Genomic DNA, 55,674 nt, shown 5'->3' with positions numbered 1-55,674 from the left:
ATCGGTGCCGAGCGGCCGAAAGCGGCTGAAAAGCCAGCCCGCTGCTCTGCGCTGCTTTGGGCGCTTGTCTCGCGAAGCGGTTTGCACTAGCGAAGACCGATTACCCAAATTCGCGAAAATCGCAGTTTTCGCGAGCCAAAAGCGCAGGCCACCATGACCCTTATCGATACCCGCACGCCCGACGCCAAACGTTTTATCCCCGGCGCCACCGGCGATTGGGAGGTCATCATCGGCCTCGAGGTTCATGCGCAGGTGACCTCGGAAGCAAAGCTGTTTTCCGGGGCGTCGACGACTTTCGGCGCGGCGCCCAATGCCAATGTCAGTCTGGTCGACGCGGCCATGCCCGGCATGCTGCCGGTCATCAATGAGGAATGCGTCAAGCAGGCGATCCGCACCGGCCTCGGATTGAAGGCGCAGATCAACCACAAGTCGGTGTTCGACCGGAAAAACTATTTCTATCCCGACCTGCCGCAGGGTTACCAGATATCGCAGTTCAAGCAGCCGATCGTCGGCGAAGGCACGATCGTCATTTCGGTCGGTCCCGACCGGCAGGGCGAGTTCGAGGACATCGAGATCGGCATCGAGCGCCTGCACCTGGAGCAGGACGCCGGCAAGTCGATGCACGACCAGCATCCGACCATGTCCTATGTCGATCTCAACCGCTCCGGCGTGGCGCTGATGGAGATTGTCTCCAAGCCGGACATGCGCTCCGCCGACGAGGCCAAGGCGTATGTCACCAAGCTGCGCACCATCGTGCGCTATCTCGGCACTTGCGACGGCAACATGGACGAAGGCTCGATGCGCGCCGACGTCAACGTCTCCGTTCGCAGGCCCGGCGGCGAATTCGGTACGCGCTGTGAGATCAAGAACGTCAACTCGATCCGCTTCATCGGCCAGGCCATCGAGTTCGAGGCGCGCCGCCAGATCGCCATCCTCGAGGATGGCGGCAAGATCGATCAGGAAACCAGGCTGTTCGACGCCGTCAAAGGCGAGACGCGCTCGATGCGCAGCAAGGAAGAGGCGCATGACTACCGCTACTTCCCCGATCCCGACCTTTTGCCGCTGGAGTTCGACCAGGCCTATGTCGACGCGCTGGCCAAGGAGTTGCCGGAACTGCCCGACGACAAGAAGGCGCGCCTGATCTCCTCACTTGGCCTGTCGACATACGACGCCTCGATCCTGGTGTCGGAAAAGCCGATCGCCGACTATTTCGAGCAGGTGGCCTCGGGCCGCGACGGCAAGCTTGCCGCCAACTGGGTCATCAATGACCTGCTCGGCCAGCTTAACAAGGCCGGCAAGGGCATTGAAAATGCTCCTGTAACACCGGAGCAGCTCGGTGCCGTGATCGACCTGATCAAGGAAGGCACCATCTCCGGCAAGATCGCCAAGGATCTGTTCGAGATCGTCTGGAACGAGGGCGGCGATCCGCGCCAGTTGGTCGAAAGCCGCGGCATGAAGCAGGTCACCGACACCGGCGCCATCGAGAAAGCGGTCGACGAGGTGATCGCCGCCAACCCCGACAAGGTCGAGCAGGCTCGCGCCAAGCCGACCATGGCCGGCTGGTTCGTCGGCCAGGTGATGAAAGCCACCGGCGGCAAGGCCAACCCGCAGGCGGTCAACGATCTGGTCAAGGCCAAGCTCGGTATCGAATAGAACAATGTTCGTCCGCACCGCCAGCGAACGTGACCTTGCCGCCGTCCGCGCGCTGCTGGTCGAAACCTGGCACGCAACCTACGACACGATCTATGGCGCCCAGCGGGTGACCGAAATTACCGACGACTGGCATTCGATCGCCTCGCTCAAGGCGCGGCTGACAAGGCCGAACTCGGAATTCCTGGTCGCCGATGACGGCAAGCGTATCGGCGGCATGGCTTTTGCCGCCGCAACGACGGATGCGAAGATCGTGCTGCTGAACCAGCTCTATGTACTGCCGGCCTGCCAGCGGCAAGGCATCGGCCAGGCCTTGCTGGACGAGGTCGAAGCCAGCTTTCCCGAGGCGAACAGGTTGCGCGTCGAGGTGGAAGAGGCCAACGTGCCGGCCATCGCCTTCTACCGTTCGAAGGGATTTTTGCCGGTCGGCAGCACAGCCGATTGCGGCGGCGGTTCGGGGTTGCCGGCGCTGATCTTCGAGAAGCCGCTGGGATAGGCGTCCGGCGAAACGTTCAGTGCTGTCCCTTCAGGACGACCAGATAGCCGCGTTCCACCGGCTGCCGGAAGGCGATCTGTTCGGATGTGCCCGGATCTTTCGATTGCTTTTCGATGACGTAGCCGCCGGGATGAGACTTGAGCCATTCCTCAGGCTTGTCGGCGTTCTCGAATGGCTTCTCTATTCGCCCAAGGAAACCGACCTCGCCCTGATAGTCGTAAGCGACGGCCCAGTCCGCGTCCTTTCGTTCGTCGATGAAGCTCGCCAGCGGCGTGAGATCGTAGCGTTTGAACACGGTTGCCGAGGCGGCGGCGTGGCCGATGGCGAAAAGGGCAAGCATGACAAAGGCCGTAGCCCTCAGCCTGGCGACTGAAATCTCGGCCATGAAGTAGCCCAGCAGAATGGTCGCGAATGGTAGTGCCGGCACGACATAGTGCGGCTGCTTGCCGGATATGGCGCTGAAGACCAGCAGCACCGCAATGAACGAGAACGACAGCAGGCGCAGGGCACGCAGATCCGGGGATTTGGTGTCGATCAGGCTGCGTATCCGGGCAACCGGCCTCAGCCGCCACACCGGGGGGATAAAGCCCCAGGGCACGAACATGAGCGGCAACAGCATCAGGTAAAAGTAAAACGGCCGGCCATGCGAATTGTGCAGGCTTCCGGTAACCCGACCTGCCGACTGGTTCCACACGAGATCGTAGACGAAACTACCCTTGGTCAGGATGGTCGCGGGCGCCAGCCATATGGCGACCGGGACAAGGGCGGCGAGAATTGCCAGGCCGGCTCCGGCAAAGAACTGCAAAGGGGCAAGGCCGGCTCGCCGGTCACGCCAGAGGGGATAGAGCAGGACGGGCGCGCCGATGTGAATGAGCACGACCGGGCCTTTGGCCAGCACGCCGAGCCCGATGAAGAGACCCGCCAGCACCGCCTGCCAGCGGTTGCCGGTCCTGGCGAAGCCCAGCAACGCCAGCAGTGCGGCGACCACACAGGCCGTCAAAAGCATGTCGAACAGGATCAGGGTCGAATAGATGACAAAGACGGTGCTGCCGGCCACCAGCCAGGGGATGCGGCTGGCGATGTCCTGGCGCTCGGGAAACAGGGTTTTGGCCAGAAGCGTCGTCAGCCAGATGACCAGCGACGAGGCGGCGAAGATGACGAGCATCGCCGCCGCGCGGCTCACACCGAAGATGTTCCAAGAGAGATCGATGAGCCAGAACAACAGCGGCGGCTTCTGCAGATAGGGCGCAAAGTTCATCGTCGGTACGAAGACATGTCCACCGAGATACATCTCCCAGGCGACGCTGAGATAGCGCGTCTCATCGACCGGCAGTAGCGGACGGAAAGCGAGCGCGATGCAAAGCAGGGCCAGCAGGAAGAGGTAAGGCAGCAGCCGTTCAATTCGTGTCGGTATCAAGTTCGGGGACCGCCCAGGAAATCGTTTCCACGTCCGGTCGTGCACGATGCACCGTCTCCGGACCGGAGCAGAACCGCACCATGATTTTGGCCGAATTGCAACGATGCCGGCTTGGTATTGTGGATTACGCCTGCGTACCGGCAAATAGTTGAAAGATTTGACGATTGGCTCCGAGTATGGCTTCAGGCCGAGCGCAGCGGCGGCGTCAATTCGCGCATCAGGAGTTCCAGCTCTCGCTGGTCGCCGGTGGCGGTCTTGTCGAAGATGGTTGCCAGCTGTGATTTGACGGTGCCGTCCGAGACGCCGCTGGCAGCCGCGATTTCACGCCGTGTCAGCCCGGCGGCGACATGGCCGGCGACACGCTTTTCCGCTGCGGCCAGTCCGAACAGCGCAGCGATCGCTTCCAGCGCCGGCACTGATGCGGCGCCGGCGGCGGCAATGAAAATGGCCGCGGCGGCGCGCGGCGATATGCGGGCCGAAATGTCGCGTCGCGCCAGAGGCATGACATGCGCCACCGCCGGAGACATGGCCTTCACCAGCGGAATGTTGATGCCGGACGGTCCGAGCGCGAATTCGTCGCGCGTGCCGAGCTGGACGGCGCGACCGATGGCGGTGTTGGCGTTGGCATAAGCGAAGGACAGCTGGCCGCGCACCGAGGACACTGAGGCGGTTTCGGTGAGCAGGGCTTCGGCTGCCGGATTGGCGAAAATGATCTGCATATCGTCGGCGACGATCAGCACTGGATGGTCGAGGCTCTCAAGGATCGAGCGAAAGATGTCGGCCTTGCGCCGCTCGGCCTCGAACAGGTCGCCGATGGTCACCGCACGCCGGACATGGGGGGCCAGCCTGGACATCAGGTCGATATCCCTGGCTGAAATCTGGGGCCTGTCCTTGTCGGTAACCACCATCAGCGTGCCGGTGCGCGCGGCTGCTTCATCAGCGCTACCCAGAAGAAATCGTCGAGACGGTTGGGTTCCACCCACTCGCGCACGATGCGGCTTTCGAGCCAGTTCTGGCGGGCGTCGGGGCCTTGCAGGGCGTAGACGCTATCGACGGTGAACGGCATGTCGATTTCCATCTTCGGCACCGCCTTGAAGAAGGGCACCTCGCAGGCGTAGTCGCGCTGCAGCGGCTCAAGCAGGACCGGATCGCCGCAGGAAGTCGAAAACCGGGCCGAGTTTCTCGCCGTATCGACGACCGCCAGCATGGCAAGCCGGCCGAGCGCCAATTTGCAGATTGATTCGAGCGTCGATGGCCAACGGCCGACATCGGCAATCGAATCGTAAATCGCTTCGACGATCTGCGGCAGGGCGCGACCGAATACGTTGGCTTGGACAGACACGTAGAGCCTCGTAAGGATTGCAGCGTAGTGGCAGGTAACACACTGTCTCTGCGTGGGGTCGCACACAACATAGCCGGCTTGGTTAAGTCTGTGAAACGTCTCACAGCGGCGTTCGGTGTATTGTGAGCGCTTACGGGCTGGCCAGAACGTGCCTGATGAGCCGTTGTCTAAGAGCGCTCGGGCCGGTCTGCGATACAAATCAAAGTGAACGGAATTGGAATTTTTTCAGGGAATAAATGAGGAAACTTCCACATTGTCGATCAACCTGGTTCTGCCAAGCCACGCTGCGGCAAGCAGGCGGCCATCGCCGTCACGCCGCCACGAGGTGAGCGTCAGGCTCTCGCGTGCGGCGACGTAGTCGACGCTGTCGAAGCCTGCCTCGAGAAGCGCGGCAGTGGCTTTACCGGTAACGCCGTTTTCATCGGCACCGGCCGCGAGCGCTGCCGCCGTCTGGCGCAAGATGACATTGAGCTGTCGCGCGACGTCGAGCTCGGCGGCGTCGAGATAGGCGTTGCGCGACGACATTGCCAGGCCATGCGCATCGCGCACGGTTGGCGCGCCGACGATGTCCACCGGCAAATCGAGATCGCGGCAGAGCTTTCGGACGACGCAAAGCTGCTGGTAGTCTTTTTCGCCGAAGATGGCGTAGTTGGGCAGGGCTTGCAGAAAGAGCTTGGCCACGACCGTGGCGACGCCCTCGAAGAAGGTCGGCCTGAAATCCGATTCCAGGCCAGAAGACGGGCCGCCGACCGAAATTTTTGTGGCAAAGCCTGCCGGATACATCTCGGAAACCGTAGGCGTGAAGGCAAGCTGTGCGCCGGCCTCGGTCAGCCGGTCGAGATCGCGGGCCAGCTGCCGCGGATACTTGTCGAGATCTTCAGTGGGGGCGAACTGGGCCGGGTTGACGAAGATCGAGACGACGCAGCGATCGGCCGTTGCGAGCGCGGCCCCGACCAGCGAGATATGGCCGTCATGCAAAGCGCCCATGGTCGGCACCATGGCGACGCTCAGGCCTTCGCGCCGCCATTCGCGGATCTGCGCGCGAAGGCCGGGCACGGTGTCGACGACGAGCGGCTGGCTGATGGGGGGCCGGTTCATGCCTTGTCCTTGTCGCTTGCGGCTGAAAAGACGTGGCCCGGCCCGGGGAAGGTGCGGCTGCGCACCTCCGCTGCGTAGCGCGCCGCGGCATCGGCGACCGCGCTGCGCAAATCGGCGTATTCCTTGACGAATTTCGGCACCCGGTCGACCGTCAGGCCGACCATGTCGTCGATGACCAGGATCTGGCCGTCGCAATCGCGGCTGGCGCCGATGCCAATGGTGGGAATGGCAACGCGCCGGGTGAGGTCGGCGGCAACGGTCTCGACCGTGCCCTCGATGACCAGCGAAAACGCGCCGGCTTTCTCGACCGCGTCGGCGTCGCGCATGAGCGCGGCCACATTCTCCGGCGTGCGGCCCTTGATCTTGTAGCCACCGTCCTTTTCCACCGATTGCGGCTGCAAGCCGATATGGCCCATCACTGGAATGCCGGCCGCGACGATTGCCGCGATCTGGAGGGCGACTTCGACGCCGCCTTCCAGCTTCACCGCCTGGCAGCCGGTTTCCTCAGAGATGCGGCGGGCCGAGGCAAGGGCTTGCGCGGCCGAAGTCTCGTAGCTGCCGGCCGGCATGTCGACCACCACGCAGGCCTTTGCCGAACCGCGCATCACGGCCTGGCCATGGGCGATCATCATCTCCAGCGAGGCGCCGAGCGTGGTCTTGTGGCCATGCAGCACCATGGCAACGCTGTCGCCGACCAGCAGAAGGTCGACATGATCGTCGAGCAGGCGGGCGACGGGATAGGTGTAAGCGGCAAGGCATACGACCGGCACGCCGCCCTTGCGGGCGCGTATTGTCTCCGCACTGATCCTGGCGGCAGCTAAGGCCATTCCTCACCTCCCGCAGCCGGCGTTGACCAGCGCCGCGCGTCCCGTGGATGCGCAAAGGACGCTGTAGCACTTTGGTTGCGCATGATCCTTTCCGAAAATCGATTTCGATTTTCGGGGTCATGCGGCAGCGCCGGGCGATGAGAGCTTTAGGAAGACGCAGCCGGCTTGGCAAGCGTCGGTTCGCAGGTGCGAAATGGATCGGCCAATGACTGAGCGTTTGGGCATGCCGTCAGTGCCGCAGGCGCCGCAAAACCCTTGCCTTCGCGGAGTCCTGACGCCATAAGCAGGAAGCAGGCACCGCCGTGCGCCCCGCGAGGATCTGAATGAAAACTTTCCTTCTGCAGTTTTTCACCTGGTGGAACCGCCAGACGCTGGGAACCCGTTTCCACACCTGGCGCCACGGCAACAAGGTCGGCCAGGACGCTGCCGGCAACGTCTACTACGAAGGCGGCGTCGATTCGGAAGGCCGCACCCGCCGCTGGGTCATCTACGCCAATCATTCGGAGGCGTCGGCGATCCCTCCGGGCTGGCACGGCTGGATGCATCACCGCGTCGATGTGGCGCCGCCAAGCGACGACTATCGGCCGCGCGAATGGGAAAAGGCGCATGAGCCGAACCTCACGGGAACACCGGCGGCTTATCGCCCAAAGGGTTCCGTGCTCACCAATCAGCACCGTCCGCAGGTGACGGGCGACTACGATGCGTGGACGCCTGGTTCTTGACCGCCGGCCGGTCCTTTGTCGCCACAATTGGCGTTTAGCTGCTTGCTGATATGACAACGGCGAATAGCCTTGGGCGTGACAGAATCACCCAGGCCCAAACCACCGGTATCTCCGCATGAACATTTTCAGCCTGACATCGATGGCCGGACTGGCGGCAATTGCCGCTGTCGCCATGTTCTCGACAGCGTTTGCCGCGGCGCAGGCGCCTGCGGCAGCACCCGCAATCTCCGATCGCATCACCAATCCGGTCGCCGAATTTGCCGGCATCGACAAGATCACCGGCCGTATCATCACCTTCGATGTCTACATCGACGAAACCGTGCAGTTCGGCGCTTTGCAGGTGACGCCGCGCATCTGCTATTCGCGGCCGGAGAATGAAGAGCCGAAGACCGATTCCTTCGTCGAAGTCGACGAGATCACGCTCGACCGCAAGATCCGCCGCATCTTCACCGGCTGGATGTTCGCCGAGAGCCCCGGCCTAAACGCCGTCGAGCACGCCGTCTATGACGTCTGGCTAAAGGGCTGCAAGCAGAAGTCGGATGTGCCGCCGCCCGACGCGGCCAATGCCGAGACGCCCAAGGTCGACACGTCCAAGCCAAAGCCCGCCGCTGCTCCGGCCGCCGAACAGCCAGACCCCACGGAACCTGACGCGACCAACACCAACTGATCCTCCGGAACCGTGGTGGCAACTATGCGTTGGGCCATGGACGATGACGCATTTATGCGCTTGGAGGATATTCTGATGTCGGACAGCAAACGGATCACGGCCAGCAAAGACGACCTGCTCGAACTCGAAAAGGGGTTCTGGACGGGCGACGAAGCTTACTACGCCGCCAATGTCGACACAGAATGCCTGGTGGCATTTCCTGAGATGGCACAGGCAATGGACAATGCCGATCTGGCCAAGACCGCGACCAAGCCCAACCGCTGGCGCGACCTTCGGATCGACCTCAAGGGTATCATCGAGCCCGGCAGCGACATTATCATGCTGACCTATGAGGCTCATGCGACACGAGAAAACGGCGAGCCCTACGCGGCGCTGGTCAGCACCGGCTATGTTCATCGGGTTAACGGGTGGAAGATGATGTTCCATTCGCAGACGCCGATGGAAACCGCGAAGGGCTGACCCTTTCACCTGTCGAGCCGGCTCGGCCGCTCGGTCTCCGGTCAGGGATAAAAAACGGCTTCGCCCTTCAGCGCCTCGGCCAACATCTTCTCGTATTTGACGCGCGGCACGTCGACCGCGCCGAAGCGTTTGAGATGCTCGGTGGTGAATTGCGTGTCGAGCAGGGCAAAGCCGCGCGCCTTCAGCCGCTCGACCAGATGATACAGGCAGGTCTTGGACGCGTCGGTTTCCCGGGCGAACATGCTTTCGCCGAAGAACACGCGACCGAGCGAGACGCCATAGAGGCCGCCGACCAGTCGTTCCTCGCGCCATGCCTCGACCGAATGGCAGTGCCCGAGACGATGCAGCTCGATATAGGCTTCGCGGATCGGCGCGTTGATCCAGGTCGAGCGGCGCTCCTCGCGCTTTTCGGCGCAGCCGTCGATCGTCGCCTCGAAATCGAAATCGAAGCGGATGTCGAACGGGTGCTTGCGGATCGTCTTCCGCAGGCTCTTCGGCGTGTGGAAGCCGTCGAGCGGGATGATGCCGCGCGTCTCCGGCCGCACCCAGAACACTTCCGGGTCGGAAGCGCTCTCCGCCATCGGGAAGACGCCCGAGGCATAGGCCTTGAGCAACAGGTCGGTCGGAATGCGATAGCCGGGTGCGTAAGGGCGGGTCATCGCGGCATCATAGCGGCAATTCGGGCGCTATTCCTCTTTGGCCAGATACTTTTCCAGCCAGTGGATGTCGTAGTCGCCATTGGCGATATCGGCATTGCCGACCAGGTCGCGAAACAGCGGCAGTGTCGTCTTGATGCCGTCGACGACGAACTCGTCGAGCGCCCGCCGCAGCCGCATCATGCATTCGACGCGGTTGCGGCCGTGCACGATCAGCTTGCCGATCAGGCTGTCATAATAGGGCGGGATCTTGTAGCCGGAATAGACACCGGAATCGACGCGGATGCCCAGACCGCCAGGCGTGTGGAAATGCGTGATCGTGCCGGGCGAAGGCGTGAAGGTGCGCGGGTCCTCGGCATTGATGCGGCATTCTATGGCGTGGCCGTTGAACTTGATGTCCTCCTGGCGCACCGAAAGCCCGCCGCCGGAGGCAACGCGGATCTGTTCGTGGACGAGATCGATGCCGGTAATCGCTTCCGTCACCGGATGCTCAACCTGCAGACGCGTGTTCATCTCGATGAAGTAGAACTCGCCATTCTCGTACAGGAATTCGATGGTGCCTGCGCCGGAGTAGCCGAGGTCGGCGATGGCCTTGGCACAGATATTGCCGATGCGGGCGCGCTCCTCGGCGTTAAGGGCCGGCGAGGGCGCCTCTTCCCAGACTTTCTGGTGGCGGCGTTGCAGCGAACAGTCGCGCTCGCCGAAATGCACGCCGCGGCCGGCGCCGTCGCCGAATACCTGCACCTCGATGTGGCGCGGCTTTTCCAAGTATTTCTCGATGTAGACGGCATCGTCGCCGAAGGCGGCTCCCGCTTCCGTGCTCGCTGTCTGCAAGGCGATCTCAAGGTCAGCCTCGGTAAGGGCGACCTTCATACCGCGCCCGCCACCGCCTGCCGATGCCTTGATGATCACGGGATAGCCGATCTCGGCGGCAATGCGCCTGGCTTCCTTTTGATCGGTGACGGCGCCGTCGGAGCCCGGCACAACCGGAATGCCGAGCCGCTTTGCGGTGCGCTTGGCCTCGATCTTGTCGCCCATGATGCGGATGTGGTCGCCCGACGGGCCGATGAAGGTGATGTTGTGGGCGGCGAGAATGTCGGCGAACTTGGCGTTTTCCGACAGGAAGCCATAGCCCGGATGCACGGCATCGGCGCCGGTGATCTCGCAGGCTGCGACGATCTGGTGGATGTTGAGATAGCTGTCGCGCGACGGCGGCGGACCGATGCACACGCTTTCGTCGGCGAGCCTGACATGCATGGCGTCAGCGTCGGCGGTCGAATGCACGACCACGGTCTGGATGCCGAGTTCCTTGCAGGCGCGCAGCACCCGAAGCGCGATTTCGCCGCGGTTGGCGATGAGGATCTTCTGGAACATCCGGCCCGCTCTACTCGATCACGACGAGCGGCATGCCGTACTCGACCGGCTGGCCGTCCTCGAACAGGATCGCCGTTACCGTGCCGGCGCGCGGCGAAGGGATCTGGTTCATCGTCTTCATCGCCTCGATGATCAGCAGCGTCTGGCCTTCCTTGACCTTCTGGCCGACTTCGATGAAGGCCTTGGCGTCGGGCGAGGGCGCGAGATAAGCGGTGCCGACCATCGGCGAGGGGACCGCGTTCTTGGACGGATCGGCCACTGCTGGTGCGCCAGCCGCGCCCGCCGCGGGCTGCTGCGCTGCCGGAGCATAACCGGCCTGCGGTGCGGCGATGGCGTGGACGGCCGGCGCCTGGCGCGATACGCGCACCTTCAGGTCGCCGAGCTCGACTTCGATCTCGGTGAGATTGGTGTCGTTCAGTATGCCCGCAAGATCGCGGATCAGTTGCTGGTCAACACCGGTCTTCTTTATCGACATTTTCGAGCCTTCTGTTTGTGGGCCGGTCATAGGCGTGCCGCCAGCGCCTGCAGCGCCAGCGAGTAGCCAAGCGGCCCGAACCCGCAGATCATGCCGACAGCGACCGGCGCGACCATGGAGACGTGGCGGAATGGTTCCCGCGCGTGGATGTTGGAGAGGTGAACTTCGGCGACGGGCAGCGGCGCGACAGCGCGGATGGCGTCGTGAATGGCAATCGAGGTGTGGCTGTAGGCACCCGGATTGATGACGATGCCGGCTGCCTTGTCGCCGGCTTCCTGGATCCAGTCGACGAGGTCGCCCTCATGGTTCGACTGGCGAAAATCAATCTCGAGGCCAAGCGCGGCGCCCGCCTGCTTGCAGTCGTCGGCGATCGCGGCAAGCGTCTTGCCGCCATAGATGCCCGGCTCGCGCTTGCCGAGCGCGTTCAGGTTGGGGCCGTTCAGGACGAAAATCGTTTTCAAAAATGCCGACCTTTTCCGACGCCGGCCTCAAGCCGGCGCGCAGGGCCTTCTATAATGGGCATAGCCGCCCGCGGAAAGAGCACAAGTGCGATCTTTCACTGTCCACAACAGGCGGAAATGTGCCCGTGAGAAATAGGCTCGCGTGCAAGATCAGAGTGCGGCTTTCGCCGCCTCGATCTTTTCAGCCAGCACTTCCTGGCCGAGCGCCCCGAACACCACCTCATTGCCGACCACGTAGGAAGGCGTTCCGGTGATGGCCAGCTTGTTGGCGAGGTCGAAGGTCTTGGAGAAAGCCTCGGTGATCGTCGGATCCTTCATCTTCTCGCGCAATTTCGCCTCATCGGCGCCTAGCGACAGCGCAACCTTGATGGCCGCCGCCTCGGTGGCGCGGCCCTGGCCGCCGAGCAGGGCGTTGTGGAACTCGCCGTATTTCTCCGGATGCATCAGGTGGAAAGCCATCGAGACGACGCTGGCCTTTTGCGAATCCGGCCCGAGGATCGGGAATTCCTTGAGCACGAAGCGCAGCTCCGGATCGGCCTTTGTCAGAGCCTGCATGTCGTCGATGGCGCGTTTGCAGAAGCCGCAATTGTAGTCGTAGAATTCGACGATGGTGACCTTGCCCTTCGGATTGCCGACGACGCCGTCGAAGGTCGAGTTGAAAATCTCGGACTTGGCCTTCTCGATGACGCCGAGGCTGGCTATGCGCTGCTCTTCCTTCTGCTTGGCCTCGAGCGCCTCCTGCACTTCGAGCAGCACTTCGGGGTTCTTCAGGAGATAGTCGCGGATAATGCCCTCGACCTCAGTGCGATCGATCTTGGTGTCGGCAGAGGCGGTCTGCACGGTCTGCGCCGTGCCGGCCTTGGCCACCTGCGGATTGCCGGCGACGAACCCGAACGCCAGCATGGCAAGAGCAGCCGCCACTCCCGTCGTGCCGAGCAATATTGCCTTGTTCATCGTCTGATCCTCTTGCCGGTTCCGGTCTATCCTAGTCGCAGCGGGCGACCGGAAGGTTCATTTCTTGAGTTTGCCTGAAGGGTTGTAGTTTATGATGTCCTGCGCCCGAATCCAGCCGGGCTCGCCGCGCTTCAAGTCTTTTTGCGCGCGCATGGCGAAAATTTTGGCATTCGTGTAATCGCCGGAATAAAAGTGGCCCTCGGCGGTGGCGAGTTCCGCCGCCGGAATGTTGCCAAGCTCGCCATAGGCCTGGGCGAGATAGCGGTATCCGACCGTGTTTTCCTTGTCGCGCCCGAGACCGTTGTTGATCTGCACCACCGCCTTCTTCAGCGAGTCGGGCGTGCCGATGGCCATCAGCGCCTGGCCGAGAGAAACGGGCAACAGGCCCGACCTCACCGGATCGAGGCTGACCGCCTTGGCATAGGCGTCCGCGGCGTCCTTGGGCTTGTTGGCCTTCATCAGGATGTCGCCGCGCATTTCCTGGAAATAGGGGTTCTTCGGCTGTTCCTTGATCAATGCATTGGCCTTGGTCAGTGCTGCACCCAGATTGCCGTAGAGATAGGCCATCTGCGCTTCGCCATAGCGCGAGGCGAGGCTGCCTGGGGCCTTGCGGATCAGCCGCGTGGCGGCGGCCTGGCCGCCCATATAGGCGGCGATCTTGATGCGCATCATGTCGTGCCGCTGCTGCAGTGCCGGCGGATCGACCTTGTCGACGTTAGGGCTCTGCTTGACCAGCACTTCGAGATTGGCGATGCGCTCCTGCGGCATCGGGTGGCTGATGCGGTAGGGATCGACCTGCGTGCCGGAAAGCGACAGCGCGCTCTGGAAGCGGGCGAAGGTCTTCAGCATGCCCATGCCGGACTGGCCGGTGGCATTGAGATAGGTGATGGCAGAGCGGTCGGCGGTCGACTCTTCGGTGCGCTGGTAGGCAAGAATGCTGCGCTGCGCCATCTCGCCGCCGCCCGCGGCGACACCCATGCCGGCGCCGGCAAGGCCGCGGCTGTTGGTGGTGGCGCCGGCAACGATGGCGCCGGCGCCAAGCAGCGTGGCGATGATGGCCATGGTCTTGGCGCGCTCGAGCTGGTCGCGCAATTTCTGCTGATGGCCGCCGGCGATGTGGCCGGCCTCGTGGGCGATGACGCCGATGATCTCGTTGGGCGTTTCTGCCTGCATCAGCGCGCCGGTGTTGATGAACAGCCGGCGCCCGGTGACGAAGGCGTTGAAGCTCTGATCGTTGACCAGAACGATATCGACAACGTCATTGGCAAGACCGGCCGCCTTGAAGATCGGCCGCGCATAGTCGCGCACCAGCGCCTCGATCTCGGCATCGCGCACGACCGGCACCGCCTGCGCGAAGGCCGTCACCGAGCCGGTGACAGCGACGGCGGCGGCAAGCAAAAGCGTCGCGAAGCCGCGCGCTGTCTTCCCGATGGAAGATTTGGACATCGTCGATTTGGGTCGGCTCAGCATGAGGTCCACTGGTAAACGAGCGGGCGAACGATGAAAAGTCACGGCACCGAAACTAGGCGAACTTGTGATCCTCACATCAATCGGGCATTTGTGCGGCGCTGCCGCCGGTTGATGGCTTCGAGCGGCGGGCCGGACGGAAAGATTGAGGTCAAATGGTAGTTTCGCTGTCGCGCCGCGGTGAAGTCGAGCCGTTTCACGCCATGGACATTCTGACCGAAGCCAACCGGCTGAAGGCGACGGGCGTGCCTGTCGTGTCCATGGCCGTCGGCCAGCCATCCGATCCGGCGCCCGTGGGCGTGAGGGAAGCAGCCGCAAATGCGCTGAAGATCGGACGCATCGGCTATACCGACACGCTCGGTCTGGCGGATCTGCGCAAGGCGATCGCCGGACATTATGGCGATCATTACGGGATCGATGTCGCGCCGAACCGGATCGCCGTGACCACGGGATCGTCGGCCGCCTTCAATCTGGCCTTCCTGGCGATGTTCGATCCCGGCGACCGCGTCGCCATCGCAGCACCCGGCTATCCCGCCTACCGCAACATTATGGCGGCGCTCGGCATCGAGATCGTCGAGATCGAGCTCGGCAGCGACGCCTATCTTCATGCCGAGCATTTGAAGGCGGCGCATCGGGAAAAACCGCTGAAGGGCGTGTTGTTCGCCAGCCCGGCCAATCCGACAGGTGCGGTCATTCCCGTCGACGACTTGTCGGCACTGGTGAGGACAGCCGAAGAACTCGGCATCGCGGTGATATCGGACGAAATCTATCACCGGCTGGCCTATGCGGCGCCCGACACCACGGCGCTGGCCTATGGCTCAGGCGTGACGGTGATCAATTCCTTCTCGAAATATTATTGCATGACCGGATGGCGCATCGGCTGGATGGTGCTGCCGGAAGCTCTGGTGAGGCCGATCGAGCGCATCGCCCAGAGCCTCTACATCTCGCCGCCGGAACTGTCGCAGATCGCGGCGATCGAAGCCTTCAAGGCGACGCAAGAGCTGGAAGCGGTAAAGGCGCGCTACGCCTGGAACCGCGAGCTGTTGATGCGGCGCCTGCCGGAACTCGGATTTCCCTTGGCGGCGCCGATGGACGGCGCCTTCTACGCTTTCTGCGATGTTACCCGGCATACCAATGACAGCATGGCCTTTGCGCGCAAGATGCTGGCCGAGGCGCATGTGGCGGCGACGCCCGGCCGCGATTTCGATCCACTTCAGGGCCAGGGCACGATGCGCTTTTCCTATGCCGGCAGCCATGACGACATGGTCGAGGCGATGGCGCGCATCGAGCGCTGGCTGTGAAATAGCGGGGACGAGCATGCCGGATCTTGAACAAGCGCTGGCCGATGTCGCCGCCGAGATGGCCGAGCGCACCGATCGCGGTGACGTCGCCACCTACATTCCGCAGCTCGGCAAGGTCGATCCGAAGAAATTCGGCATTGCCGCCGTGACCAATGACGGCCGCGTGCTGGTCGCCGGCGACGCCGACCAGGCGTTTTCGATCCAGTCCATCTCCAAGGTGTTTACGCTTACGTTGGCGCTCGGCAATGTCGGCGACGCGCTGTGGCAGCGTGTCGGACGCGAGCCGTCGGGCAATCCGTTCAACTCGATCGTGCAACTCGAGCATGAGAACGGCATTCCGCGCAATCCGTTCATCAATGCCGGCGCCATCGTCGTGTCCGACATACTGCTTGCCGGCCACCAGCCGCGCGAGGCGATCGGCGAAATCCTGCGCTTCATCCAGTTCCTTGCCGATGACGAAACCATCATCATCGACCGCGAGGTCGCGGCTTCCGAACGCGCCACCGGCTATCGCAACTTCGCGCTTGCCAACTACATGAAATCCTTCGGCAATCTCAACCATGCACCGGAGCTGGCGCTGGGCGTGTACTTCCACCATTGCGCCATCGCCATGAGCTGCCGGCAATTGGCGCTGGCCGGCCGCTTCCTCGCCAATGGCGGCAGAAACCCGGCAACCGGGCACTCCGTGGTGTCTGCCGAGCGGGCGCGGCGCATCGGCGCCATGATGCTGACCTGCGGCCACTATGACGGTTCCGGCGATTTCGCCTTCCGTGTCGGCATTCCCGGCAAAAGCGGCGTCGGCGGTGGCATATTGGGGATCGTGCCGGGTGTTGCTTCGCTCGCCGTATGGTCGCCGGGCTTGAACGCCAACGGCAATTCCAAGCTGGGGTCGATCGCCTTGGAAAAACTGGCCAGGATGATGAACTGGTCGATTTTCGCCCCCTGACGCCTTCCGTCATTCGCGCATGCAAAAATCCCGCGCCGTGGTTTGAACGGCGCGGGATTTTTGTCAGGAACCTATCTTAATCGGCTGAATAGCTTAGAAAAAGCCCTTCCGCTGCCACCAGCCGGCGCGCTTCGGCTTTTCCTCGGCCTTTGCCTCGTCGGCAACGCTGGAGGAAACCACCGGCACCGCGGAGGTATCCGCGGCCACGGCTTTGCGCCGTGACGGGCGAGCCTTGGCGGGCTCGTCGTCGACGGTCGTTTCCGTGGCGGCATCGGCCGCAGCGGGGGCGGCTGCTTCGACGGCAGCTTCCGGTGCAGCCTCGGCCGCCGTCTCATCGGCGACTTCCACCACAGCCTTCTTTGCCCTTGAAGCGCGCTTCTTCTTCGGCTTTTCGGCTGGAGCGTCGTCGTTCGCCGCGGCGGGAGCCGCTGCTTCTTCAACCGCTACGGCTGCTACGGGCTCGCTTGCGGCCGTTCCGACTTCAGCGGCCTCGGCCACCGAGGCGGTTTCGCCGGCTTCGGTCTCCGTGCCGTCTTCGCGACGATTGCGCTTGCCGCCGCGCTTGCCGCGACGGCGCTTCTTGCCCTGGGCGTCATCTGATGCTTCCACCGTTTCGACGGCGCCAACCTGGGCTTCGTCTTGCTGTGTTGCATCGTCAGCGCCTGGTTCAGCGGCAAAGTCGTCGCTTGCCGCCGAAACCGAAGCACCTTCGGCGCCATGCTCGTGATCGCCATGTTCGCGTTCGCGATCCTTGCCGCCGCGCCGCCTGCGGCGCTTGCGACGCTTGCGATCGCGGCCTTCGCCGTCCTCAGCCGATCTCGGCTGCTGCTGCTGCGACTGCGGCTGCGCCTGGCGCGGCTGCTCGGCCTGTACCACAACCTCGTCGTCTTCCTCCTCGATGACGATCTCGTCCTCGGGCTCTTCCGGCTCGACATAGGCCGGGAAGGTTCGCGCTTCGACAAAGCCTTCCGGCTTTTCGGCAATGGCGCCGCGGAAAATCGCATAGTGCTGGACACCGACCGTGTCATCGGCCTCGACGGTGATCGTCAGACCAAAGCGGCTTTCGAGTTCCACCAGCGTGCCGCGCTTGTGGTTGAGCACATAGAGAGCGGTCGCCGCCGGGGTTCGCACCGTGATGTGGCTGCGCGAATCCTTGAGCAGGAATTCCTCGATCGCCCGTACCACCATCAGCGCCACCGACGAATCGGAGCGCACATGGCCGGTGCCGCCGCAATGCGGGCAGGGCTTCATGGTCGATTCCAGCACGCTGGCGCGGATGCGCTGGCGCGACATCTCCATCAGACCGAAATGCGAGATGCGGCCGACTTGGATGCGGGCTCGGTCGTTCTTGAGGTGATCCTTCAGCCGCTTCTCGACGGAGCGGTTGTTGCGGTTCTCCTCCATGTCGATGAAGTCGATGACGATCAGGCCGGCGAGATCGCGCAGCCTTAATTGCCTGGCGACTTCTTCCGCCGCTTCAAGGTTGGTGTGGAGAGCGGTGTCCTCGATCGAGTGCTCCTTGGTGGAGCGGCCCGAATTGACGTCGATGGCGACCAGCGCCTCGGTCTGGTTGATGATGATATAGCCGCCGCTCTTCAGCGTCACCTGCGGCTGCAGCATGCGGTCGAGCTGCGCCTCGATCCCGTTGCGCACGAAGATCGGCGTCGTGTCGCGGAACGGCTGAACCACCTTGGCGTGGCTCGGCATCAGCATGCGCATGAAATCCTTGGCCTCGCGGTAGCCTTCCTCGCCGGAGACAAGAATCTCGTCGATATCCTTGTTGTAGAGGTCGCGCACCGAGCGCTTGATCAGGCTGCCTTCCTCATAGACGAGGGCAGGGGCGGTGGATTGCAGCGTCAGATTGCGGACGTTTTCCCAAAGCCGCATCAGATATTCGTAGTCGCGCTTGATTTCCGCCTTGGTGCGGCTTTCGCCGGCGGTGCGCAGGATGACGCCCATGCCCTGCGGCACTTCGAGATCGGCAACGACCTCCTTGAGGCGCTTGCGGTCGACGGCACTGGTGATCTTGCGCGAAATGCCGCCGCCGCGTGCGGTGTTGGGCATCAGCACGGAATAGCGGCCGGCAAGCGACAGATAGGTGGTGAGCGCAGCGCCCTTGTTGCCGCGCTCTTCCTTGACCACCTGCACCAGCAGGATCTGCCGGCGCTTGATGACTTCCTGAATCTTGTACTGGCGGCGCACCGGCTTGCGGCGGCTGCGCACCTCTTCCAGCGCATCCTCGGCGCCTACGGATTCGATCTCGTGGTCGTCCGGATGCGAGGACTGCACCTCTTCCAGCATGCCGCGATCATTGTCCTCGGAGGTGGCTTCGCCACTTGCCTCGCTGGACGACCTTTCGTCACCCGGCTCCGCCGCAGGGACAGCTTCGGAGATCACATCCGCTTCGACGCTTGCCGCGATCGATGTCGGGCCGCCTTCCGACGGTTCGGTCCCGGATGTCTCGGCGTCGGAGGCTTCGCTGCCGCCATGCCCGGCATGATCGTCATGCCCGGCGGTATCGGCCGCGGCATGCTCGGAAGCAGGCTCTTCGGAGACGGCATCGCTGCCGGCATCGCCATGTTCGCCGTTCTCATCATCGGCGCCGGCGTCGCGCTTGTGTTCGCCGCGCTCACGACCCTTGCCGCCGCGCCGGCGGCCGCGCCGGCCGCGATCGCGGCTCTGGCGGTCGTCGCCCTCATTGTCCTCGTTCTCCTCGTCCTCGGCTTCCTGCGCTTCAGCGCGCAGCAAAGCCTGACGATCGGCGACCGGGATCTGGTAATAGTCGGGGTGAATTTCACTGAAGGCGAGGAAACCGTGACGGTTGCCGCCATATTCGACAAAGGCTGCCTGAAGGGAAGGTTCGACGCGCGTTACGCGGGCGAGATAGATGTTTCCTTTGAGCTGCTTCTTGTCCTGAGATTCAAAGTCGAATTCTTCAATACGGTTACCGCGGATAACGACAACGCGTGTTTCCTCCGGGTGGGAGGCGTCTATCAGCATTTTGTTGGGCATTATTTCGTTTCCTCCCGGCAGCCGTCAGCCGCAGCTTGCGAGGCAAAGCCCGCTGCTGCGTGTCTGCGATGTGGGTGCCGGATGTCTGAATGTCCGCCGGACGCCGCTTGAGCGCCATGGCGGTGCCGCCCGCAGCCACAATGGCGCGGTTTGATGCGGACCTTTCCATGATTGCGCTTGAAGCCATCGTCACCAGCAGAACCTTTTGAACCAAAGCCCGGACGAACCGGACCAGCTTGTTTGCTCATACAGAGCCGGCACGGGAACAAACCCGGCCGTTTTCCTCACGCAGGCGATTCCCCCGCCACGGGCGCACACCTGCGAAATTCGTCGCGATCACCTAAGCCTTTTCGCTGGAGCGAAAGGAGCCGCCTTTCATCTGACCTGTAGCAGGAAGCTGCGGGAGAAGCGGTTCCAGGATTGCAGTGATCCACCATCGCTTTTATGATTTGACGGGGTGGAAGGCAACCCCGATTTCGGATGCCGGCAAAAAGCAGTGCCGTAACGGAAGCACAGGCCTTAATCCTCGATGAAAAGGCTTGGTTAACCTTCTCTGGATACCAATCGTTAATCGAGTCTGCGGCCTGACCGGCATTTCGACCAACCACGCGGGCGCAAGGCGCCAAACCGGGAGCGACTGCAAAGAAATGGGACTGGCGGGCACCACAGACAAGGGCCATGGCCGTGCAGGCCATTTCCTGCGCGCTGCCGGTGTGCTGTTGCTGCTGGCGCTTTGCCTTGCTTTTGCGCCGGTTTCACGCGCCGCCGATGCGCCACTCGGCGCCACCGCCTACAAGATGGCCGGCGACGCAACCAAGATGCGCATCGTCATCGATTTCGACCGCGAGCCCGACATCAAATGGTTCCTGCTGCGCGGCCCCAACCGGCTGGTCGTGGACCTGCCGCGCACCCGATTCGCCATTGGCGCGAAGGACGCCAAGGCCCGCGGCCTGGTCAAAGCGGTGCGTTATGGCGATCAGGGCGAGGGATCGCGGCTGATCCTGACCGGCAAGGGGCCGTTCTCGGTCGACAAGCTCGACGTGCTCAAGAACGAGGACGGCGCAGGCTATCGCATCGCCATCGACGTGTCGGCAGCCTCCGACCGCGAGTTCGACGAAGCCCTTGCCAACCAGGCGCTGACCACCGGCTCGACCGTCTCCACCGACAAGGGCTCCAGGGTCGGCACAGGGCCGATCTCCAATCCCGGGCATCGCTTCACCATCGTCATCGATCCCGGCCATGGCGGCATCGACGGTGGCGCCGAAGGCCTCAACGGCACCATCGAGAAGAACGTGACGCTGGCCTTCGCCACCGAACTGCGCGACAAGCTCGCCGCCGTCGGCAACTACGACGTGTTCATGACGCGCGATTCCGACGAGTTCCTGCGGCTCGATGACCGCGTGCGCATCGCCCGTCAGCACGAGGCCGACCTTTTGATCTCGATCCATGCCGACACGATCAGCGTCAAGGGTATCAGAGGCGCCACCGTCTATACCGTCTCCGACAAGGCATCCGACCCGGAAGCGCAGGCGCTTGCCGACCGCGAAAACCTCTCCGACCAGTTCACCGGCATGGTGATCAAGGACGACAACAAGGAAGTCACCGACATACTGATCGACCTGATCCGCCGCGAGACGCATAATTTCTCGATGAGCTTTGCCCACACTCTGGTCGGCCAGTTGTCCACCAGCGTCGGCCTGATCAACAATCCGCAGCGCTCGGCCGGCTTCAAAGTGCTGAAAGCGCCCGATGTGCCGTCGGTGCTGGTCGAACTCGGCTATCTCTCCAACGCCAAGGATGAGGCGCAACTGCTCGACGCCGACTGGCGCGGCAAGGCGGCGCAGAGCATCACCAACGCCATCGCCCTGTTTGCCTCCGCCAAGATGGGAACGGGAACCGGAGGCTGAGATGGTCGCCGCCGCCCACAACCGGAGGCAGCGTTGCACGCCGACAACACCAGGCGCTTTTATTTCCGGTGGGGGATGCCGAAACCGGGCACTGCCGTATTTTGCCCACATGGTGGCGACATGGGTTTTCCATCACGGATCGGGACCGTTGCGAAGGCTTGCGCGAAAGGCGGCTTCGTCTAGGAAATTCCCGGACCTCGGACTGGAGCGGGCATGATTCGTCTTATCGGCTATTTCTTTGGTATCGGCACGACGCTGGCGCTTATCGTCGCCGCGGGCGTGGCGATATACATCAGCCATCTGTCGAAAGACCTGCCCGACTACGAGGTCCTGGCCAAGTACGAGCCGCCGGTGACGACCCGCATCCATGCTTCCGACGGCTCGCTCATGGCCGAATATGCGCGCGAACGGCGGCTCTATCTGCCGATCCAGGCGGTTCCGGACCGGGTCAAGGCGGCGTTCCTGTCGGCCGAGGACAAGAATTTCTACAACCATCCCGGCATCGACATCACCGGGCTTGGCCGCGCCATCTACGTCAACCTGCAGAATCTGGGTTCGGGCAGGCGCCAGGTCGGCGCCTCGACCATCACCCAGCAGGTGGCGAAGAACTTCCTCTTGTCCTCGGACCAGACCTACGAGCGCAAGATCAAGGAGATGATCCTGGCCTTCCGCATCGAGCAGGCTTATTCGAAGGACCGCATCCTTGAGCTCTATCTCAACGAAATCTTCTTCGGCTTCGGCGCCTATGGCGTTGCGGGCGCGGCACTGACCTATTTCGACAAGTCGGTCAACGAACTCACGGTCGCGGAAGCCGCCTATCTGGCGTCGCTGCCGAAGGGGCCCAACAACTACCATCCCTTCAAGCATGCCGACCGCGCCATCGAGCGCCGCAACTGGGTCATCGACCAGATGGTCGAGAACGGCTACGTGACGCGCGAGGAAGGCGACAAGGCCAAGGCCGAGCCGCTCGGCGTGACGCCGCGTCGCAACGGCTCTTATTTGTTTGCGGGCGAATATTTCACCGAGGAAGTGCGCCGCCAGATCATCTCGCGCTATGGCGAGAACGCGCTCTATGAGGGCGGCCTTTCGGTGCGCACGACGCTCGATCCGAAGATCCAGCTCATCGCCCGCAAGTCGATGCAGAACGGCTTGCTCAAATACGACACGCTGCGCGGCTATCGCGGACCGGTGACGCATATCGATGCTTCCGGCGACTGGGGCGTGGCGCTGGGCAACGTCAAGGGGCTGGAAGACGTGCCGGAATGGTCGCTTGCCGTCGTGCTCGACAGCTCCGCGACCGGCCTTTCCATCGGCCTGCAGCCGACGCGGCAGATTTCGGGCGATATCGTCAAGGAACGCATCGAAGGCGCCGTCAGCAAGGAAGACATGAGCTTTGCCATGCGCCATGTGGTCGATGGCAAGACGGTCAAGGCCAAGTCTCCGGCCGATGTACTGCAGCCCGGCGACGTCATCTTCGTGCAGAAGAACGAAGGGTCGGAAGGCGCCTACACGCTGCGCCAGGTGCCGGAAGTGGAGGGCGGCCTGATCGCGATGGATCCGCATACCGGCCGCGTGCTGGCCATGGTCGGCGGCTTCTCCTATGCGCAGTCGGAGTTCAACCGTGCCACGCAGGCGATGCGCCAGCCGGGATCGTCCTTCAAGCCGATCGTCTATTCGGCCGCGCTCGACAATGGCTATACGCCGGCCTCGGTGATCATGGACGGACCGATCACCATCCAGAGCGGCACCACGACCTGGACGCCGAAGAACTATGACGGCACGGTGGCCGGCCCCGCGACCTTGCGCTCCGGTATCGAAAAGTCGCGCAATTTGATGACGGTGCGGCTCGCCAACGACATGGGCATGAAGCTGGTGGTGGAATATGCCGAGAGGTTCGGCGTCTACGACCATCTGGCGCCGTATCTGCCGATGGCGCTGGGCTCCGGCGAGACGACGGTGATGCGCATGGTGTCGGCCTATTCGATCATGGCCAATGGCGGCAAGTCGATCAAACCCTCGCTCATCGACCGCATCCAGGACCGCTACGGCAAGACCGTGTTCAAGCAGGACGAGCGCGGCTGCGAAGGCTGCAATGCGCCCGAATGGAACAACCAGCCCGAACCGGAACTGGTCGACAATTCCGAGCAGGTGCTCGATCCGATGACCGCCTACCAGATCACCTCGATGATGGAAGGCGTGGTCCAGCGCGGCACGGGCGCCACCATCGCCGAGCTTGGCCGCCACATCGCCGGCAAGACCGGAACGACCAATGACGAGAAAGACGCCTGGTTCATCGGCTATACGCCGAACCTCGTCGTCGGCCTCTACATGGGTTACGACACGCCGCGCGGTCTTGGCCATGGCGCCACCGGCGGCGGTCTGGCGGCGCCTATCTTCAAGGACTTCATGCGCGTTGCGCTGGACGGCACGCCCAATGTCGACTTCAAGGTGCCGGAAGGCATGAACATGGTCGCCATCAACCGCAAGACCGGCATGCGTGCCGCGTCGGGCGATCCCGGCACCATCATCGAAGCCTTCAAGCCCGGCACCGGCCCCGCCGACAGCTATTGGGTGATCGGCATGGGCGCCGACGGGTCCAACGGCGCCGGCGGACCGCTATCGCCACAGGCTACGGAAGCCATCCAGGCACCCGGCGGCGGACTCTACTGACGACCTGATTTTTTACGTCGAATGGGCTGGCTTGTTGAGCCGGCCCATTTCGCTTTACAGGCAGCAATGCCGTGCCTATGTATCGCGCCGACCCAAGCGCCACTTCAAAAACAGGACAGAACAACCAGCCATGCGCGCGGAAACGCAGAATATTGTCGACGAGATCAGGCAGGCGATCACCCTGCTGAGGAGGCATCTTTGACTGGGATCAGGCCATAAAGCGGCTTGAATACCTGAACGTGCGCGCCGAGGATTCCAGCCTCTGGAATGATCCGCTGGAAGCGCAAAAGCTGATGCGCGAGCGCCAGGGCCTCGAAGACGGGATCGCCGGCGTCAAAAGCCTGACTCAGGCGCTGGAAGACAATATCGGCCTGATCGAACTGGGTGAGGAAGAGGGCGACCAGAGCGTGATCGCCGAGGCGGAAGCAGCCCTCCGCTCGATGCAGGGCGAGGCCAAGGCCCGCCAGGTCGAGACGCTGCTGTCGGGCGAGGCCGACGCCAACGACACCTATCTCGAAGTCCATGCCGGCGCCGGCGGCACCGAGAGCCAGGACTGGGCCTCGATGCTTCTGCGCATGTACACGCGCTGGGCCGAGCGTCGCCGTTTCAAGGTCGAAGTGCTGGAAGTCCATGACGGCGAAGAGGCCGGCATCAAGTCCGCCACGCTCCTGATCAAGGGCCACAATGCCTATGGCTGGCTGAAGACCGAGTCGGGCGTTCATCGCCTGGTCCGCATTTCACCCTATGACAGCAATGCGCGCCGCCACACGTCCTTCTCCAGCGTCTGGGTCTACCCGGTCGTCGATGACAGGATCGAGATCGACGTCTCGGAATCCGATGTACGCATCGACACCTACCGCTCATCCGGTTCGGGCGGCCAGCACGTCAACACCACGGACTCGGCGGTTCGCATCACCCATATCGCCACCGGCATCGCGGTTGCCTGCCAGGCCGAACGCTCGCAGCACAAGAACAAGGCGAAGGCCTGGGAAATGCTGCGCTCGCGCCTTTACGAGGAAGAGCTGAAGAAGCGCGAAGCGGTGGCCAATGCCACAGAAGCGTCGAAGAGCGACATCGGCTGGGGTCACCAGATTCGTTCCTATGTGCTGCAGCCCTACCAGTTGGTGAAGGACCTGCGCACCGGCGTCGAGAGCACCAGCCCGTCGAGCGTGCTCGACGGCGACCTCGACGACTTCATGGAAGCCTCGTTGTCGCAGCGCATCGAGGGCGGTGCCGGTGAAGCCGTGGCCGACCTCGACTAGGATATGTTCATATTCAGCTGAGGCCGGCCTGCGAATGGATGATACCTGCGCTTCCGCCACTTTCGACTCGGCTGACTTGAATAAGAACATCCCTTGGCGGGGGAGCGAAGGAGGAACCATGACTCGCAGGCTCACCGGCAAATGCTTTTGCGGCACGGTTCAGTATGAAGTGGCGGACGAGTTCGTCTATGCCGCGATCTGCCATTGTTCGAACTGCCGGCGCACCACAGGTTCCGCCTTCAAGCCCTTCGCCGGCATCGAGCGCGAGAAACTTGCCCTTGCCGAAGGGCATCACGGGCTCATCCATTTCGGCGATGGCAGCGGCCACGATGCGCATTGCAGCCGCTGCGGCTCGTTGCTGTATTCGCTGGTCCGCGACGGCGCCTATGTCCATGTCGCCATGGGCACGCTGGTCGACGATCCGACGATCCGGCCGACCGCGCATATTTTCGTCGGCTCCAAGGCGCCATGGTTCACCATCGCCGACGACTTGCCGCAATATGAAGGGCATGTGATCGCCGGTCCAGACGACGTATAGGCTGGAACCACATACGGCCAATCCCGTTGTTTCGATGCCCGTCTGCCGGGAGTTGAGCCTGGCCTTGGATCTCGTCAGCGGTTGCAGATAGCGGCGTAGTTGTGCGGCCTCGCGCAGCAACTTCTTGCGCCGACCTAGGAATCAGCCCAGCATCCGAGGGCTGGAAGAGAAAAAGCATTTATGGCCGGACGCGGCATATCTGCGACCTGACGATCCGGCCACTGGGAAGACACGTTCCGGGAACGGGCAAGCGAAACGCTTGATGCTCGTTTGAAAGGAACGCTTCCATGTCTGCTGCCACTCTCCGATCGGCCAGAGCCGTTCAACCGGCTGGCCGACTCCTGTTTTCCTTGTTCGTGACCCCGATCTTTGCAATCGAGATGCTTGCTGCGGTGCTGACCGCACCCGCCTTCGCCCATGACGCCAAGCCTACGGCGGCGAAGCCGCAAGGCTGGAGTTATCCCTTCGCCTGCTGCGCAAACTACGACTGCCGCACCACCCATACCGGCGAGGTGCTGGAAAAGCCGGAGGGCTATGTCATCGCCGGAACGGGGGAGGTCGTTCCGATGAGCGACAAGCGGGTCAAGGATTCACCCGACGGCGATTTCCACTGGTGCGCGCACCAGGCCGGCCTCGACGCAGGCAAGACGATCTGCCTGTTCGTGCCACCGCGTTCCTACTGAGTTCTGTTGGCAGTTCTCATCGGAAGGCCGGCCTTGGTGCTGAAGGCGCTTGCGTCAGACGGAAGCAGCGAGTGCTGAGGCGAAGTCGCGATACGGCCGCAGTGGGCGACCCAGAAGTGCCGTCAGGCGCTCGACGTCGCCGGTCTCGGGCAGCATCCCGTCGGTAAAGAAACGCTCGCCCATCAGGCGCATGTCGTAGGCCATCCAGGCGGGCAGGAACTGCTTGAGATTTTGCTCAAAACCCTCCGTATTGTCGCCGCTGTAGCTGATCGGGCGGGCGAGTACGTCTGACCAGATTGCGGCAATGTCCGTCCCGGTCAGTGTCTGCGGACCGACGAGGTTGATCCTCTCGAACGCAAGCGGCTCCTTGGACCGTTCGCGACGCAGCAGCTCAAGAGCGGCGATCTCGGCGATATCGCGGGCATCGATCATGGCGAGACCCTTGGGGCCGATCGGCATTGGGTAGGTGCCGTAGCCGGTGATGACGTCTTCGACCGTCAGATCGTTCTGAATGAAGTAGGCCGGGCGCAAGATCGTAGCTTTGAAGTCCATCTGTTCGATCATTCGCTCGACGCCGAACTTGCCCGCGAAATGCGGCACGTTCACATAGACGTCAGCGTGGATCACCGAGAGATAGACGATCCGCTCGATGCCGGCCGATCGGGCGACATTCAAGGCGATCAAAGCCTGGGTGAATTCGTCCGGCACCACGGCGTTCAAGAGAAACAGCGTGGAAACGCCAGACATGGCTTTGCGCAGCGAATCGACATCGAGAAAGTCGCCTTGCACGACGGATACGCCTGCCGGAAAACTGGTTTTCGACGGATCGCGCACGAGAGCACGCACATCGGCGCCGCGCTTGGCGAGCTGTTCGACGACTTGGCGGCCGATATTGCCGGTGGCGCCGGTAACGAGAATGGTCATGGAATTTCTCCTGTTGGGTTGCTTGACAGCCCCAATATGTGTGGCTCACAAAGAGCCCAGTAGACGGCAATTTTAGACACGTCGTCTCACTGGTGGGACAGTCATGGATCTTTTAGCCCTTGCCGATTTTAACCTCGTGGCCCGCCATGGCGGCTTCGGCAAAGCGGCAAGGTCCACCGGCCGGCCCAAAGCAACATTGTCCCGGCGGGTTGGCGAATTGGAAAGCAGTCTCGATCTGCGTCTGTTCGAACGGGGTGCGCGTAACCTGAAGCTGACCGAAGAAGGACGGGCGCTCTTCGAGCGGACGGGGGCGTTGCTTGCCGAGCTGGACGAGACGGCATCGGCGATTGCCTCGGGCGGCCAGAGACCCAAGGGCAGATTGCGGATCAGCGCGCCTTTGCATTTTTCGCAGACTGCAATGGGGAGGATCGCCGCGGGATTTGCCCTGAGGTATCCTGAGGTGAGGCTTGAAGTGACCACCGAAGACCGGCATGTCGACATGATCGAGGAAGGCTACGATCTGGTAATCCGGGTCAATCCGGATCCCGATGAAAGCCTGGTCGGACGGGCGTTTCTCCGCGACCGCCTGGTCGTTGTGGCGAGCCCGGACCTTCCTCGCCCGGCCGATGGGCTCGCCGCTCCTGGCGTTGCGCGCGGGACAGGCGAGCGGCAAACATGGCAGGTGAAGACACCAGGTGGCCGGGCAACACTTAGAATCGAGCCGGTCCTCGCCTTGTCGACGCTCATCATGGTCCGGGATGCGGTGCGAGCCGGCATCGGCGCAGGACGGCTTCCCATTTCGTTGGTGGCCCACGACCTGGCTGACGGCACACTGGTGAATTGGGGGGATATTGACGGCCCCGAAATTTCTCTATGGACGCTCTACCCCTCCCGGCGGCTGCTCAGCGCGCGCGTGTCGGCGTTCCTGGATTTTCTGAAACAGGCTTTCCCAAACGGGACGCCGGACGAACTGGCCGCCTATATCGGCAGGTGACGACGATTGGGAGGTGACGACGGGCCTGCTTCAGCCAGAGCGCCGCTCGGCTCGATCGATCAGAGCCTGCTGACAGACAGTTGTCAGGAGCCTTCCTTTATGGTGCCTTGCCGCATGGGTGGCGGGCAACGGAGAGGAAAGCTTTTCATGACCATCAAGGCCAGCTGTCATTGCAAGGCGACGACGTTCGAGGTTTCGCAGGCGCCCGAGACGGTAACACAATGCACCTGCTCGTTCTGCTCCAAGCGCGGTTCGCTGTGGGCTTACTACGTTCCGTCGCAATTCAAGCTCACCAGCTCGCCGGAAAACGTTTCCTTCTATCAATGGGGATCGAAGACCGTCAAACACGGGTTTTGCGCCATTTGCGGCTGCGGCACCTTCACCGAAACGCCGGACTGGTCGACCGGAAAACCGGACTTCGACAATCCCAAGATCTCAGTCAATTCGCGGCTGTTCGACGATTTCGACCTCGATAAGGTCGAGGTGGTCGTCATTGACGGCAAGAACCTCTGGTAGGCCAGCGCCAACTGCCGAAGCAGAAGTGTGGCGCGAGCGGGGAGAAGCCGCTTTCGCCGCTCGGTTTTTCGCCGCATTTCATGTTACAAGACCGGAGAAGGGCTTATATGCGCGAGCCGCAAAGGCCGCGCTTTGGAGAGGGACGATCCTTATGAAAAAGACTGTGCTCGTCGCCGTTGCGACGGCTGTGCTGGTGAGTGCCTGCACCACGACCGATCCGTACACCGGGGAGCAGAAGGTTTCGAACACCGCAGCCGGCGCCGGCCTTGGCGCCCTGGCGGGCGCGGGCCTCGGCCTGCTTGCCGGCGGCAATGACCGCCGCAACGCGCTGATCGGCGCCGGTATCGGCGCGCTGGCCGGCGGCGCCATCGGCGCGACCATGGACCAGAACGAGGCTGAACTGCGCCGCCAGCTCGAAGGCACCGGCGTCAGCGTCACCCGCACCGGCGACCAGATCATCCTCAACATGCCGTCCGACATTACTTTCAACGTCGACCAGGATGCGGTGAAGCCTGGCTTCTACCAGGTGCTGAACTCGGTTGCGCTGGTGCTGAAGAAGTTCAAGCAGACCACGGTCGACGTGTTCGGCCACACCGATTCGACCGGCGGCGACGAACACAATTTCGATCTGTCGCAGCGCCGCGCATTGGCGGTCGCCAACTATCTCTCAGGGCAAGGTGTCGATTCGCGCCGCTTCGCCGTCACCGGTTTCGGCAAGACCCGTCCGATCGCGTCCAACGGAACGGCGGCCGGCCGTGCGCAGAACCGGCGCGTCGAGATCCAGCTTTCGCCGCTGACCTGAATTGTTCGGCATCGAAATGCGAAGGCGGCCCCGCAAGGGCCGCTTTCTTTTTGGGCTCCTGTGGTCGGCCAAAAGGTCTAACGCATTAGAGATTTCTAATAATCCCTTTCCGGAGGCCTTGGAAGGGATTAGCATTGGTGCGTTTCCAGAGGGGATGGGGCGGTACAAACGGCCGCGCAGTCACTTTTAGTCGGCCCCGGTCCTGCACGGCCAGATAAGGAAATCTGGGAGGAATGCATGACAAGAACAGCTCGTCTTGGGCGTTGCGGCGTCCTCATTTTGACAGGTCTGGCCTCAGCTTGGTGCGCAGCCGCCACGGCTCGAGCCGAGGACGCCAACAAAGCCGACATCGAAGCTTTGAAGAAATCGCTCGCCAAATATGAGGACTACACGGTCGCCGTCCGCGACCTTTATCTGTCGACTGTCGGGTGTGTCTATTACAGCGGGGACAGGATCGAGGGCGCTATGGACTATCCGAAGGGCGCTATGGGCATCCATTTCGTCAACGTCCCGAGTGTCGGTCAGAAACTCGATCCGATGCGCCCCAATGTGCTGATCTACGAGCCGACCAAGAAAGGCTTGAAATTGGTTGGCGTGGAATGGCTGATGCCCCTGACGCCAGACACCAAGGAACCTCCAAAACTATTTGGCCAGACCTTCATGGGACCGATGGAAGGGCACTATCCGCTCATTCCGAGGGAGTTCGTCCACTACGACCTTCATGCCTGGCTGTTCAGAGACAATCCGAACGGCATGTTCAGTCCGACCAACCCGAACGTGAAATGCAGCAAGGCAGAGTTTCCGATGCTGGAAGAGCCGACCAAGATGATGCCCGGCCCGATGTGACGGACGGGCCAGGATAGGAGCTTGCCAAGAGTGCAAGCTGGCCGGCTGCATTTGAGAGTGCTCGGGATCAGGCTCGGACGACGATCGGCATGAGGGCCGGCGCGCATGAAGGCTGCCCGCTTGAGGACAGGTATCTGGTCGCGGAAGCCGACAATGGCGCTGCGAGCCGTCAGTCGAAGGTAAAAGCGGCCCGCAAGGGCCGTTTTGTTTGGCATGTCGGACCCTGTAATCAAGGCCTACGAGGTCGGCTGATCGACAATTGCCGCAACGATACGGCGCACGATCGGCAAGACCAGCAGCAGACTTGGAAAGCCCACTAGCCATGATGCTCCCCATGCATACGGCCAGGTCGCCACGAAACCGGTTGTCCAGCCGGCACTGATCAGCGTCGCTACCGCGGGAACAATGCACGACATCAGGATGGAAAGAACGAATGGCATCACCAGCGCATTGTAAGAGGCCGGTAGCTTTCTCGATTTCAAAACCTTGTGGGATGACGGTCGCATCACCTATCTCCTTCTCGAAAGGTGAAAGTATGCGGGGCTGAGCGCAGTCAGGCGGCCTGCGCCATTTGCTGGGCCAGGTTCCGAATAAAGCCGCGCAACGAACGCGGTTCGCGGCCCAGGGCGGCGCGCAATGTCAGACTGTTTCCGCCAAGGCCATAGTGGGCATAGTGGGCGTATATTTTGGCCAGCACCTGCATTTGGCGGTCATTGTAGGGAAGGCGTGCCTCGGCCGCCCACTCGCCAAATGTCGGCTCACCAGAAGAGATGGGTCTGCCAAGTTCCTCACTCATCATCGCAACGATGTCTTCCCGGCTGTGCATACCGTCAGCGCACAGATCGAGGGTCGCGTCGGACAATCGCGCTTCGGTTAGGGCGATCGCCGCCACCTCAGCGACATCGCGGTAGTCGACGCGGGCCAGCTTCGCCGTCTTTGGAAACGGTTCCGAGAAAACACCATGTTCAACGACGGACGGCCAGGCCGCTGCGAGGTTCTGCATGAAATTGGCAGGGTGCAGAATCGTATATTCCATCGTCGTCGAGTAGAGAGCAGCCTCGACAGGCACCTTGCTGGCATGGTTCTTCAGTCGCGTATTGGTAGGTTGGATCACCGACGAGAAGACGAACTTTCGAACTCCTGCTCGCGTGGCGGCCTCAACCATGGCAACGCCCATGGCTGCTTCATCGGGAGCAAAAGCCGGCCCAATGTGAAAGACGCCGTCGACGCCCTCGACCGCCCTTTCGAGGCTCTGACGATTTCGCAAATCTCCTGTCGCTACCTCGGATGCCCCCAGCTTCCGGGCCTTTTCGGCATTCGCAGGGTCGCGAACGAGCGCTCGAACATTGGCATTGCGGCGGACAAGTTCAGGCACGACAAGTCCCGCAACTCGGCCTGTGGCACCAACAACCAGAACAGTTGGATTGGCTACTTGCATGACGATTCCCTTCCATCAAGCCTGTCCTCGCGGGACAACTTGCAGAGAGGTACGACGTCGCACTTGTCGTTACAATTACCCGTTTTTGCGATATATTATGTCGAAGATCGGGAGAATACATGAGCCGGATGGACGATTTCGAGGCTTTCATCGCGATCGTCGAGCATGGAAGTCTGACGACTGCCGCACATCGGCTGAACCGCTCGCTGCAGTCGGTCAGCCGGTCCCTGGCGGCACTGGAGCAATCAGTCGGCGTCGAGCTGATCCACAGGACAACGCGTCGCTCGACACCAAGTGAAGTCGGAGCAGCCTTTTTCAACCGGATCAAACCCGCGGTCGACGAAATAAACGACGCAAGACTTCAGGCGATCAATCAACGATCGGAGCCGGCAGGCGTCCTGCGCATCGGGGCGCCGGTTCTGTTTGGCCCGAACGTCCTGATGCCTGTCATCGCGGAATACATGCGGACATTTCCCCGGGTCGAGGTCGATCTTCAACTTTCCGATGGATTTGCCGATCTTGGCGCCGAAGGTCTCGACCTGGCAATACGCATCGGCGATTTGCCGGATTCCAACTTGAAAGCCAAACGCCTGGGAGCGTTGCGGCGCGTTGTGTTCGGCGCGCCTTCCTATTTCGCGCGGTGCGACCGGCCGGCCCATCCCTTCCAGCTGAGTGAGCACAGTTGCATCATCAGAACCGCTAACGAGCGTCCAGGTGAATGGACGTTTCAGATCGACGGGAAACCCCGGACCGTGAAGGTCGCAGGCGCTTTTCGCTCCAATCTGATGACCTCGGTCTATGCCGCCGCAATCCACGGACTGGGTTTGGGCTTCTCGCCTCTGTGGCAGATAAGACATTTGGTCGACGACGGTCTCGTCGAACTGGTTTTGACGGAATTCGAGCCGGCACCGGTGCCGATCCATGCCTTGTGGCAGGAAGGCCGGTCATCTTCGGCCAAGGTTCGGGCATTTCTGGATTTATTGGCATCCCGCCTGGAACTCAAAAGCCTGTAGCATCGACGGGTATTTGAAGCGCTCCAGGCCGGAAGAGATCGGGCAGATCGAGCCTGTCTTGCGATTACCGCGCATGGCGCTGATTGATCCTGAGCGGGCTCCAGATCTCGCATCCCAATCGCGTCCAGGAAAGCCGCGCGTCCTCGGGACGCCGCGGCTCATGGAATCAGACCTTGGCGACGATCTTCATGAAGGCCGGCATGTCGTCGCCGAAGCCGACGGTGCCGTCATTGTCTTCACCGCGGTTGTTGCCGCGGGCAGGGCGGCTGTTGCTGGCGCGCTGCGGCCTTGTGTCGCCGCGTTCCGGGGCGCGGTTCTCGTTGTTGCGATCGGAGACCTTGCGGTCGCTGTTTTCGGAGCGGATCGCTTCCTTGCGCTGATGCCGTTCGCCGATGTCGGCGACCGCGGCCTCGGCTACCACCGGCTGTTCCTCGCGCGCGGCATCTGCCGCTGGCGCGTCGTCGCTGCGCTTGGCATGGCGTTCGCGCGGCTTGCGCTCGCCACCCTCCTTGCGATCATGGGCCTTGCGGTCCTCGTCCTTGCGGCCGGCGCGGCGCGGAGCGCCACGGCCACGGCGGGGCGCTTCGTCCTCGCCGCCTTCGCTGGCGACCACGGTCGACAGGTCGCCGTCATGCCACTCGATCTTGTTGCCGATCAGCCGCTCGATGGCGTCGATGTATTTGGTGTCGGACTTGGTGGCGATGGTGAAGGATTTGCCCGAGCGTCCGGCGCGGCCGGTGCGGCCGATGCGGTGGACATAGTCTTCGGCGTGGATCGGCACGTCGTAGTTGAAGACGTGGCTGACGTCGGGAATGTCGAGGCCGCGCGCGGCGACGTCGGACGCCACGAGATAGCGCAATTTGCCATCGCGGAAATTGGCCAGCATCTGCATGCGGGCGCGCTGGTCCATGTCGCCATGCAGGGCGCCGGCGTCGAAATCATACTTCAGCAGCGAGCGGAACAGCTCCGCGACCTCGACCTTGCGGTTGCAGAAAATGATAGCGTTCTTCAGCTCGGCGTCTTCGGCCTTTATCAGATTGCGAAGCGTCTCGCGCTTGTCCCACGGCTTGGAGCCGGACTTGACCAGGCGCTGGATGATGTTGGTGGCAGCGGATGCCGCCTTGGAAACCTCGACGCGCACCGGCGCATGCAGGAACTTCTCGGTGAGCTTGGTGATCTCCGGCGGCATGGTCGCTGAGAAGAACAGCGTCTGCCTGGTGAACGGGATCATCTCGCAGATGCGCTCGATGTCGGGGATGAAGCCCATGTCCAGCATGCGGTCGGCCTCGTCGATGACGAGGATCTCGACGCCGTTGAGCAACAGCTTGCCGCGCTCGCGGTGATCGAGCAGACGGCCGGGCGTGGCGATCAGCACGTCGGCGCCGCGCTCCAGCTTCTTGTCCTGCTCGTCGAAGGAGACGCCGCCGATCAGCAGCGCGATGTTGAGCTTGTGGTTCTTGCCGTATCTGATGAAATTCTCTTCGACCTGCGCGGCGAGCTCGCGCGTCGGCTCGAGGATCAGCGTGCGCGGCATGCGGGCACGGGCCCTGCCTTTTTCGAGGCGGGTCAGCATCGGCAGCACGAAGGAAGCCGTCTTGCCGGTGCCGGTCTGTGCTATGCCCAGAATATCCTTGCCGAGCAAGGCATGCGGGATGGCGCCAGCCTGGATCGGCGTCGGCACGGTGTAGCCCGCATCGGTGACTGCGGAAAGGACCTTGGGCGACAGGCCGAGGTCTGAAAAGGTCAACGCTTCTAGAGCGGTCGTGGTGTCTGAGGACAAGAGTTGCTGTCTTTGGCTGGTTCGGGGAAGCGCAACGGCATCCGTCGCGGCAAGCACAGCGTGCCTGCAAGATTGGTATTGCGATTAGGCGCAAGCCCGCGATTTGTCAACAGAAACGGGCGGGATTGGCACGATTGTGAAAACGTAAGCTTAATCGCGATGCTTAATTAGGTAGTCACTCTTTGCGCCGGCTCAATAGCGAAACTGCTCGGCGAGAATGCGTTCGTTCCACGAATGGTTGGGATCAAACAGCAGCGTTGCCGTCGCAGTCGGCGATTCGCGGACCGTTACGGAAGCCACCGCCTTGACCTCGGTGTGGTCGGCGGCGGTGTTCACCGGGCGCTTTTCCGACTCCAGAATATCGAAGCGTACGGTCGCCTTGTTTGACAACAAGGCACCCCGCCAACGGCGCGGCCGGAACGGGCTGACCGGGGTCAGCGCGAGCAACGGCGCATCCAGCGGCAGGATCGGCCCGTGCGCCGAAAGATTGTACGCGGTGGAGCCGGCCGGCGTCGCGATCATCACGCCGTCGCAGTTCAGTTCCTCGATGCGGACCTGCTCGTCGACGGTGATGCGGATCTTTGCCGTCTGGTAGGACTGACGCCACAGCGCCACCTCGTTGATGGCGAGTGCCGAAACCGTCTCGCCCTCATGCGTCAACGCCAGCATTTCCAGCGGGCGGATCGTTTCGGCGACGGCGGCCGCGATGCGCTCGGTGAGGCCCCCGACGCGGTACTCGTTCATCAGGAAGCCGATGGTGCCACGGTTCATGCCGTAGACCTTCTTTCCCGTGCTCATCGTGTCGCGCAAGGTCTGCAGCAGGAAGCCGTCGCCACCCAGCGCCACCACCACCTGGGCGTCGTCGAAGGATGCCTGGCCATAGCGGGCCGACAGGCTCTCCATCGCCGCCTTGGCATCGGCAGTGTCGGAGGAGACGAAGGCGAAATTGGCTTTGCTCATGACATTCCGATGGCGGTCGGCCGATGGCGGTCGGCGGCGGTTGCGTGGGGTAGCATGGGCAAGCGCATCTGCAAAGGGAGGCATCGTCGGCGCAGTTGCGGCCGCGGCGAAACGAAATCGGCGGCTCGCGCTTCATGTCGCCGGAACGGCGAATGTGATGGTTAAGTGCGAGCTTAAGCACTCGTAAAGCCTGATCGATCATGTTAGCCGACAGAGGATGGGTGGCTGGGGGGCTAGCCAGTCGAGACCTGTATATTGCCGGTGACACGCCTGATTATCGTCTTCCTGATGCTGGGAAGCTTCGCCCTTCTCTTTGCTGAGCTTGTACGGCATTCCGAAGACATGAGCTCCAGGCCGACGGCCTCACGCTGCGGCGACGCCGGCGTGCCATGCCCGCAAAACGCGTTGTAGGCTGAAGCCAATCTGCCAACGACGATCCATCGCTCACTGCGCGACGATCTGAAGATTGGCGTTGCCGTAGAATGTGTAGGCGAGATAGGTCGGATCGCCGGTCTGGTAGAATTCTCTGCGGACATCCTGCAGGATCTCGGCCAGATAGTCCGGCCTGTCCTTGATCCGCGTGCTGATGCCACCATAGAAATCGGTCGAGAAGGCCGCTGCCGCGCGGTCGGTCAGTGGCCACATGCCGCCGATGAAGCCGGAAGCGCCGCCCGCCAGAACCGCCGGACCCCAGCCCTGCACGAAGCCGCCGAGCATCTGGGAACGGCCTGTGTCGCAGGCGTTGAAGAAGTAGAACGGATTGCCCTTGCCATGCGCGGTGGCGACCAACGCAGCCCATGTATCCGGGTCGAGCGACTGATCGACGAGATCGATGGCAAAGACCGGCCGGCCGCTGCCCGGTTGGTTGACCGCGCCATGACCGGAGAAATGAATGAAACCGGTCGAGACTTCACCGACCAGTTTCTCGAAAGAGGTGAAATCGCCATCGAAGCGGCGGTAGCCGTAAAGCTTGCTCAGCGCCGCGATCTCGTCCTGTTGGAAGCGCAGCGAGCGCTTGTCGACATAGGAGGGCGCGACAGCCGCGACGCCGGTGAAGGTCATGCGGTCGAGCGGGTTGTCGACCTGTGAGGCACTGCTGCGCGGAGCCCAGCGCGCCAGCCGATAGCCCATGCCGAGAAAACCGTCGGCGGTGGCGCCGTCGACGCTGCGCGGGCGGATCAATTCCCAGGGCAGTGTCGGGCTGTTCGAGGTGATCTGGATCGAATGCAGCTCGCCTTTGCCGCGCAGCGACCAGAACACGTCCTTGAACGCTTTCGGCACATAGTCGCGGTAGAGCGCATCGCCAAAACCTTCGGCGGCGAGCGTGACAAAGCGCTTTTGCGTCCCCGGATCGCTGCTTGCGGCAGGCTGCTGCAGCGATACCGCGCCGCGCAGGCTCAGGCCGAGCTGCAGCAGGCGGCGATATTCGGAGTCCAGCCATGCCGCCATCTCAGGTGGCGTCGAGAACGTATCGGTCACCGGACCGGCCAGATGCGGCGAATGGATGATGATCTGCCCCGAACCCAGCCCGCTCGGATCGTCATAGAGTATGGTCACGTCGAGATCGGGGACGTCATCGCCGGCTGCGCCGCCGAGCGTCACATTGCCAGTTACCGCCGGCTGCGGCGCCGCTGCGGCCAGCATCAGCATGGCAGGTGCTGCGGAGCGTTCGGCTGTGGCGCTCGGAGCGGCTGCCTCGACAGGCGCTGTGCGACGGATGACAACGGACCGCGACGCCGATCCGAGGAACCTCCCGGCGCTGTAGATGCGTGCGATGAACTGGGACGGCTTGCTGTCCTTGGCGATCGGCCGCGCCTTGACGTCGAAGCGGACGAAGTCGCTGTCGCCCTGGCGGTAGAGCGTCGTCCGTCGGCTCCATTTGCCGCCGTCGGTGAGATCGAAGCCGGAGGCGAACAGATCGATGTCGATCGGCCATTGCTCGGCTCCTGCCGGCATCGCCATGGCCAGGGCGCCATCTTCCGTCACCGACGAGCCCGGCGCTGCCTTCACCTTCACTTCGGGCGTGAATTGCTCTTCGGTAAGGGCGATCGAAACGGTCACCGTCTCGCCGGCGACAATCTCATCCGGCGCATCGATGGTTGGATGGCGCACCACTTCGACAGCGCCCGTCTCGGGTTGTGGAAGGGCGCCGCCGGAAGGAGGGCTTTGCGCCTGGTCGATGGGCGGCGGCGCTGGTTTCGGTGGCGCCTGCGCCTCCGGCGGACTTTCGGCGCCGGTCGCGGGTGGCGGGGCCGATGTCATGCCGTCCTCAGGGGGGATCCCTGCCTTATCGGGGGGCGGTTCGGCGCCGGTGGCTCCGCCATCCTGCGGATAGGTCCCGCCGAGATTGTTCTGGGCAGCGGCCGCAGCTGCGTCTTCAAGACGTTGCTTTTCCTCTTCGTATCGTTGCCGAGCCTGCTCTTCCTGCAATTGGCGCTGCTGTTCCTGGCGTTTGTATTCCTCGTAGAGCGCCGCCTCCTTGGCGCTGTCGCCCATCGCGGCATCGGGACTGCCGGAGCCCGGGGCAACGTCCATGGGGTAGGGCTCCTGACCGCTGCCATCGGCGTAGTCGCTGCCATCAGGCTCCCAACCGCCACTCCCGGAGATGTAGCCGCCGCTCGCCATCGCCGGCGGTGCCGGTTCCGGCACAAGCGGCAGCGCCGGTGCCGCGCCGGCCACCTGGTCCGGCGTCAGCACAAAGGCAGCGTCTGCCGAGCGGCCATATGCCATCCATGGCCACTGGGCGCCTGACGTTTTGTCGATAGTGGTTTGCCTGACCGAGGCGAGGATGATGGCTATGTCCGCGCCGCGCTTGACCAGCGCAGCGGTGAGCGCATCGGCAAATACGGTGACGGGGCGGGCTTCGTCCAGTGCAACGGTTCCGGGTTTGGCCGACAGAGCGACGATGGCGTGGGTGAGGGGATCGACCGCAGCCAGACCCTGCATCACGCCGGAAGTAGGGTTGTGGCCATCGCCGGGATTGTCGAGCAGAACCACCTTCAATGTCGGGGTTGCCTCGAGCGCCTGCATGAACAGATCGAGGGGCAATGCCGTCTGGTCGACCGTTTCCTTTGAATCGATCCGGGTGCCGCGCGTCAGTAAATAGTTCCTGCCGTTGGCCTGCGCGGTGTGGCCGACATAGTAGAAGATGCCGACGGAGTCCGGATTGGCCAGGGATTGGGCGAAATCATGCATGGCGCGCGCGACATCGGCGCGGTCGCCATCCGACACCTGCCGGACGGTGAAGCTAAGCGATCGTAGTGTCGCTGCAACGAGTTCGGCACTGAGGTCGGCGTTGGCGATTGCCGGTGAGCCCTCAGAGGCCGGATTGGCGACAACCAGCGCTATCCGCGCTTCGCCGCGCGCAGCGGAGAAGAGCGCCATGGTCATCAGCAGCACGACCGCCAGAAAAAGGCGCATGACCGTGATCCAAGCCCTGCAGGCTGCGGCGCTCACGCCACGGCTTGCCCCAATTCATCAATGGCCCAACCTTGACCATATCATGTCGGCTTCGCCGGCGCACTGCCGGTGCCGATCATGCAGTTGTGTCGCAAAGATATTGACTGTATGTTTAGTAATTAATACCGTTGCCGAGATACCGAGTTGGTCAGCCGGCATTCGCCGGTGAATGATCACCAGGACGAAGGGAACTTAGGGACTCGAGGCGCAATCCCGCCGGTCCCAACAATGGGAGACACAAGCATGCAGTTGAAATCGACCGCCACGGCGCTCGGCCTGTCGCTGCTGGCGATGACCGGCATTGCCCGCGCCGAGGGCGAACTCCAAATCTACAATTGGGGCAACTACACCAGCCCGGACCTGATCAAGAAGTTCGAGGAAACCTACAAGGTCAAGGTTACCGTCACCGACTACGACTCCAACGATACGGCTCTGGCCAAGGTCCGCCAGGGCGCTTCCGGCTATGACATCGTCGTTCCATCGGCCAGCGTGATGCCGATCTGGATCAGCGAAGGCCTGCTCTTGGAAACCGATCCCAACACGATGGAGAACTTTAGAAACGTCGATCCGAGATGGGTCGACGTGCCGTTCGACCCCGGCCGCAAATATTCGGTGCCGTGGCAATGGGGCACGACCGGCATCTCGGTCAACAAATCGGTCTATGCGGGCGATCCGAACACCTCGGCGATTTTCCTCGATCCGCCGCCGGAACTCGTGGGCAAGATCAATGTCGTGCCCGAAATGGGAGACATCATGTTCCTCGCCATTGCCTATGAGGGCGGTAAGTACTGCACCGACGACAAGGTGCTTTTGAAAAAGGTGCATGACAAGCTCATCGAGGCGAAAGCGAAATGGCTGTCGCTCGACTATGCGGCCGTCGACGGTCTCGGCAGGGGTGACATTGCCGCCGGCGTCAACTGGAACGGCATATCGCTGCGCGAGCGGCTGGAGAACGACAAGATCGTCTACGGCTATCCCAAGGAGGGCTTTCCAATCTGGATGGACAGTGTCGCGGTGCTCAAGGATGCCAAGAACGTCGAGAACGCCAAGCTCTTCCAGAATTTCATCATGGACCCCAGGAATGCAGCGATGATCTCGGCCTTCGCGCACTACGCCAATGGCATCAAGGGCTCCGAGCCCTTCCTGCCGGCCGATATGAAGGGCGCGCCCGAAGTGGATGTTCCGGCCGAATTTGCCGACAAGGGCCAATTCATGTCGGCCTGTCCCGCCGACGTCCAGGCGCTCTACACCAGGATCTGGACCGATCTGCAGAAATAGCAGCGCCGCCGGCCGAAGCTGACCAACATCGGGCCGCGCATCGCGGCTCGGCCATCCCCAATGCCAGATGCCGTAAAGCCGCCGCGGGAGATTTTTTATGTCCGATCTCGACCTTTGCTACATGCCGGCCAGCGAGGCGTTGCGGCTGTTCAAGGCGAAGAAACTGTCGCCTGTGGAACTGATGCAGGCCACCATCCGCCGCGCCGAGGCAACCAAGGCGACGATCAACTGCCTCACCTTCACGCATTTCGACGAGGCGATGGATCTCGCCAGAAAAGCCGAGGCGAAATACGCCAGAGGCGCAAGGACCGGCGCGCTCGAGGGCCTGCCGATCGGCATCAAGGATGAGAGCTACATCAAGGGCAAGCCGACCTCGCATGGCTCGCTGCTGTCCGGGGACGCCATTGGCGGCCATACCTCGACCATGAACGAGCGTGTCATGAAGGCCGGCGGCATCGTCCACGCCCGCACCGCGACGCCCGAATTCAGCTGCGCCGGTTATACCTGGTCGAAGCGCTGGGGCGTCACGCGCAACCCCTGGAACCCGGATTTCACGCCGGGCGGTTCGTCGGGCGGTTCGGCGGCAACGCTGGCCTCCGGCACGTCGTCGATCGCAACCGGCTCGGACATAGCGGGCTCAATCCGCATCCCTGCCTCGGCCTGCGGCCTGGTCGGTTTCAAGCCGCCTTACGGCCGCAATCCCGATGAGGCGCCGTTCAATCTCGATTTCTACTGCCACACCGGGCCCTTGGCCCGAAACGTCGGGGATGCGATCCTGCTGCAGAACGTCATGGCCGGGCCGAGCCCGCTCGACATCGCCACGCTGCGCCCGAAACTGCGCCTGCCGCTCGACTACAAGCCGATCAAGGGTTGGAAGATCGCATTCTCCATGGATCTCGGGTCCTTCGAGGTGGATGCGGACGTGCGCAAGAACACGCTCGCTGCCTGCGATGTGTTCCGCTCGCTCGGCGCCACCGTCGAGGAGGTGGACCTCGGCTGGGGCGACGAGGTGCTCAAGGCCGGCATGGCCTATCTCGAACATCTCTTCGGCGCCTCGCTGTCGCCGCTGCTCGCCAAGCACGGCAAGGACATGACCAGCTATGCCAGGCAGTTTGCCAACGACGGGCAGAAGTCGAAGGCCACGGACTTCGTCGCGACCTTGGACGTGGCGGCCAGGATGTATCTGACGCTGGGGCCGTTGCTGGAAAAACACGATGTGCTGATCTGCCCGACCAATGCGCTTCCCGCAGTGCCGGCGGAATTCGATCAGACCAAAGGCAAGGTCGAGATCAATGGACGGGAGGTGAACCCGTCGCTGGGCTGGGTGATGACGACGCCGTTCAACATGCTGAGCCGCTGCCCGGTTCTGTCCGTGCCGTCGGGCCGCGCCGCCAACGGCGTGCCCACCGGCATCCAGATTGTCGGCCGCACCTATAGCGACGCCGACGTGTTCCGGGCGGGTATGGCCTATGAGACGGCTCGTGGTCAGTGGTACACGAATGCCGGGACACGCCCGGCGCTGTGAGTCCGCAGGGCGCCGGCATCCCAAGGCAGCGGCGGGATGTTTCGGCCGCCGGGGAAAGGCCTGACGACAATGGCGCAACGCATAGCCACTCCGGATGCGGGAAAAAGCAAGGCGGCCAAGGGTGCGGCGAACGACGCTGCGCCCAAGGACCGCCGGCGCGAGCGCGGCGAAGCGAGCATCCAGCGCATCATCGACGCCACAATCGAGCTCATCGCGGAGGAGGGGCTGGCCAGCGTCACCATGCAGCGCATCGCCGAGCATGTCGGCTCGTCCAACGCACTGGTGGTCTTTCATTTTCGCAGCAAGGAGAACCTGTTCCGAGCCGTCCTGCAATATCTCAGCGACCAATATGACGCGCTGTGGCTGACGCTGGTGCGGGCGCCCGGCCTGTCGCCGGTCGAGCGGGTCTTGGGCGCGGTCGATTGCGCGCAACGCTTTGCCCGCCAGCATCCGAATTGGGTGTCGGTCTTCGTCGTGTTCTCCAGCGACCGCAAGAGCATGCAGCTCTACAACGAGATAGGCCTGCCCAGCGATCTCGCCTACACGGCCGAAGCGCGCGAACTGCTGATCGAGATTTCGCGCAGCGGCGGTTACACCGGCGTCGACATAGACACGCTGTCGGAGAGCCTGAATTATCTGGTTCACGGCGCCTGGTATTGGGACCATCTCAACCCGTCCAGCCGCGACACCGACGTGCTGCGCAAGACCATGCTGCTCCTGCTGCACCAGGCCTTTCCGCGGCATTTTGACTTGGGGTGAGATGCGGCCATTGCGAGCGACGAAAGCGTCCTCTGCAAACCTAAACCCGAAAATCTCTACGATGCCTTGATCTCTGTAAAAACGCTTGCACAATCCAGAGGTGCGAGCTAAACAACCCAGGGATGCATTCGAGGGTGGGTAAATGTGGCATTGGGCGATACTTCTGTTGCTGATTGGCGTGCCGGTTTTCTTCGCCGTCCGGTCGTCGCGCAAATCCTCACAGAGCCCAGATGACCTCGTGGGGTTCGGCGGCTGGCTGATCCTGCTGGCGATCAGCCTGTCCCTTTCGCCGTTGCGCACACTTGTCGATATGGCCAGTCTGGTCAAAACCTACCAACAGCTTGTTACAGTGCCCAACGGGGCCTTGGCCATCTATGGCGAGGCAGCCCTCAATCTGGCATTTCTGGTGCTTCAGCTGGTCGTGCTTGTTTCGATGCTGCGGCGAAGCCACCGCTTTCCGCAGCTGTTCATATGTCTGTGGTTCGCGATCCCTCTCTTATTCGTACTGGACACAGTTTGGATATCGACTGTTCTGGGTGTCCCGGTAAACCGTTTGCTTGCCGGAGGAGCTCTGGTTACACCTTTGGCATCCTTCATAGTCACAGGGATCTGGGCCGCCTACGTCTACAGGTCGGTTAGGGTGAGGAACACGTTCGGCGATACGGCAGCCATACAGGCTGCCACATTTTCCTAGAAGGTCCGACGGCTGCGAGTTGGCCTGATGTCGTGCTGCCAGCTCCGCCGAATAGAACCGTCGGCAGTCCTCCTTCGACTAACGAGCTTCGAGTGGCCTGCCACCCGAAGCTCGAAGAGCGAAAGGTGGTGCCCCCGGACGGAATCGAACCGCCGACCTTCGGTTTACAAAACCGCTGCTCTACCAGCTGAGCTACAAGGGCACGGCGCTCCGGTTAGCATATTTCGTGCGCCAGTAAAGACAAAACTCCGTTTTCGATCGCTAATGGACCCCGCCGAGGTGGGCGGGCCGCCATGCTGAAAACCGCCAATGCGATCCCTACATATCTCTCAGGTGCAAACGCATCGAACGGGGTGTCGCATGATCAGACTTGTCATCATCCTGCCGCTTGTCGTCATTGCCTGGCTGCTTGCGGTAAAGCTCATCAGGGACGTGAAGAGCGCCAATGTCGACTGGACCGGCATCGCCGCCATCGTCGGTTTTATCGCGATGGCGTTTTGGCTGCGGCATGTGACTGGGATGGGGATGAATGGTGAATGGTGAATGGGCGAACGCCTTTCGGACCATTGACTACTCACACTCGCTCAAAACCTCGAACCTTTCACCACGTCACCGCGACTGATCTCCAGAGGCGAATGGTCGCCTCGATCAAGGAGATCATCATGTTGAAGCGCAGTCTTACTTCGGGCCTGGTCGCCATCTTCGTCGCCACCGGCGCGCTCGCCGGTACCGTGCAGTCGTCCTCCGCTCACAGCCATCATCACCACCATCACAAGCACCACGACAAGCCCTCTTGGTGGTGGAACCATCAACACAAGCACCATCACCACAAGCATCATCATCACCACGGCAAGGTGATCATCTTCCTTTGAGCGAGACGACCTGCCTCGCGGAAGGGCGGCTTCGGCCGCCCTTTTTTGCGTTGAGCGCTCGATCGATCAGATCTTGGTTTCCATCGGCTGATTTCCGGCCTTCAAGAAAATCCCAAATTCTTTCGAACCTTTTTCCGCGCCGAAACGACAGATGATCAAGAGGCGGATGGATCGCCTCTCGCAACGAAACAAGGAGATCGTCATGTTCACGCGCAAAATCGCTTCTGCCCTCATCGCCAGCACCGTCGCCGCCACCTCGCTGGTCGGCACCGTCCAGCCCTCGGCCGCCCACAGCCATCACCACAACCGCGAAATCGGCATCGGCATCGCCGCCGGCGTCGGCGGCTTCGTGCTCGGCAGCCTGCTCAACCAGCAGCCCCGCACCGTCTATGTCGACGACGAGGGTGGTTCCTGGCACGTCCGCCGCTGCGCCAATCGCTACGCCAGCTACGATCCGTACTCCGACACCTATGTCGGCTATGACGGCTACCGCCACTATTGCCGCCTCTAAGAGGAGGCTCCCCACAAGAAGGAGGGGCTGTACGCAGCCCCTCTTTCCTACATTTGAGCGCGTGGCAGTGTCAGCTACGGTTTGGAGATCGGTAATCCGGCTGCATGGCAGGTGCCGACAACACCACCGCTCGCATTCAGCGATTGATCGCCCATGGCGATGAGTTCGAAGCTGCTTCCTTCATCCGGATAGATCTTGGCGGCGAACGGTTGGTCTGTTGTATGACCACCGGACGATGACTTCGCGGCGACATGGCCGCAGACCACGATTTCCCGGCGGCCGTTGAGCGTCCGCTCGCCGGCGCGCATCGTCCCGAATTTGGCGGATACAGGATCCTGCAAATGCTGGCGAATGCCGATCGTGATTGTCTCCTCCAAAGCGAGCGAGATCGGAATCTCGCTGACTTGCTGGGAGACAGGGGCGGGTTCGGGCGCCGTCGCCACGCATCCGCACAGTGAAGCGGCGAGCAAAAGCTGAAGCGTTCTCCGCATTATAATCGGAACCCGCCGATCATCCTCGTCACCTCAGCGGCGGCGTCGCGCACCAGCGGCCCGATCTCGTCCAGCCGCTCCATCGTCACCCGCACCGTCGGTCCGGAGACCGAGACACCGCCGATCGGCTCGCCGAACTCGTTGAAAATGGCGGCGGCCACGCAGCGCATGCCGGGATGCCGCTCCTCGTCGTCGACCGACCAGCCACGGTGCTTGATGACAGCCAGGTCATGGGCCAGCGCCGAAATGTCGGACAGCGTCTTGTCGGTGAAGCGCTGCAGGCCCGACTTGCGCAGGATGGCGGCGACGCGTTCCGGCTCGAGCTGCGCCAGCACCGCCTTGCCGATGCCCGAGGCATGGAAAGAGCTGCGCGTGCCCGGGCGGAAGAAGGCGCGGATCGCCTGATGGGTCTCGACCTGGCTGACGAAAACGACGCAATCGTCCTCGGCGACGCCGAGATTGGCGGTTTCACCGGTCTTCTCCATCAATTCCTGCATGACCACGCGGGCCCGGTCGACAAGCTTGCGGCGGCGCAGGAAGGCGGCACCCATGCGGTAGGTCTCGACGCCGATCGACCACAGCTGGTCCGATGTATCGAACTCGACCATGCCGTGGTTCTGCAGCGTCGTCAGCATGCGGTAGGCGGTGGACGCCGCGAGCTCGCTACGCGCCGAAATCTCGCTCAGCGACAGGCCACTGCCTTCAGCGACGATGGCCAGGATGCGCAAGGCCCGGTCCAGCGACTGTACAGAACCGGCCTCGGACGGACCGTTGAAAGCGCGCGGCCGGCCGCGCTGGCGTTTTTCGCTGGTTTCCATGGCGGCATTGTCGCCGGTTTCGCCGAAATCGCAATGAAAAACTTTTTCACAGATTCTGGTGCCCGGATTCATGAAAAACGGAAAAGCCAGCGAAATCAGTGGACAGGAGCCGTTTTCTAGAAATGAAAAATTATTCTGAAAAAATTGAAAAATGAAAACCATACTGGCATTGTCGGTCGACCAACAATTTGCGGAGGCTGGACATGGCCAGGATGCGCGCTGTAGATGCAGCGGTTCTCGTTCTCGAAAAGGAAGGCGTTTCCTGCGGCTTCGGCGTGCCGGGCGCGGCGATCAATCCGTTCTATTCGGCGCTGAAGGCGAGGGGCTCGATCCGCCACATCCTGGCGCGCCATGTCGAGGCGGCCTCGCATATGGCCGAGGGCTACACGAGAGCTAAATCAGGCAATATCGGGCTGTGCATCGGCACGTCGGGCCCGGCCGGCACCGACATGGTCACCGGGCTCTATTCGGCGGCGGCGGACTCCATCCCGATCCTGTGCATCACTGGTCAGGCGCCGCGGGCACGGCTCAACAAGGAGGATTTCCAGGCGGTCGATATCGCCGCCATAGCCGCACCCGTCGCCAAATGGGCGGTCACGGTCATGGAGCCCTATCTCGTGCCGATGGCGCTGCAGAAGGCATTTCACCTGATGCGCTCGTCGCGACCGGGCCCGGTGCTCATCGACCTGCCGGTCGACGTGCAATTGGCCGAGATCGAATTCGATATCGATGCCTATGAACCGCTGGTCCCGTTCAAGCCGGCAATGTCGCGCGCCCAGGCCGAAAAGGCCTTGGCGATGCTCAATGCCGCGGAAAAGCCGCTGATCGTCGCCGGCGGCGGCATCATCAACGCCGATGCGTCGGATCTGTTGATCGAATTTGCCGAGATAACGGGCGTGCCGGTCATCCCGACGCTAATGGGCTGGGGCGCGATCCCCGACGACCACCGGCTGATGGCCGGCATGTGCGGGCTGCAGACCTCGCATCGCTACGGCAATGCGACGATGTTGGAAGCCGATTTCGTCTTTGGCATCGGCAATCGCTGGGCCAACCGCCACACCGGTTCGGTCGATGTCTACACCAAGGGCAAGAAATTCATCCATGTCGACATCGAACCGACCCAGATCGGCCGGGTGTTCGCGCCGGATCTCGGCGTCGTCTCGGACGCCGGTGCGGCACTAAAGATGCTGCTCGACGTCGCCACCGAATGGAAGACGGCAGGAAAGCTGCGCGACTGGTCGGGCTGGGCGAAGGAATGCCAGACCCGCAAGAAGACGATGAAGCGCAAGACGCATTTCGAGCAGGTGCCGCTGAAGCCGCAGCGCGTCTATGAGGAGATGAACAAGTCGTTCGGCCGTGACACCACCTACGTCACCACGATCGGCCTCTCGCAGATCGCCGGGGCGCAGTTCCTGCATGTCTACAAGCCGCGCAACTGGATCAATTGCGGCCAGGCCGGCCCGCTCGGCTGGACGCTGCCGGCAGCGCTTGGCGTGCGCGCCGCCGATCCGGATCGCACCATCGTGGCGCTGTCGGGCGACTACGACTTCCAGTTCATGATCGAGGAACTGGCGGCCGGCGCACAGCACAAACTGCCGTATATCCATGTCGTCGTGAACAATGCCTATCTCGGCCTGATCCGCCAGGCGCAGCGCGGTTTTGCGATGGATTTCGAGGTGAGCCTGGCCTTCGAGAACGTCAACCGCGCCAACGATCCGGAGGCCGGCTACGGCGTCGACCATGTCGCGGTCGCAGAAGCGATGGGCTGCAAGGCGGTCCGGGTGCGCAAACCGGAAGAGTTCGCCGGCGCGTTCAAGGAAGCGCAGCGGCTGATGAAGGAATACCAGGTGCCGGTGGTGCTCGAATTCATCCTCGAGCGCGTCACCAACATTTCCATGGGCACGGAAATCGACAAGATCACCGAATTCGAGGACCTTGCCGAAAGCCATGAGGATGCGCCGACGGCGATTGTGTTGCTCGATTAGGCGCGCCGATATTCAGGTGAGACAGGCCTGCAAACGGCGCCTTCCTGCGCTTCCGGTGCTCACGTACAGAAAGTACGTTCCGCTCCGGTTCTCGAAAGTCACCGTTTTCGACTCTGCCTGACCTGAATCTCAACACGCCTAGGGCCAAGCAGAAGAAGGAGAAAAAGAATGCCGCGTTTTTCAGCCAATCTGTCGATGCTCTTTGGCGAGCATGAGTTCCTCGATCGCTTCGATGCCGCAGCCCGCGCCGGCTTCAAGGGCGTCGAATATATCGGCCCCTATGATCATACGCCTGACGTGGTCGCGGCCCGGCTGAAGAAGAACGGCCTGACACAGGTGCTGTTCAACCTCCCGGCCGGCGACTGGGGCAAGGGCGAGCGCGGCATCGCGGTTTTGCCCGACCGCGCGCCGGAATTCCGGCAAGGCATCGCCAAGGCGATCAGCTATGCCCATGCGCTCGGCTGCGAGCAGGTCAATTGCCTCGCCGGCATCGCGCCGCAGGGCGTGGATCGTTCGGTGCTGGAAAATACCTTTGCCGAAAACCTGGCGTTTGCAGCCGAGAAACTGGAGCAGGCCGGCATCCGGCTTTTGATCGAGCCGATCAACACGCGCGACATACCGGGTTTTTTCCTGAACTATTCGGAGCAGGCGCTGGCGCTGATCGAGCGCGTCGGCTCGAAGAACCTGTTCCTGCAATACGACATCTATCACATGCAGATCATGGAGGGGGATCTCGCCCGTACCATCGAGGCCAACCTCGGCCGCATCGCGCATATCCAGCTTGCGGACAATCCCGGCCGTCACGAGCCGGGGACGGGCGAGATCAATTATCCCTTCCTCTACGAGCATATCGACAGGATTGGTTATTCCGGCTGGGTCGGGGCGGAATACAAGCCGAAGGCGGGGACGGAGGCCGGGTTGGGGTGGTTCAGAGAGCTTAACGGGCAGGGGAGTGCTGCGGCTTAAGCGTCGCAGCCCCCTCATCCGGCCCTTCGGGCCACCTTCTCCCCGAGGGGAGAAGAGATCGCCGAGGTTAGCGCCAGCCTCTTCTCCCCAACGGGGAGAAGGTGGCCGCGTAGCGGCCGGATGAGGGGGCGTTTCACACAGTCATTTGGAGAACAACAATGGAAACCATCGGCTTCATCGGCCTTGGCATCATGGGCGCGCCGATGGCGGGGCATCTCCTGGATGCCGGCTACGCCGTCATTGCCAGCGACCACCGCTCGAAGCCGCCGGCCGATCTCGTCGCCAAGGGCTTGAGAAGCATCACCGGCCACGCGGCAGTGGCGAAGGCCGCGGATATCATCATCACCATGGTTCCCGACACCCCGCAGGTAGCCGAGGTGCTGTTCGGCGACAATGGTGTCGCTTCCGGCCTGAGCAAGGGCAAGCTGGTCATCGACATGAGCTCGATCTCGCCGATCGAGACCAAGACCTTTGCCAAAAAGATCAACGATCTCGGCTGCGACTATCTCGACGCGCCGGTCTCGGGCGGCGAGGTCGGCGCAAAGGCGGCGTCGCTGACCATCATGGTTGGCGGCGAGGACAAGGCGTTCGAGCGAGCCAAGCCCGTGTTCGAAAAGATGGGCAAGAACATCACGCTTGTCGGCCCGAACGGCGTCGGCCAGACCACCAAGGTTGCCAACCAGATCGTCGTGGCCCTGACCATCGAGGCGGTCGCCGAGGCGCTGGTCTTTGCCTCAAAAGCCGGCGCCGACCCCGCCAAGGTCCGGCAGGCGCTGATGGGCGGGCTGGCGGCATCGCGCATCCTCGAGGTGCATGGCGAGCGCATGATAAAGCGCACCTTCGCGCCGGGCTTCCGCATCGAACTGCACCAGAAGGATCTCAACCTGGCGCTGGAAGGCGCCAAGGCACTCGGTGTCTCGCTGCCCAATACGTCGACCACGCAGCAGCTGTTCAATTCCTGCGCCGCCAATGGCGGGGCGAAGGAGGATCATTCGGCGCTGGTTCGCGCGCTGGAGCGGATGGCGGGGCATGAAGTGGGTGAATAGTGAATGGTGAATAGTGAATGGTGAATGGTGACGGTAAGAACGCTTTCCCATTCACTATTTCACCATTCACCCTCCAAGGAATTTCCGTGCCGCATAAAGGCTCACCGCCGCCGCATTCGACACGTTGAGCGAGCGGATGGCGCCGGGCATGTCAAGGCGGGCGAGCGTGGTCACCGTCTCGCGCGTCTTCTGGCGCAGGCCCTTGCCTTCGGCGCCAAGCACCAGCGCGATCTTCTCGCCTGAAAAACCCGTTTCGAGTTCGGCCGGCCCGTCCGAATCGAGGCCGATGGTCTGGAAGCCGGCTTCGTGCAGCTGTTCCAGCGCGTCGGCGAGGTTCTTCACCTCGATCTGGTCGATATGTTCCAGCGCGCCGGAGGCGGATTTGGCCAGCACGCCGGATTCCTGCGGGCTGTGGCGGGCCGTGGTGATCAGCGCACCGGCGCCGAAGGCGACCGCCGAGCGCAGGATGGCGCCGACATTGTGCGGGTCGGTGACCTGGTCGAGCACCAGCACCAGTTTGGTATCGCCGAGCGCGTCAAGGCGCTTGGGCTTCAGCGGCTCGGCCTCGATCAGCACGCCCTGGTGGACGGCGTCCGAACCGGTGATCTTGTCGATGTCCTTCGGCTCGACCAGTTCGGCCTTGAACGGCAAAGCGGCGAGGTCGGCGATCGCCAGCCGCTCGGCGGCATTGCGCGTCACCAACATCTTTCTGATCCGCCGGCGCGGATTGTCGAGCGCGGCGCGCACCGTGTGCAGGCCATAAAGCCGCACCAGCCCGTCGGCGGCGTTCTCGCCCGGCGGCACCGGCTGGCGCGGCCGGAAGGCAGGCGCGCCGCCGGCCTTCTCGTCGCGATGGGCGCGGCGCAGCTTGGCGTAGTGGGTGTCTTTGGCGGTCTTGGGCGTGTTGTCATTGCTCATGGCCGGCTTCTATAGCCGCGTCGCCGGGCCATGGATACAGGCAGAAAGCCGGCTTGCCGGGTGAGCTGTCAAAATCAGCGCATTTTGCCTTGGGGTGCGGTTGACACCCACTGGCCTTGCCGCCATAAGGCGCTTCGCTGATTTCGGACAAAACCCTGGTTTCGACCTGATCGGCGAGAATGCCTCGTTGCAAGGCTTCGACGGCAGGCTGGAGAGGTGCCCGAGTGGTTAAAGGGGACGGACTGTAAATCCGTTAGCTTAGCTTACGTTGGTTCGAATCCAACCCTCTCCACCACTGCCAGCCCGCGAACCTTGAGGACGATGCGGGTATAGCTCAGTGGTAGAGCAGCAGCCTTCCAAGCTGAATATGCGGGTTCGATTCCCGCTACCCGCTCCAAACTCCCCACTCCGCATCAGATCTCAGCGAATATCTCGACAACGTTGCCGTCCGGATCGCGGAAGAACACTGTCCTGTGGCCCCATTCCTGGTCGGTGAGCGGCAGGACCGGCTGCACGCCCTTGGCCTGAAGCGCCTCGGCGCAAGCAGCGACCATCTCCGGCGCCACCCGGAATGCCAGCTGAAGCGACAGCGCATCCCGCTGCTGCGGCGTGTCGTTGAACATCATGCCGAGGCTGGTCAAGGCCAGCGTGTTCGGGCCGACCCGATATTCGATCCACCTGTCGCCGAGTTCGCGCTGCAGATCAAATTCCATCACATCCCCGTAGAAGTGCCGCATGGCGGCCATGTCGCGGGCGAAGATGACGGTGTAGTCGATCTGACGGATTTCATTGAGCGCATTCATTGTCGAAGTCCCGTGGGCTGATGTTGCGATCGCCCGCAACCTAGCTTTCCTTTAAAGTAGTACAAGACTATAGCTTATACTGGTATCGGAGGTGACTGCATGCCATACGACGGCCCACGGCACGATGAGCTTGCCCGCTTCCTGCGCGAGCGGCGGGACCGCTTGCCGCGGGTCGATGGCGCCAATGGCCGCCGCCGGGCACCGGGCCTCAGGCGCGAAGAGGTCGCCGCCGAGGCGGGGATCAGCACCACCTGGTACACCTGGCTCGAGCAGGGGCGGGAGGTGAACGCATCGCCGAAGGTGCTTCGCTCGCTGGCGCGGGTGCTGAAGCTGAGCCGATCCGAGCAGGCTTATCTGTTCCAATTGGCGCGGCCCGATCTCGATTGGCGAAACCGGCTCGGCGCGCAAGGCCTGCCCAGCGCGCCGTTGCTCAGCCTGCTCGACGGGCTGGCGCCGCACCCGGCCTATGTCGTCAACCGCTACTGGCAGGTCGTCGCCTGGAACCACCCGGCGGCGGTGCTGCTCGGGGATTTCGAGACGGATGATGAGTGGTCCGGCAGCCTGCTCGCCCGGCTGTTTCTCGACCTGGAATGGCGGCAGCGCTTTGTCGACTGGCCGGAGGTTTCGCGCTCGGCGGCGGCGCAGTTCCGGCTTGCCACTGTCGCCATGACTCGCGATCCGGTGCTGGCTGCGCTGGTTTCGTCACTGGAAGCGGCAAGCGAAGCGTTCGCCACGTGCTGGAACAGCCGCGACATCGCCGAGCCACCGATCTGGCGGAAATCCATCCGGCACCCTGTCGCCGGCGCGATGTCGTTCGATTTCGCCACGCTGCAGCCGGGCGGCCGCGACAGTGATTTCTCGGTTTCCGTCTACACGCCGGTCGATGCGTCGACTGCCAGGCGGTTCGCCGCGCTGGTCGGAGCAACGCCCGACAGCCGCAAGGCGGTGCTGGGCGTGTTTGCGCGTGATGCAGGCGCAGAAGTCTAGCTGTTGAAAGCGGACGCGACCTGGTGTTGCTGCGGCACCTGTCCGTTCGGCGTCAGTCTGTCGACAATGCCGGGCAGGGCTGTGGACAATTGCTTGAGCAACTCCTGCTCGTCCAGTCCGGTCCTTTGCGCGATCTCTCGAATGACCTGCGGGCCGATCGCCTTGCGCAGATCATTGGCGTTGATCGGCTGGTTCTGCCCGGTGCCGACCCATGAGTCAGCAACATTGCCTTGGCCGGCATTCTTGAGCTTGTCGAGCAGTCCGCCCAGTCCGCCAAGCAGGCCGCCATCGCCTGAGGCCGTGGTTCCGGTGGGGGCTGGCGTTTGAGGCTGGGCGGGCTCGCCCGTCTCTTCGGCACTCGTCTGTTCGGCGCTTCTGCCGCTCAGCATCTTTCCCACCAGCAGCGCGCCGAGCGCGATCATCAGCGGTTTGGTGATGTTGCCGCCGGGTACGGCGTTGTCAAAGAGTCCCATAGGTCAATCCTCCATAACGACCAAGCCCGTCCCGCCGGCTACAATGGAGCATGCGGGCGGAAATTCAAGTTGGCTTGAGCTTTTGACAATCATGTGACCATGATCGGCGGGCGGGGAATGGAGAGGAAAAATGGGCATTATCAGCTGGATCATCCTCGGCGTCATCGCCGGCTTTATCGGCAGCAAGATCGTCAACAAGACCGGCCAGGGCCTGATCATGGATATCGTGCTCGGCATTGTCGGCGCCATCGTCGGAGGGCTGATCTTCAGCGCCTTTGGCGCCACGGGTGTGACCGGCCTCAACATCTGGAGCCTGATCGTCGCCATTATCGGCGCGGTGGTCGTGCTGTGGGCCTATCACCAGTTCTCCGGCAAGCGAACGCTTTAGGCGCCAGTCTGCCGACTGGCCGACCGCAGGTCGGCCAAACCTGCTTCGACGCGTTGACTTGAAGGTCAGGCGACGACGGTCAGCCTGCGTTTGCGTTCATCAAGCGAGACGATGGTCAGCCCGCTCGCGACCACCAGCAGGATGCCGCAGACCGCCAGGGCATTCGGGAACTGCCCGAATACCAGCACGCCTGAGATGACCGCCCAGACGGTAAAGCAGTAGTAGAACGGCGCCACCACGCCGGTCGGACCGACGCGATAGGCCATGAAGATGAAGAAATGGCCGAAGATCAGGAAGAATCCGGCGCCGGCCATGAGCAGCAGGTGCCGGGCTTCCGGCATCACCCAGCGCTCGGAAACGAGATGCGCGGCGCCCGCGCCGATCAGCACCACCACGATGGCGGAAATGGCGACGATCATGCCCGGCACCTCGGCCGCGACCCGCCTGCCGGCAAGATCGCGTGCCGCCGCCAATGCCGCGTTGCCGAGCGCCAGCAACGCATAGACCGAGATGCCCTGCATGGTCGGCTGGGCCACCATAAGCGCACCGATGAAGCCGAGCCCGATCAGCGCCATGCGCACGCCGCCGATCCGTTCGCCGAACAGGATGGAGGAGCCGACCAGCATCAAAAGCGGGGTGATCTGCCCGAGCGCGGTCGAATCGGCGATCTGCATGTTGGCCAGCGCCACGACGTAGCAAAGGATGGCCGCCAGCTCGAGCAGGTTGCGGCGCAGCACGCGTTTGTCGAAGATCAAAGGGATCTGCCTGCGATAGCCCAGCAGGAACAGCAGCGGCATGCCCCATAGCGTGGCCGCGACCCCGCGCAGGAACAGCACTTCATAGGACGGCAATCCCGCTGTGGCGAGCTTCATCATCGTGTCGTTGACGAGGTACGACCCCGTCGAAACGATCATGAACAGCGGGCCGCGTATGGAGGTCGGTATGAATTGCATGGGGCAACCAAATCAGACCGCCGCCGCAGCGGCAATGGGCCAGGCGCCGGCTGCACATCCGGCAGGCAAAGGCCAGGACATGGGCGGGACAGGACATGGGCGGGAATAGCAAACAGGTGCTGGAGCCCGCAGCCCCCATTTCATTTCCGTTCGCGCGTTCCTATATCAGCGCCACATCCCCGCAATCGGATCATCGGTTCGCACCGAGTGGACAGCGCACCCGGCCACAAGGCACTTGTGTTTTTCGGCCGTAGTCGCTAATCGCCCCGCATTCGACTGAACTGAAGGTCAAGGCCGTCCAAGGAAAGAGACTATGGCAAAAGGTAAATTCGAGCGTAACAAGCCTCATGTGAACATTGGCACGATTGGCCACGTCGATCATGGCAAGACGTCGCTGACGGCGGCGATCACGAAGTATTTTGGCGAGTACAAGCGCTACGACCAGATCGATGCGGCGCCCGAAGAGAAGGCCCGCGGCATCACCATTTCGACGGCGCACGTCGAATACGAGACGGCAGCGCGCCACTACGCCCATGTCGACTGCCCCGGCCACGCCGACTATGTGAAGAACATGATCACCGGCGCTGCGCAGATGGACGGCGCGATCCTGGTGGTGTCGGCCGCCGACGGCCCGATGCCGCAGACCCGCGAGCACATCCTGCTTGCCCGTCAGGTCGGCGTGCCGTCGATCGTGGTGTTCCTGAACAAGGTCGACCAGGTCGACGATGCCGAGCTGCTCGAACTGGTCGAGCTCGAGGTTCGCGAGCTTCTGTCGAAGAACGAGTTCCCCGGCGACGACATTCCGATCGTCAAGGGTTCGGCGCTGGCTGCTCTGGAAGATTCCAACAAGACCATCGGCGAAGATGCGATCCGCGAGTTGATGGCTGCGGTCGATGCCTATATCCCGACGCCGGTTCGTCCGCTGGACAAGCCGTTCCTGATGCCGATCGAAGACGTGTTCTCGATCTCGGGCCGTGGCACGGTCGTGACCGGCCGCGTCGAGCGCGGCATCGTCAAGGTCGGCGAGGAACTGGAAATCATCGGCATCCGTCCGACGACCAAGACGACCTGCACGGGCGTCGAGATGTTCC

General features: G+C 62.6%; 54 protein-coding genes and 3 tRNA genes. 32 read left to right on the top strand and 25 right to left on the bottom strand.

The window, feature by feature from the left end; translation table 11 throughout:
* The first annotated feature begins 153 nt into the window (after positions 1-153).
* Positions 154-1,653, top strand: coding sequence for an Asp-tRNA(Asn)/Glu-tRNA(Gln) amidotransferase subunit GatB (gene gatB, locus NKJ57_RS29195; protein ID WP_352513669.1), 1,500 nt, complete (start codon positions 154-156; stop codon positions 1,651-1,653).
* Between the two features lie 4 nt (positions 1,654-1,657).
* Complete coding sequence (locus NKJ57_RS29190) at positions 1,658-2,146, top strand: GNAT family N-acetyltransferase (protein WP_352513670.1); 489 nt, start codon at positions 1,658-1,660, stop codon at positions 2,144-2,146.
* A 16-nt stretch (positions 2,147-2,162) separates the two neighbouring features.
* On the opposite strand, the gene NKJ57_RS29185 is transcribed toward NKJ57_RS29190, so the two are convergent.
* The 5 genes from NKJ57_RS29185 to panB form a co-directional block, all read right to left on the bottom strand.
* Positions 2,163-3,563: an ArnT family glycosyltransferase gene (locus tag NKJ57_RS29185; RefSeq protein ID WP_352513671.1), complete on the bottom strand. Its 1,401-nt coding sequence runs from the start codon at positions 3,561-3,563 to the stop codon at positions 2,163-2,165.
* Between the two features lie 182 nt (positions 3,564-3,745).
* Complete coding sequence (locus tag NKJ57_RS29180) at positions 3,746-4,471, bottom strand: helix-turn-helix transcriptional regulator (protein WP_352513672.1); 726 nt, start codon at positions 4,469-4,471, stop codon at positions 3,746-3,748.
* The gene (locus NKJ57_RS29175; RefSeq protein WP_352513673.1) at positions 4,471-4,905 is read right to left on the bottom strand and encodes a hypothetical protein; all 435 of its coding nucleotides are present in this window, start codon (positions 4,903-4,905) and stop codon (positions 4,471-4,473) included. The genes NKJ57_RS29180 and NKJ57_RS29175 overlap by 1 nt, the downstream gene beginning before the upstream one ends.
* A gap of 225 nt (positions 4,906-5,130) precedes the next feature.
* Positions 5,131-5,988, bottom strand: a complete 858-nt coding sequence (gene panC, locus NKJ57_RS29170; protein WP_352513692.1) for a pantoate--beta-alanine ligase — start codon at positions 5,986-5,988, stop codon at positions 5,131-5,133.
* Between the two features lie 11 nt (positions 5,989-5,999).
* On the bottom strand, positions 6,000-6,830 hold the full coding sequence (gene panB / locus NKJ57_RS29165; protein WP_352513674.1) for a 3-methyl-2-oxobutanoate hydroxymethyltransferase: 831 nt from the start codon (positions 6,828-6,830) through the stop codon (positions 6,000-6,002).
* 323 nt (positions 6,831-7,153) lie between these two features.
* On the opposite strand from panB, the gene NKJ57_RS29160 reads away from it, so the two are divergent.
* From NKJ57_RS29160 to NKJ57_RS29150, 3 genes are all read left to right on the top strand, one after another.
* Entirely contained in the window at positions 7,154-7,552 is a 399-nt protein-coding gene (locus tag NKJ57_RS29160) for an NADH:ubiquinone oxidoreductase subunit NDUFA12 (protein WP_352513675.1), read from the top strand.
* Between the two features lie 115 nt (positions 7,553-7,667).
* A complete protein-coding gene (locus tag NKJ57_RS29155) occupies positions 7,668-8,219 on the top strand; it encodes a DUF2155 domain-containing protein (RefSeq protein WP_352513676.1) in 552 nt (183 codons plus the stop codon).
* A gap of 75 nt (positions 8,220-8,294) precedes the next feature.
* On the top strand, positions 8,295-8,678 hold the full coding sequence (locus NKJ57_RS29150) for a hypothetical protein (RefSeq protein ID WP_352513693.1): 384 nt from the start codon (positions 8,295-8,297) through the stop codon (positions 8,676-8,678).
* A gap of 41 nt (positions 8,679-8,719) precedes the next feature.
* Here the strand turns inward: NKJ57_RS29150 and aat are convergent, their stop codons facing one another.
* The 6 genes from aat to NKJ57_RS29120 form a co-directional block, all read right to left on the bottom strand.
* Positions 8,720-9,337: a leucyl/phenylalanyl-tRNA--protein transferase gene (gene aat, locus NKJ57_RS29145; RefSeq protein WP_023710574.1), complete on the bottom strand. Its 618-nt coding sequence runs from the start codon at positions 9,335-9,337 to the stop codon at positions 8,720-8,722.
* 27 nt (positions 9,338-9,364) lie between these two features.
* Positions 9,365-10,708 (bottom strand): acetyl-CoA carboxylase biotin carboxylase subunit, encoded by a 1,344-nt coding sequence (accC, locus tag NKJ57_RS29140; RefSeq protein ID WP_023681497.1) that lies wholly within the window; start codon positions 10,706-10,708, stop codon positions 9,365-9,367.
* A gap of 10 nt (positions 10,709-10,718) precedes the next feature.
* Entirely contained in the window at positions 10,719-11,183 is a 465-nt protein-coding gene (gene accB, locus NKJ57_RS29135) for an acetyl-CoA carboxylase biotin carboxyl carrier protein (RefSeq protein WP_352513677.1), read from the bottom strand.
* 26 nt (positions 11,184-11,209) lie between these two features.
* Positions 11,210-11,644, bottom strand: a complete 435-nt coding sequence (gene aroQ / locus NKJ57_RS29130; RefSeq protein WP_023667485.1) for a type II 3-dehydroquinate dehydratase — start codon at positions 11,642-11,644, stop codon at positions 11,210-11,212.
* 150 nt (positions 11,645-11,794) lie between these two features.
* A complete protein-coding gene (locus tag NKJ57_RS29125) occupies positions 11,795-12,598 on the bottom strand; it encodes a DsbA family protein (protein WP_352513678.1) in 804 nt (267 codons plus the stop codon).
* Between the two features lie 57 nt (positions 12,599-12,655).
* Positions 12,656-14,068: a M48 family metalloprotease gene (locus NKJ57_RS29120; protein ID WP_352513679.1), complete on the bottom strand. Its 1,413-nt coding sequence runs from the start codon at positions 14,066-14,068 to the stop codon at positions 12,656-12,658.
* 152 nt (positions 14,069-14,220) lie between these two features.
* On the opposite strand from NKJ57_RS29120, the gene NKJ57_RS29115 reads away from it, so the two are divergent.
* Complete coding sequence (locus NKJ57_RS29115) at positions 14,221-15,366, top strand: pyridoxal phosphate-dependent aminotransferase (RefSeq protein WP_352513680.1); 1,146 nt, start codon at positions 14,221-14,223, stop codon at positions 15,364-15,366.
* Positions 15,367-15,382: 16 nt separating this feature from the next.
* Complete coding sequence (locus tag NKJ57_RS29110) at positions 15,383-16,312, top strand: glutaminase (RefSeq protein WP_023667481.1); 930 nt, start codon at positions 15,383-15,385, stop codon at positions 16,310-16,312.
* 93 nt (positions 16,313-16,405) lie between these two features.
* On the opposite strand, the gene NKJ57_RS29105 is transcribed toward NKJ57_RS29110, so the two are convergent.
* Positions 16,406-19,324 carry an Rne/Rng family ribonuclease gene (locus NKJ57_RS29105; RefSeq protein ID WP_352513681.1) on the bottom strand — a complete coding sequence of 973 codons (2,919 nt, stop codon included), beginning with the start codon at positions 19,322-19,324 and terminating at the stop codon, positions 16,406-16,408.
* Positions 19,325-19,971: 647 nt separating this feature from the next.
* On the opposite strand from NKJ57_RS29105, the gene NKJ57_RS29100 reads away from it, so the two are divergent.
* From NKJ57_RS29100 to NKJ57_RS29080, 5 genes are all read left to right on the top strand, one after another.
* Positions 19,972-21,231, top strand: coding sequence for an N-acetylmuramoyl-L-alanine amidase (locus NKJ57_RS29100; RefSeq protein WP_352513682.1), 1,260 nt, complete (start codon positions 19,972-19,974; stop codon positions 21,229-21,231).
* Positions 21,232-21,444: 213 nt separating this feature from the next.
* The gene (locus NKJ57_RS29095; protein ID WP_352513683.1) at positions 21,445-23,901 is read left to right on the top strand and encodes a penicillin-binding protein 1A; all 2,457 of its coding nucleotides are present in this window, start codon (positions 21,445-21,447) and stop codon (positions 23,899-23,901) included.
* 130 nt (positions 23,902-24,031) lie between these two features.
* Positions 24,032-25,163, top strand: a protein-coding gene (gene prfB, locus NKJ57_RS29090; protein ID WP_155922402.1) for a peptide chain release factor 2 whose coding sequence is annotated in 2 segments (ribosomal slippage) — positions 24,032-24,097 and positions 24,099-25,163 — 1,131 coding nt in all. Because the reading frame shifts where the segments join, the coding sequence is not laid out codon by codon here.
* Between the two features lie 118 nt (positions 25,164-25,281).
* Positions 25,282-25,701 (top strand): GFA family protein, encoded by a 420-nt coding sequence (locus NKJ57_RS29085; RefSeq protein WP_023751011.1) that lies wholly within the window; start codon positions 25,282-25,284, stop codon positions 25,699-25,701.
* 287 nt (positions 25,702-25,988) lie between these two features.
* Positions 25,989-26,384 (top strand): hypothetical protein, encoded by a 396-nt coding sequence (locus NKJ57_RS29080; protein ID WP_023751010.1) that lies wholly within the window; start codon positions 25,989-25,991, stop codon positions 26,382-26,384.
* 54 nt (positions 26,385-26,438) lie between these two features.
* Here the strand turns inward: NKJ57_RS29080 and NKJ57_RS29075 are convergent, their stop codons facing one another.
* The gene (locus tag NKJ57_RS29075) at positions 26,439-27,308 is read right to left on the bottom strand and encodes an NmrA/HSCARG family protein (RefSeq protein ID WP_023667473.1); all 870 of its coding nucleotides are present in this window, start codon (positions 27,306-27,308) and stop codon (positions 26,439-26,441) included.
* A gap of 103 nt (positions 27,309-27,411) precedes the next feature.
* Here NKJ57_RS29075 and NKJ57_RS29070 point away from each other — a divergent pair, with 103 nt between their 5' ends.
* From NKJ57_RS29070 to NKJ57_RS29055, 4 genes are all read left to right on the top strand, one after another.
* Complete coding sequence (locus NKJ57_RS29070; protein WP_023681487.1) at positions 27,412-28,302, top strand: LysR family transcriptional regulator; 891 nt, start codon at positions 27,412-27,414, stop codon at positions 28,300-28,302.
* Between the two features lie 147 nt (positions 28,303-28,449).
* Positions 28,450-28,818 carry a GFA family protein gene (locus NKJ57_RS29065; protein ID WP_023667471.1) on the top strand — a complete coding sequence of 123 codons (369 nt, stop codon included), beginning with the start codon at positions 28,450-28,452 and terminating at the stop codon, positions 28,816-28,818.
* Positions 28,819-28,969: 151 nt separating this feature from the next.
* Entirely contained in the window at positions 28,970-29,620 is a 651-nt protein-coding gene (locus NKJ57_RS29060) for a YiaD family glycine zipper/OmpA-like lipoprotein (protein ID WP_023667470.1), read from the top strand.
* 237 nt (positions 29,621-29,857) lie between these two features.
* Positions 29,858-30,466 (top strand): hypothetical protein, encoded by a 609-nt coding sequence (locus tag NKJ57_RS29055; RefSeq protein ID WP_023751009.1) that lies wholly within the window; start codon positions 29,858-29,860, stop codon positions 30,464-30,466.
* A 236-nt stretch (positions 30,467-30,702) separates the two neighbouring features.
* On the opposite strand, the gene NKJ57_RS29050 is transcribed toward NKJ57_RS29055, so the two are convergent.
* Both NKJ57_RS29050 and NKJ57_RS29045 read right to left on the bottom strand, forming a co-directional pair.
* Positions 30,703-30,972, bottom strand: coding sequence for a DUF2798 domain-containing protein (locus NKJ57_RS29050; RefSeq protein ID WP_352513684.1), 270 nt, complete (start codon positions 30,970-30,972; stop codon positions 30,703-30,705).
* 47 nt (positions 30,973-31,019) lie between these two features.
* A complete protein-coding gene (locus NKJ57_RS29045) occupies positions 31,020-31,904 on the bottom strand; it encodes an NmrA/HSCARG family protein (RefSeq protein WP_352513685.1) in 885 nt (294 codons plus the stop codon).
* A gap of 119 nt (positions 31,905-32,023) precedes the next feature.
* Between NKJ57_RS29045 and NKJ57_RS29040 the strand changes: the two genes are divergently transcribed.
* Positions 32,024-32,917: a LysR family transcriptional regulator gene (locus tag NKJ57_RS29040; RefSeq protein WP_023691233.1), complete on the top strand. Its 894-nt coding sequence runs from the start codon at positions 32,024-32,026 to the stop codon at positions 32,915-32,917.
* Between the two features lie 166 nt (positions 32,918-33,083).
* On the opposite strand, the gene NKJ57_RS29035 is transcribed toward NKJ57_RS29040, so the two are convergent.
* From NKJ57_RS29035 to NKJ57_RS29025, 3 genes are all read right to left on the bottom strand, one after another.
* Positions 33,084-34,697, bottom strand: a complete 1,614-nt coding sequence (locus NKJ57_RS29035; protein ID WP_031196539.1) for a DEAD/DEAH box helicase — start codon at positions 34,695-34,697, stop codon at positions 33,084-33,086.
* Positions 34,698-34,889: 192 nt separating this feature from the next.
* Positions 34,890-35,657: an NAD kinase gene (locus tag NKJ57_RS29030; RefSeq protein WP_023715779.1), complete on the bottom strand. Its 768-nt coding sequence runs from the start codon at positions 35,655-35,657 to the stop codon at positions 34,890-34,892.
* Between the two features lie 444 nt (positions 35,658-36,101).
* A complete protein-coding gene (locus tag NKJ57_RS29025) occupies positions 36,102-39,077 on the bottom strand; it encodes a caspase family protein (RefSeq protein WP_352513686.1) in 2,976 nt (991 codons plus the stop codon).
* A 282-nt stretch (positions 39,078-39,359) separates the two neighbouring features.
* Between NKJ57_RS29025 and NKJ57_RS29020 the strand changes: the two genes are divergently transcribed.
* From NKJ57_RS29020 to NKJ57_RS29005, 4 genes are all read left to right on the top strand, one after another.
* Positions 39,360-40,394, top strand: coding sequence for an extracellular solute-binding protein (locus NKJ57_RS29020; RefSeq protein ID WP_023715777.1), 1,035 nt, complete (start codon positions 39,360-39,362; stop codon positions 40,392-40,394).
* 97 nt (positions 40,395-40,491) lie between these two features.
* Positions 40,492-41,919 (top strand): amidase, encoded by a 1,428-nt coding sequence (locus NKJ57_RS29015; protein WP_027050435.1) that lies wholly within the window; start codon positions 40,492-40,494, stop codon positions 41,917-41,919.
* A 69-nt stretch (positions 41,920-41,988) separates the two neighbouring features.
* Positions 41,989-42,678, top strand: a complete 690-nt coding sequence (locus tag NKJ57_RS29010; RefSeq protein ID WP_023725772.1) for a TetR/AcrR family transcriptional regulator — start codon at positions 41,989-41,991, stop codon at positions 42,676-42,678.
* Between the two features lie 166 nt (positions 42,679-42,844).
* Entirely contained in the window at positions 42,845-43,372 is a 528-nt protein-coding gene (locus NKJ57_RS29005) for a DUF2569 family protein (protein ID WP_245260196.1), read from the top strand.
* 126 nt (positions 43,373-43,498) lie between these two features.
* Here the strand turns inward: NKJ57_RS29005 and NKJ57_RS29000 are convergent.
* Positions 43,499-43,574 (bottom strand) — tRNA-Thr (locus NKJ57_RS29000).
* Between the two features lie 158 nt (positions 43,575-43,732).
* Between NKJ57_RS29000 and NKJ57_RS28995 the strand changes: the two genes are divergently transcribed.
* The 3 genes from NKJ57_RS28995 to NKJ57_RS28985 all read left to right on the top strand — a co-directional run bounded on the left by NKJ57_RS28995 (position 43,733) and on the right by NKJ57_RS28985 (position 44,755).
* Positions 43,733-43,915, top strand: a complete 183-nt coding sequence (locus tag NKJ57_RS28995) for a hypothetical protein (RefSeq protein ID WP_023667458.1) — start codon at positions 43,733-43,735, stop codon at positions 43,913-43,915.
* A gap of 119 nt (positions 43,916-44,034) precedes the next feature.
* Positions 44,035-44,244 carry a hypothetical protein gene (locus tag NKJ57_RS28990; protein ID WP_023688402.1) on the top strand — a complete coding sequence of 70 codons (210 nt, stop codon included), beginning with the start codon at positions 44,035-44,037 and terminating at the stop codon, positions 44,242-44,244.
* Positions 44,245-44,446: 202 nt separating this feature from the next.
* Positions 44,447-44,755 carry a BA14K family protein gene (locus NKJ57_RS28985; protein ID WP_023667455.1) on the top strand — a complete coding sequence of 103 codons (309 nt, stop codon included), beginning with the start codon at positions 44,447-44,449 and terminating at the stop codon, positions 44,753-44,755.
* 74 nt (positions 44,756-44,829) lie between these two features.
* Here the strand turns inward: NKJ57_RS28985 and NKJ57_RS28980 are convergent, their stop codons facing one another.
* Both NKJ57_RS28980 and bhcR read right to left on the bottom strand, forming a co-directional pair.
* A complete protein-coding gene (locus NKJ57_RS28980) occupies positions 44,830-45,198 on the bottom strand; it encodes a hypothetical protein (RefSeq protein WP_245261846.1) in 369 nt (122 codons plus the stop codon).
* Positions 45,199-45,245: 47 nt separating this feature from the next.
* On the bottom strand, positions 45,246-46,064 hold the full coding sequence (bhcR, locus tag NKJ57_RS28975) for an HTH-type transcriptional regulator BhcR (protein WP_023681470.1): 819 nt from the start codon (positions 46,062-46,064) through the stop codon (positions 45,246-45,248).
* A 203-nt stretch (positions 46,065-46,267) separates the two neighbouring features.
* Here bhcR and gcl point away from each other — a divergent pair, with 203 nt between their 5' ends.
* The 3 genes from gcl (at position 46,268) to NKJ57_RS28960 (ending at position 50,061) form a co-directional block, all read left to right on the top strand.
* Complete coding sequence (gene gcl / locus NKJ57_RS28970; RefSeq protein WP_027050436.1) at positions 46,268-48,049, top strand: glyoxylate carboligase; 1,782 nt, start codon at positions 46,268-46,270, stop codon at positions 48,047-48,049.
* A 168-nt stretch (positions 48,050-48,217) separates the two neighbouring features.
* The gene (gene otnI, locus NKJ57_RS28965; RefSeq protein WP_023734386.1) at positions 48,218-49,015 is read left to right on the top strand and encodes a 2-oxo-tetronate isomerase; all 798 of its coding nucleotides are present in this window, start codon (positions 48,218-48,220) and stop codon (positions 49,013-49,015) included.
* A 158-nt stretch (positions 49,016-49,173) separates the two neighbouring features.
* Positions 49,174-50,061 carry a 2-hydroxy-3-oxopropionate reductase gene (locus NKJ57_RS28960; RefSeq protein WP_352513687.1) on the top strand — a complete coding sequence of 296 codons (888 nt, stop codon included), beginning with the start codon at positions 49,174-49,176 and terminating at the stop codon, positions 50,059-50,061.
* 66 nt (positions 50,062-50,127) lie between these two features.
* Here NKJ57_RS28960 and NKJ57_RS28955 read toward each other — a convergent pair whose 3' ends face one another.
* Positions 50,128-50,979 (bottom strand): TrmH family RNA methyltransferase, encoded by an 852-nt coding sequence (locus NKJ57_RS28955; protein ID WP_023729785.1) that lies wholly within the window; start codon positions 50,977-50,979, stop codon positions 50,128-50,130.
* 210 nt (positions 50,980-51,189) lie between these two features.
* On the opposite strand from NKJ57_RS28955, the gene NKJ57_RS28950 reads away from it, so the two are divergent.
* Both NKJ57_RS28950 and NKJ57_RS28945 read left to right on the top strand, forming a co-directional pair.
* A tRNA-Tyr gene (locus tag NKJ57_RS28950) sits at positions 51,190-51,274 on the top strand.
* A 28-nt stretch (positions 51,275-51,302) separates the two neighbouring features.
* A tRNA-Gly gene (locus NKJ57_RS28945) sits at positions 51,303-51,376 on the top strand.
* 16 nt (positions 51,377-51,392) lie between these two features.
* Here the strand turns inward: NKJ57_RS28945 and NKJ57_RS28940 are convergent.
* Entirely contained in the window at positions 51,393-51,782 is a 390-nt protein-coding gene (locus tag NKJ57_RS28940; RefSeq protein ID WP_023688409.1) for a VOC family protein, read from the bottom strand.
* A 99-nt stretch (positions 51,783-51,881) separates the two neighbouring features.
* Here NKJ57_RS28940 and NKJ57_RS28935 point away from each other — a divergent pair, with 99 nt between their 5' ends.
* Positions 51,882-52,769, top strand: a complete 888-nt coding sequence (locus NKJ57_RS28935) for a helix-turn-helix transcriptional regulator (protein ID WP_352513688.1) — start codon at positions 51,882-51,884, stop codon at positions 52,767-52,769.
* Here NKJ57_RS28935 and NKJ57_RS28930 read toward each other — a convergent pair.
* Entirely contained in the window at positions 52,766-53,242 is a 477-nt protein-coding gene (locus NKJ57_RS28930) for a YidB family protein (RefSeq protein ID WP_352513689.1), read from the bottom strand. The two genes, NKJ57_RS28935 and NKJ57_RS28930, sit on opposite strands and share 4 nt — an antisense overlap.
* A gap of 130 nt (positions 53,243-53,372) precedes the next feature.
* Between NKJ57_RS28930 and NKJ57_RS28925 the strand changes: the two genes are divergently transcribed.
* On the top strand, positions 53,373-53,630 hold the full coding sequence (locus NKJ57_RS28925) for a GlsB/YeaQ/YmgE family stress response membrane protein (protein WP_023688411.1): 258 nt from the start codon (positions 53,373-53,375) through the stop codon (positions 53,628-53,630).
* Between the two features lie 65 nt (positions 53,631-53,695).
* On the opposite strand, the gene NKJ57_RS28920 is transcribed toward NKJ57_RS28925, so the two are convergent.
* Complete coding sequence (locus NKJ57_RS28920; RefSeq protein ID WP_352513690.1) at positions 53,696-54,583, bottom strand: DMT family transporter; 888 nt, start codon at positions 54,581-54,583, stop codon at positions 53,696-53,698.
* Between the two features lie 313 nt (positions 54,584-54,896).
* Here NKJ57_RS28920 and NKJ57_RS28915 point away from each other — a divergent pair.
* Positions 54,897-55,674: elongation factor Tu (locus tag NKJ57_RS28915; RefSeq protein WP_352513691.1), on the top strand; the 778-nt coding region annotated here is incomplete at its 3' end.

Source organism: Mesorhizobium sp. M0077 (assembly GCF_040322955.1).
GTDB lineage: Bacteria > Pseudomonadota > Alphaproteobacteria > Rhizobiales > Rhizobiaceae > Mesorhizobium.
This window is presented reverse-complemented; position numbering and strand designations above follow the sequence as displayed.

Excerpts from the sequence above, each read along its gene's own strand:
- gatB (WP_352513669.1), top strand. The coding sequence starts at position 154 with ATGACCCTTATCGATACCCGCACGCCCGACGCCAAACGTTTTATCCCC.
- NKJ57_RS29190 (WP_352513670.1), top strand. The coding sequence starts at position 1,658 with ATGTTCGTCCGCACCGCCAGCGAACGTGACCTTGCCGCCGTCCGCGCG.
- NKJ57_RS29180 (WP_352513672.1), bottom strand. The coding sequence starts at position 4,471 with ATGGTGGTTACCGACAAGGACAGGCCCCAGATTTCAGCCAGGGATATC.
- panB (WP_352513674.1), bottom strand. The coding sequence starts at position 6,830 with ATGGCCTTAGCTGCCGCCAGGATCAGTGCGGAGACAATACGCGCCCGC.
- NKJ57_RS29160 (WP_352513675.1), top strand. The coding sequence starts at position 7,154 with ATGAAAACTTTCCTTCTGCAGTTTTTCACCTGGTGGAACCGCCAGACG.
- NKJ57_RS29155 (WP_352513676.1), top strand. The coding sequence starts at position 7,668 with ATGAACATTTTCAGCCTGACATCGATGGCCGGACTGGCGGCAATTGCC.
- NKJ57_RS29150 (WP_352513693.1), top strand. The coding sequence starts at position 8,295 with ATGTCGGACAGCAAACGGATCACGGCCAGCAAAGACGACCTGCTCGAA.
- aat (WP_023710574.1), bottom strand. The coding sequence starts at position 9,337 with ATGACCCGCCCTTACGCACCCGGCTATCGCATTCCGACCGACCTGTTG.
- accC (WP_023681497.1), bottom strand. The coding sequence starts at position 10,708 with ATGTTCCAGAAGATCCTCATCGCCAACCGCGGCGAAATCGCGCTTCGG.
- accB (WP_352513677.1), bottom strand. The coding sequence starts at position 11,183 with ATGTCGATAAAGAAGACCGGTGTTGACCAGCAACTGATCCGCGATCTT.
- NKJ57_RS29125 (WP_352513678.1), bottom strand. The coding sequence starts at position 12,598 with ATGAACAAGGCAATATTGCTCGGCACGACGGGAGTGGCGGCTGCTCTT.
- NKJ57_RS29120 (WP_352513679.1), bottom strand. The coding sequence starts at position 14,068 with ATGCTGAGCCGACCCAAATCGACGATGTCCAAATCTTCCATCGGGAAG.
- NKJ57_RS29115 (WP_352513680.1), top strand. The coding sequence starts at position 14,221 with ATGGTAGTTTCGCTGTCGCGCCGCGGTGAAGTCGAGCCGTTTCACGCC.
- NKJ57_RS29110 (WP_023667481.1), top strand. The coding sequence starts at position 15,383 with ATGCCGGATCTTGAACAAGCGCTGGCCGATGTCGCCGCCGAGATGGCC.
- NKJ57_RS29105 (WP_352513681.1), bottom strand. The coding sequence starts at position 19,324 with ATGCCCAACAAAATGCTGATAGACGCCTCCCACCCGGAGGAAACACGC.
- NKJ57_RS29100 (WP_352513682.1), top strand. The coding sequence starts at position 19,972 with ATGGGACTGGCGGGCACCACAGACAAGGGCCATGGCCGTGCAGGCCAT.
- NKJ57_RS29095 (WP_352513683.1), top strand. The coding sequence starts at position 21,445 with ATGATTCGTCTTATCGGCTATTTCTTTGGTATCGGCACGACGCTGGCG.
- NKJ57_RS29085 (WP_023751011.1), top strand. The coding sequence starts at position 25,282 with ATGACTCGCAGGCTCACCGGCAAATGCTTTTGCGGCACGGTTCAGTAT.
- NKJ57_RS29080 (WP_023751010.1), top strand. The coding sequence starts at position 25,989 with ATGTCTGCTGCCACTCTCCGATCGGCCAGAGCCGTTCAACCGGCTGGC.
- NKJ57_RS29075 (WP_023667473.1), bottom strand. The coding sequence starts at position 27,308 with ATGACCATTCTCGTTACCGGCGCCACCGGCAATATCGGCCGCCAAGTC.
- NKJ57_RS29070 (WP_023681487.1), top strand. The coding sequence starts at position 27,412 with ATGGATCTTTTAGCCCTTGCCGATTTTAACCTCGTGGCCCGCCATGGC.
- NKJ57_RS29065 (WP_023667471.1), top strand. The coding sequence starts at position 28,450 with ATGACCATCAAGGCCAGCTGTCATTGCAAGGCGACGACGTTCGAGGTT.
- NKJ57_RS29060 (WP_023667470.1), top strand. The coding sequence starts at position 28,970 with ATGAAAAAGACTGTGCTCGTCGCCGTTGCGACGGCTGTGCTGGTGAGT.
- NKJ57_RS29055 (WP_023751009.1), top strand. The coding sequence starts at position 29,858 with ATGACAAGAACAGCTCGTCTTGGGCGTTGCGGCGTCCTCATTTTGACA.
- NKJ57_RS29050 (WP_352513684.1), bottom strand. The coding sequence starts at position 30,972 with ATGCGACCGTCATCCCACAAGGTTTTGAAATCGAGAAAGCTACCGGCC.
- NKJ57_RS29045 (WP_352513685.1), bottom strand. The coding sequence starts at position 31,904 with ATGCAAGTAGCCAATCCAACTGTTCTGGTTGTTGGTGCCACAGGCCGA.
- NKJ57_RS29040 (WP_023691233.1), top strand. The coding sequence starts at position 32,024 with ATGAGCCGGATGGACGATTTCGAGGCTTTCATCGCGATCGTCGAGCAT.
- NKJ57_RS29030 (WP_023715779.1), bottom strand. The coding sequence starts at position 35,657 with ATGAGCAAAGCCAATTTCGCCTTCGTCTCCTCCGACACTGCCGATGCC.
- NKJ57_RS29025 (WP_352513686.1), bottom strand. The coding sequence starts at position 39,077 with ATGCGCCTTTTTCTGGCGGTCGTGCTGCTGATGACCATGGCGCTCTTC.
- NKJ57_RS29020 (WP_023715777.1), top strand. The coding sequence starts at position 39,360 with ATGCAGTTGAAATCGACCGCCACGGCGCTCGGCCTGTCGCTGCTGGCG.
- NKJ57_RS29015 (WP_027050435.1), top strand. The coding sequence starts at position 40,492 with ATGTCCGATCTCGACCTTTGCTACATGCCGGCCAGCGAGGCGTTGCGG.
- NKJ57_RS29010 (WP_023725772.1), top strand. The coding sequence starts at position 41,989 with ATGGCGCAACGCATAGCCACTCCGGATGCGGGAAAAAGCAAGGCGGCC.
- NKJ57_RS28995 (WP_023667458.1), top strand. The coding sequence starts at position 43,733 with ATGATCAGACTTGTCATCATCCTGCCGCTTGTCGTCATTGCCTGGCTG.
- NKJ57_RS28990 (WP_023688402.1), top strand. The coding sequence starts at position 44,035 with ATGTTGAAGCGCAGTCTTACTTCGGGCCTGGTCGCCATCTTCGTCGCC.
- NKJ57_RS28985 (WP_023667455.1), top strand. The coding sequence starts at position 44,447 with ATGTTCACGCGCAAAATCGCTTCTGCCCTCATCGCCAGCACCGTCGCC.
- bhcR (WP_023681470.1), bottom strand. The coding sequence starts at position 46,064 with ATGGAAACCAGCGAAAAACGCCAGCGCGGCCGGCCGCGCGCTTTCAAC.
- gcl (WP_027050436.1), top strand. The coding sequence starts at position 46,268 with ATGGCCAGGATGCGCGCTGTAGATGCAGCGGTTCTCGTTCTCGAAAAG.
- otnI (WP_023734386.1), top strand. The coding sequence starts at position 48,218 with ATGCCGCGTTTTTCAGCCAATCTGTCGATGCTCTTTGGCGAGCATGAG.
- NKJ57_RS28960 (WP_352513687.1), top strand. The coding sequence starts at position 49,174 with ATGGAAACCATCGGCTTCATCGGCCTTGGCATCATGGGCGCGCCGATG.
- NKJ57_RS28955 (WP_023729785.1), bottom strand. The coding sequence starts at position 50,979 with ATGAGCAATGACAACACGCCCAAGACCGCCAAAGACACCCACTACGCC.
- NKJ57_RS28940 (WP_023688409.1), bottom strand. The coding sequence starts at position 51,782 with ATGAATGCGCTCAATGAAATCCGTCAGATCGACTACACCGTCATCTTC.
- NKJ57_RS28935 (WP_352513688.1), top strand. The coding sequence starts at position 51,882 with ATGCCATACGACGGCCCACGGCACGATGAGCTTGCCCGCTTCCTGCGC.
- NKJ57_RS28930 (WP_352513689.1), bottom strand. The coding sequence starts at position 53,242 with ATGGGACTCTTTGACAACGCCGTACCCGGCGGCAACATCACCAAACCG.
- NKJ57_RS28925 (WP_023688411.1), top strand. The coding sequence starts at position 53,373 with ATGGGCATTATCAGCTGGATCATCCTCGGCGTCATCGCCGGCTTTATC.
- NKJ57_RS28920 (WP_352513690.1), bottom strand. The coding sequence starts at position 54,583 with ATGCAATTCATACCGACCTCCATACGCGGCCCGCTGTTCATGATCGTT.